This window comes from Sneathiella sp. P13V-1 (genome assembly GCF_015143595.1).
In the GTDB taxonomy this organism is placed as follows: domain Bacteria; phylum Pseudomonadota; class Alphaproteobacteria; order Sneathiellales; family Sneathiellaceae; genus Sneathiella.
Map to the genome: position 1 here is coordinate 173,014 of NZ_WYEU01000002.1, position 54,792 is coordinate 227,805.

The window sequence follows — 54,792 nt, forward strand, 5'->3', positions numbered from 1 at the left end:
ACCACGTATCATCCAATAGGCGGAGGCCGCCATAACAATGACGGCAATCGCAAAGGCATAATAGAGTAGTTTCGGCCGACGCAGCATTACTTATCTAATTTCCAGTTCGGATAACTGCCAAATAGATCTGCTGTGGTAGGTTTCGACCTTTAGTTCTTCGTTTTGGCTCCACGGATAAATAATCCAAAGTGGCCCTTTGTCGCGGATGCTCATGTACTTGCCATTACTTTTGTAAGCAACAATGACGTCATATTTCTGAAAATCTTCAAACGGAATGTCAACGGCGTAATCATTTAACGCAACCGCTTTGATCTGTGTGCCATTCCCTTTTACGAAATTTACAATTTCTCTCAACAATACGCCTTCGAATACGGTTTCACCGTCGAGCCAAGGCGTTTCTGTTTTGATTGTGGTTTTTGGGAATCCCTCCAGCATCTTCAGATCAAAATGAGCTTTTTTATCTGCTGAATTTGTTACCGAGATAGCGCCACTGACCTTTAACATTACGGATCCCTCGGGTTTATCCATAGCGTGTGAATTGAAGGTGAAGAGTAGGGTGAGCGTCACGGCGCTTATTATTGCGTTAGCGAACTTGTACATGAAAGGGCTCCCAATAGACCTGTCAGACTGAATACTTGTGCAGATATCATGACTGCAATTTATTATTATTTTCTTATCCGCGGTATAACAAGATTGTTATGTCAGGGACAGTATAAATTAGAAAATTATTAGGATTGGCGAATATGGTCCTGAAAACAGATAAGCCCTCTGAAGTTTCCTTCAAAGGGCTTATGTGGTGCCGCCACCAGGAGTCGAACCCGGGACCTGATGATTACAAATCAACTGCTCTACCAACTGAGCTATAGCGGCGTCGTGGCGCGGAAAATAGTCAGGGTCTCGTCATTCGGCAAGTAAAAAATTCAAAAAACCCAAACTTTTTTTTCGGTGAAGTATTAACTTATTGATTTTGATCGCAATTTAGCAACTTCATAGAAGGAAATCGCCGCGGCGTTTGACACGTTCAGGCTCTCGATTTTTGGGCTAATTGGCAATTTTCCCATCAGATCACATTTCTCTGCTGTCAATCTTCTTAGACCTTTTCCTTCCGATCCGAGCACCAGGGCGATTTTCTGTGCAGACTGAATGGCACCTTCAAGATCTTTGTCTGCGTGCCCGTCCAGTCCGATTCTCCAGTAGCCAAGTTCAGCAAGCTGATCCATTGCGCGGGACAGATTGTTGACCCGCAGGATTGGAACTGTTTCGACTGCCCCTGAAGCTGACCTTGCAAGTACGCCTGTGATTTCAGGGGAATGACGAGCAGGGAGGATCAGGGCGTCAATTTCAAAAGCAGCTGCTGACCGCAGGATGGCACCGACATTATGTGGGTCAGTTACCTGATCCAATATCGCCACTGTAGAATATTCGGCGTTAATCTGAATCTTCTCAATGTCGAGAATATCATAATCCGGAAGTCCGCTTGCTTTTAAAGCGATATTCTGGTGGATAGCATTGTCCGGCAACAGATCCGCTATTTCCTCTCCGGTCTTAACCTCGACCTGAGACGGATTAAGGATTAGATCCGGGTGCTCTTCCAGCAACCTCTTTAATTTATTTTCAGTGCATATAAAGCGTTGAATTTTCCGTTTCGGGTTTGCCAAGGCTGATAGCACGGCGTGATCGCCATATAACCAGCTATCTCGGTCGGGATGTGACTTGCGAGATTTGGCAGTTTTCTGATGTTGAGCACCCTGTTTTGGGGAGCCCTGAAAAAAATTTGGTTTTTGGCCTTTTGGCGTCTTGCGTGTTCTCATAGCCTCGCTTATATTGCGCTTCGCTTCGCGCAACAAGTCGGCATTTTGTCGGGTCGAAGAAAAAATTGAAATTATTTGAATTTTTTCGGTTGACTTAGTTCGCGAAATCTCGATAGTGCCGCAACACCTTGCGGTTACTTCGGAAGGTAAATGTGGCGTCTGGAGGGATGCCTGAGCGGTTAAAAGGGGCGGACTGTAAATCCGCTGGCTATGCCTACGTTGGTTCGAATCCAACTCCCTCCACCATCACCCTGTTGTTCAGGTAGGGGTGATACGTTGCAGGATTTACGCGGGTGTAGCTCAATGGTAGAGCAGAAGCCTTCCAAGCTTACGACGAGGGTTCGATTCCCTTCACCCGCTCCAATCGCGTCGGTCAGCGCTTAAATACTGGCCAAAAATTTTGTTGATGTCGGAAGTTGACTTTCGGCATCTTTGGGCTGTGTGAAATTAAGTTCAGGACGACAGGATTATGGCCAAAGAAAAGTTTGAGCGTAGTAAACCGCACGCTAACATTGGTACGGTTGGACACGTTGACCATGGTAAAACAACGCTGACAGCGGCGATTACCAAAGTACTAGCAGAGCAATCAGGCGGAGCTGCCTTTGCGTTTGATGAGATTGACAAAGCGCCAGAAGAGAAAGCGCGTGGTATTACAATTTCTACAGCGCACGTTGAGTACGAAACAGAAAACCGTCACTATGCGCACGTAGACTGCCCGGGTCACGCTGACTATGTGAAGAACATGATCACAGGTGCGGCTCAGATGGACGGTGGTATCCTTGTGGTATCCGCAGCTGACGGCCCAATGCCACAGACACGTGAGCACATTCTGCTTGCCCGTCAGGTTGGTGTTCCGGCGCTTGTCGTGTTCATGAACAAAGTTGACCAGGTTGACGACGAAGAGCTTCTTGAGCTTGTTGAAATGGAAATTCGTGAGCTGTTGAGCGAATACGACTTCCCAGGTGACGATATTCCGATCGTTAAAGGATCTGCACTTGCAGCTCTTGAAGGTCGTGATGACGAAATCGGCAAGAACGCAATTCTTGAACTGATGGCAGCTGTTGATGACTACATTCCGCTTCCAGAGCGTGATATTGACAAGCCATTCCTGATGCCAATCGAGGATGTGTTCTCTATCTCCGGTCGTGGTACAGTGGTAACAGGTCGTGTTGAAAGCGGCGTTGTTAAGGTTGGTGAAGAAATCGAAATCATCGGTATCAAAGAAACAACTAAGACAACATGTACTGGTGTTGAAATGTTCCGCAAGCTGCTCGATCAGGGTGAAGCTGGCGATAACGTTGGTGTTCTGCTTCGCGGTACAAAGCGTGAAGAAGTTGAGCGTGGTCAGGTTCTGGCGCACCCAGGTACAATTACACCACACACAAAATTCAAGGCAGAAGCCTACATTCTGACCAAAGACGAAGGTGGCCGTCACACGCCATTCTTCACAAACTACCGTCCACAGTTCTACTTCCGTACAACTGACGTGACAGGTGTTGTGACCCTTCCAGCTGGTACAGAAATGGTTATGCCTGGCGATAACATCGCTATGGATGTTGAGCTGATTGCTCCAATCGCCATGGACGAAGGCCTGCGCTTCGCGATCCGCGAAGGTGGCCGTACTGTTGGTGCCGGCGTCGTTTCCAGCATCACAGAGTAAGGTAACTTACTCACTATCTGCAGGTTGATTGCAGTGAGATAATTGGCGTAAAGCCGCCTTGCAGGGCAGGGCGGCTTTATAGTCAAAGCAAGGCATAGGAGTGTAGCTCAATTGGTAGAGCACCGGTCTCCAAAACCGGGGGTTGGGGGTTCGATCCCCTCCACTCCTGCCAGCTTTGCTTGATCTCTTGTGAAATATCCTGTATACGCCCGTTTCTATCGGGTAATTTATTTGGAATTTGAGGACATAATGGCAAAGGTAACTCCAGGCGCTTTTATCCGTCAGGTGCGGCAGGAAGCTTCTAAGGTAACGTGGCCAACCCGCAAGGAGACTCTTGTGACGACGGGTATGGTTTTCGTAATGGTGTTCCTTGCGTCCATGTTCTTTTTTCTTGTCGATTCCGGCATCCAGTTTGTCGTGAAACAAATTTTGGCTTTGGGGGCTTAATATGAGTGAACGAACTGCCAAAAAACGTTGGTATATCATTCACGCGTATTCCGGCTTTGAAAAGAAAGTCGCGCAGGCTGTGAAGGAGCAAGCGATCCTGAAAGGGATGGCTGACAAATTTGAAGATGTGCTGGTTCCTGTAGAAGAAGTTGTGGAAGTGCGGCGCGGCCAAAAGGTGAGTACCGAGCGGAAGTTTTTCCCTGGCTACGTCCTTGCCCACATGGAAATGAATGACGAGACATATCACCTTGTGAAGAATCTTCCCAAGGTTTCTGGTTTTTTGGGGAACGCGAACAAGCCTCAGCCGATTTCTGAGAAAGAGGCGATGGCGGTTCTTAATCAGGTTCAGGAAGGGATCGATCATCCGAAACCTTCCATCACTTTCGAGATTGGCGAGGAAGTCCGTGTATGTGACGGTCCTTTCGCGACCTTTATGGGCGCTGTAGAGGAAGTCGACGAGGAAAAGGCCAAGTTGAAAGTTTCTGTTTCTATCTTCGGGCGTTCTACGCCTGTAGAATTGGATTATTCGCAGGTTGAAAAGAGTTAGTTCTTTTTGACTGTGTTTTTGTTGCGGGAGGTTCGGCCAGAACTGTACCGCGGCCCCTTTTGATTGTTAGGGAATATAATGGCTAAAAAAATTCAAGGTTATATCAAGTTGCAGGTCCCTGCGGGACAGGCAAATCCTTCACCTCCTATTGGTCCGGCTCTTGGTCAGCAGGGTGTGAACATTATGGAATTCTGTAAAGCTTTTAATGCTGCAACTGGTAGCATGGAAGGCGGCATGCCAGTTCCAACTCTGATCACCGTATATGCGGATCGCTCTTTCACATTTATCACCAAAACACCACCAGCTTCTTACTTCTTGAAAAAAGCTGCGGGTCAGAAAAAAGGTGGTAGCACGCCAGGTCGCGAAGTTGCTGCAACAGTTACTCTCGATCAGGTTCGTGAAATTGCAGAAGCTAAAATGGTAGACCTCAATGCAAACGACATTGATGCTGCTATGGAAATCATTAAAGGTTCAGCCCGTTCCATGGGCTATGCGGTAGAAGGGTAATAGACAATGGCTAAACTGACTAAGCGTCAAAAGGCTGCGGCGTCCGCTATCGACCGCGACAAGCTTTATGGTCTGGAAGAAGCTCTTGAGCTTGTGAAAACTCACGCAACTTCCAAATTCGACGAAACTGTTGAAATCTCGATGAACCTTGGTGTTGACCCTCGTCACGCTGATCAGATGGTTCGTGGTGTTATTCAGCTGCCAAATGGTACAGGCAAAAACGTTCGCGTTGCCGTGTTCGCTCGAGATGCAAAAGCAGAAGAAGCGAAAGAAGCAGGCGCTGATATCGTCGGTGCCGAAGACCTGATGGAAAGCATTCAGGCTGGTAACATGGACTTTGATCGCTGCGTTGCGACACCAGACATGATGGCAATCGTTGGCCGTCTTGGTAAAGTTCTGGGCCCACGTGGCCTGATGCCAAACCCGAAACTTGGTACTGTTACACCTAATGTTGGTGACGCTGTTAAGGCTGCCAAAGGTGGTCAGGTTGAATTCCGTACCGAGAAAACAGGTATCATTCATGCCGGTGTTGGTAAAGCGAGCTTCTCTGCTGATGCATTGAAAGAAAACACAAAAGCGTTCATCGACGCGGTTGTGAAAGCTAAGCCATCAGGCGCAAAAGGCCAGTATGTACGTCGCATTGCTGTTAGCTCAACAATGGGCCCTGGCGTTAAACTCGAAATTAGCGAGCTGATTTAAGCATCGCTTTTAAGGATTTGCCGCCCTAGGGTGGCAAAGCCTGTGCCTTTCTTCGGGAGGGCACAGCTGTCCAAGACTGCAGGTGTTCCAGATCTTCGGTGATGGAATTTAAATTCGTAAGATGCCCGCATAGACAGGGAAGCTAAAGATTTGCCGCGATGCGGTGTTCAGGTGGACCTGGGACAGTAAAACGGGTCTGACATAAGTCAGACTCTTTTGTGAACCGGAATGTTCTGATTAAGGGATATTCCATTTTTTGGAGACGACGAGTGGACCGATCACAAAAGGAAGCTCTGGTAACCGAAATGAACGATCTCTTCACCAACGCAGGTGTTGTTGTCGTGGCGCAATACAGTGGTCTCACTGTGGCCGAGATGACAGAGATGCGTGTGAAGATGCGTGAAGCGGGTGCCACCTTCAAAGTTACCAAAAATCGGCTTGCACGTCTCGCTCTTGAAGGCACGGACTATGGTTCGCTTTCAGACAAGCTTAAAGGCCCTGTAGGTATCGCCTATTCAGACGATCCTGTAGTAGCTCCTAAGATTGTTATGGAATACTCCAAAGCGAACGAGAAGTTGGTCGTAATCGGTGGTGCAATGGGCGTTACAGAACTTGACGCGGATGGCGTTAAGTCTCTGGCAAGCCTGCCATCACTGGACGAACTTCGCGGAAAACTGGTTGGATTGCTTCAAGCACCTGCAACGAAAGTTGCTGGCGTTGTTCAAGCCCCAGCCAGCCAGCTGGCTCGTGTCCTGTCGGCGAAAGCCGAACAGGGTTAGATGTTAAAGTCACAAACTTATTTTATTTAAACCTAACGGTTTACCTGAGGAGAATAGTACAATGGCTGATCTCGAAAAGATTGCCGAAGATCTTTCAGCACTTACAGTGTTGGAAGCTGCAGAACTCGCAAAACTGCTTGAAGACAAATGGGGCGTATCCGCTGCTGCTCCAGTTGCAGTAGCTGCTGTTGGTGGCGCTGCAGGTGGTGACGCTGGCGCCGCTGCTGAAAAAGACGAATTTGATGTTATCCTGGCTTCTGCTGGCGATAAGAAAATCAACGTCATTAAAGAAGTTCGCGCTATCACAGGCTTGGGTCTGAAAGAAGCTAAAGAACTGGTTGAAGGTGCTCCTAAGCCAGTTAAAGAAGGTGCTTCTAAAGACGAAGCTGAGAAGCTTAAAGAACAGCTCGAAGGTGCCGGTGCTACAGTTGAGCTGAAATAAGCTTGATTACACCAGCGATCTTTGATCGAAAATGTATCGGGGAAGGTGGCATTTGCTGCCTTCCCCGAAGCCGCTTTCGGAAGAACGCGGTAAATCCGGCGGGATTTTAAAGGCGCATCCCTCGGCTCGGAAGGGTAATCCGGCAGGAAATTTGTTGAATTTATCTCACTTTGCCCTTCATTATAGCCAAGGGTGCAGGGAAATAAATTTGGTTAGCCCTTGATTTTGAGGGCGACGTGGTTGTTAAACAACATAGATACGGGGATTTCGCATGGGCATTTTGCAGTCGTTCACGGGCCGTAAACGCGTACGCAAGGATTTTGGTAGAATTACAGCTGCCACAGAGATGCCAAACCTGATCGAGGTACAAAAAACCTCCTATGACGCATTCCTGATGCAAGACGTTGCAACAGATGAGCGTGGTGATGAAGGCCTTCAGGCCGTTTTCAAATCAGTGTTTCCCATCAAAGATTTTGCAGACACTGCAAGTCTGGAGTTTGTTTCTTACGAGTTCGAACCTCCGAAATATGACGAAGAAGAATGCCAGCAGCGCAGCATGACTTTTGCCGCGCCACTGAAGGCAACTTTGCGTCTGATCGTATTTGAGGTAGATCCAGACACAGAAGCTAAGTCTGTTCTGGATATTAAAGAACAAAGTGTATACATGGGCGATATGCCGCTCATGACCGACAAAGGTACGTTCATCATTAACGGTACAGAGCGTGTTATCGTTTCTCAGATGCATCGTAGCCCAGGTGTGTTCTTTGATCATGACAAAGGGAAAACACACTCCAGCGGTAAGTTGTTGTTCGCAGCCCGTGTCATTCCGTATCGCGGCTCGTGGCTGGACTTTGAATTTGATGCCAAGGACGTAGTGCATGTACGTATTGACCGCCGCCGTAAAATGCCGGTTACAACACTGCTGCAAGCCTTGGATATGACCCATGAAGATATCCTGAATTTCTTCTATAACCGGGTGAACTATAAGCTGGACAAAAAAGGCTGGCGCACACCATTTAATGTGGATCGTGTTCGAGGAAGCCGTTTGCTGCGTGACCTGGTTGATGCAAAAACCGAAAAAGTTGTTGCTGAAGCCGGTACAAAAATTTCTCCGCGCCTTGGCAAGAAGCTTGTTGATGGTGGATTGGAAGAAATTCTTGTCAGCCATCATGATCTGATCGGCCGTTTCGCTGCAGAAGATATGATCAACCCAGAATCTGGCGAAATTTTCGTTGAAGCGGGCGATGAGCTGACCGAACAGTTGATTGACCAGTTGGAAGCAGCTGGTTTCGATGAGATTTCCACTCTGGATATCGACAACGTTAATGTTGGTCCTTACATCCGCAACACGTTGGCACTGGATAAAGCGTCTAGCCGTGAACAGGCGCTGATTGATATCTACCGTGTAATGCGTCCAGGTGAGCCGCCAACCGAAGAAACCGCAAGTGCACTTTTCGAAGGCTTGTTCTTTGACCCTGAGCGTTATGACCTTTCCGCGGTCGGCCGTGTGAAGATGAATATGCGTCTGGACCTTGATGTTGAAGATACGGTTCGTGTTCTTCGGAAAGATGACATTCTTGAAGTTGTCAAGACACTGGTGCGCCTGAAAGATGGTCACGGTGAAACTGACGATATCGATAACCTTGGTAACCGTCGTGTTCGCTCCGTTGGCGAACTGATGGAAAACCAGTATCGTATTGGTCTTCTTCGTATGGAGCGTGCCATTCGTGAGCGCATGAGTTCCGTCGAAATTGACACAGTAATGCCGCAAGATCTGATCAATGCAAAACCGGCTGCCGCTGCGGTTCGTGAATTCTTTGGCTCCAGCCAGTTGTCACAGTTTATGGACCAGACCAACCCACTGTCAGAGATTACCCATAAGCGCCGTCTTTCGGCGTTAGGCCCGGGTGGTTTGACACGTGAGCGTGCCGGCTTTGAGGTGCGTGACGTTCACCCAACTCACTATGGTCGAATTTGTCCAATTGAAACACCTGAGGGTCCGAACATTGGTTTGATCAACTCTCTGGCTACTTTCGCGCGTGTCAACAAATATGGCTTTATCGAAAGCCCATATCAGAAAGTTGATAACGGTAAGCTGACAGGTGAAGTAAAGTATCTCTCTGCTATGGAAGAGAGCAAACACACTATCTCACAAGCAAATGCTGCTCTGGATGACAAGGGAAGTTTCACAGAAGACTTCGTTCGTTGTCGTTCGCAGGGTGAATATGTTGTCGCGAAACCGGATGATGTGACTTACATCGACGTGTCTCCAAAACAGTTGGTATCTGTAGGTGCGTCCCTCATTCCGTTCCTTGAAAACGATGATGCGAACCGTGCTTTGATGGGATCAAACATGCAGCGTCAGGCTGTACCTCTTCTGAAAGCCGAAGCTCCATTTGTGGGTACAGGTATGGAAGAGCGTGTGGCACGCGACTCTGGTGTAGCAACTGTTGCCAAACGTGGTGGTATCGTTGATCAGGTGGATGCGACTCGTATCGTTATCCGCGCTGATGAAGGCGATCTGTCCAAGTCTGGCGTGGATATCTACAACCTTCTGAAATTCCAGCGTTCGAACCAGAACACTTGTATCAACCAGCGTCCTCTTGTGAAAGTGGGTGACCGTATTGAAGCTGGCGACATCATTTGTGATGGTCCGTCAACGGATCTCGGTGAGTTGGCTCTTGGTCGGAACGTGCTGGTGGCCTTTATGCCTTGGAACGGTTACAACTTCGAGGACTCGATCCTCATCTCTGAACGGATCGTGAAAGACGATGTCTTTACATCTATCCATATTGAAGAGTTTGAAGTTGCTGCTCGTGACACGAAACTTGGTCCGGAAGAGATCACACGTGACATTCCAAATGTCGGTGAAGATGCACTTGGTAACCTCGACGAAGCCGGTATTGTTTATGTAGGTGCTGAAATTCAGCCTGGCGATATCCTCGTTGGTAAAATCACACCAAAGGGTGAAAGCCCAATGACACCGGAAGAGAAACTTCTGCGTGCCATTTTTGGTGAGAAAGCGTCAGATGTTCGTGATACATCCCTGCGTCTGCCGCCGGGTGTTGCAGGTACAGTTGTTGAAGTTCGTGTCTTTAACCGTCATGGTGTTGAAAAAGACGAACGTGCTTTGGCGATTGAACGTGACGAAATTGAGCATCTTGCAAAAGACCGTGACGACGAAAGTGCCATTCTGGAGCGTACCATTTACGACCGCCTGAAAAACCTGTTGGTTGGACAGAAAGTTGTTTCCGGACCATCTGAATTTAGCGCCGGTGAAGTCATCGACTCTGCGAAACTTCTGGAACTACACCGCGGTGTTTGGTGGCAGCTAAGTGTCGAAGACGATACGATGATGCTTAACATTGAAGCGTTGAAGAGGCAGTATGATGAAGCGATCGGTCGTTTGAGCGCCCGTTTCAACAATAAAGTTGATAAACTGCAGCGTGGAGATGAACTGCCACCTGGGGTTATGAAAATGGTGAAAGTCTTTGTTGCCGTGAAGCGTAAGCTTCAGCCTGGTGACAAGATGGCCGGCCGTCATGGTAACAAGGGTGTTATCTCTCGCATTCTGCCTGAAGAAGACATGCCTTACCTAGAAGATGGTAAACCAGTTGATATCGTGTTGAACCCACTTGGTGTGCCATCACGTATGAACGTTGGTCAGATCCTTGAGACGCACCTTGGTTGGGCAAGTCATGGCATTGGCGTTCAAATCAATGAAATGATGAACAAACTGAACCGTGGTGAAGACGAACTTGATGCGCTGAAAGCCAAACTTCGCGAAGTTTACGGCGATGAAGAGTATGAAGAAAAAATGTCTGACATGGACCGTGACCAGCTGATGGAACTTGGGGACAACCTCAGAAACGGTGTCACTTTTGCAACGCCAGTATTTGATGGTGCAAAAGAAGAAGACATCAACCGTCTTCTCGAAGTTGGCGGGCTGGATACTTCCGGTCAGGTTACTCTGATTGATGGTCGTACAGGTGAGCCATTTGACCGTAAGGTTACTGTTGGTTACATCTACATGTTGAAACTGCACCACCTTGTCGATGACAAGATCCACGCGCGTTCCATTGGCCCATACAGCCTTGTTACGCAGCAGCCACTGGGCGGTAAAGCTCAGTTCGGTGGACAGCGCTTCGGTGAGATGGAGGTATGGGCACTTCAGGCTTATGGTGCTGCTTATACTTTGCAGGAAATGCTGACAGTGAAATCTGACGATGTCGCTGGCCGTACTAAAGTATATGAAGCCATTGTACGTGGTGACGATGCTTTCGAGGCTGGCATCCCAGAGAGCTTCAACGTTCTGGTCAAAGAGATGCGTTCTCTATGTCTGAACGTGGAACTATCGCAGATCGGATATTGATAAAGGAAGCCCCGGCAGCGTCGGGGCATCCGTTTTCTAGACTTAATTCATTATTAGGCAGCTTAATGAAGCGCCGTCCGGGAAACCGGAGCTCAAAAGGAGAGTTGGTCCATGAATGACTTGATGAACTTATTCGGTCAGCCGCAGGGCACTCAGGCATTTGACGAGATTAAAATCTCTATTGCTTCACCAGAGCGTATTCGCTCCTGGTCATACGGGGAAATCAAAAAGCCCGAAACCATTAACTACCGTACGTTCAAGCCGGAAAAAGACGGCCTGTTCTGCGCTCGTATCTTTGGCCCGATCAAAGATTACGAATGCCTTTGTGGTAAGTATAAGCGTATGAAATATCGCGGCATCACATGTGAAAAATGTGGTGTTGAGGTTACTTTGACAAAAGTGCGCCGTGAGCGTATGGCTCATATTGAGCTGGCGTCACCAGTTGCGCACATCTGGTTCCTGAAATCTCTTCCTTCCCGTATCGGTTTACTGCTCGATATGACGTTGAAGGATCTGGAGCGGGTTCTGTATTTCGAAAACTACATCGTGATCGAGCCAGGCCTATCTCCTTTGAAACAGTTCCAGCTTCTTTCTGAAGAAGAATTTTTAGATGCACAGGACGAGTATGGTGAAGACGCTTTCACCGCCGGTATCGGTGCTGAAGCGATCCGTGATATTCTCGGTGCGTTGGATTTGGAAGCTATTCAGGAAGAAATCCGCGAAGAAATGCGTACAACAACTTCAGAAGCCAAGCCAAAGAAACTGGCGAAGCGTCTTAAGCTGGTTGAAGCATTTATTGATTCCGGCAACCGTCCTGAGTGGATGGTTCTGCAAGTTATCCCGGTTATCCCACCTGAACTTCGTCCACTGGTTCCACTCGATGGTGGTCGTTTCGCGACGTCAGACCTGAACGATCTGTACCGCCGTGTGATCAACCGTAACAACCGCCTTAAGCGTCTGATTGAACTTCGTGCACCCGACATCATTGTCCGTAACGAAAAGCGTATGCTGCAGGAATCTGTGGACGCTCTCTTCGATAACGGTCGTCGCGGTCGTGTTATTACGGGTGCCAACAAACGTCCTCTGAAATCTCTTTCAGATATGCTGAAAGGTAAGCAAGGTCGTTTCCGTCAGAACCTTCTCGGTAAACGTGTTGACTATTCCGGTCGTTCCGTAATTGTTGTTGGACCAGAATTGAAACTACATCAATGTGGCCTGCCGAAGAAAATGGCGCTAGAGCTGTTTAAGCCGTTCATCTATTCCAAGCTGGAACTGAAGGGCATGGCAACAACAGTAAAGATGGCGAAGAAACTGGTTGAGAAGGAACGCCCAGAAGTTTGGGATATTCTTGACGAAGTTATTCGTGAGCATCCGGTTCTCCTGAACCGTGCGCCAACTCTCCACCGCCTTGGCATTCAGGCATTTGAGCCGGTACTTATCGAAGGTAAAGCCATTCAGCTTCACCCTCTGGTATGTACTGCGTTTAACGCTGACTTTGACGGTGACCAAATGGCGGTTCACGTGCCATTGTCTCTGGAAGCGCAGCTTGAAGCTCGCGTCCTGATGATGTCCACAAACAACATCCTCAGCCCTGCGAACGGTAAGCCTATTATTGTTCCTTCTCAGGATATTGTTCTGGGTATCTATTACCTGACATTGGATAAAGATAACGAGCCTGGTGAAGGCATGGTTATTTCCGATGTTGCCGAAGCGCTTCACGCGATCGACAACAACGTGCTTACATTGCATACAAAAGTTAAAACACGCATTCGCCATATCACCGAAGATGGCACAGAAGAAATGCGCGTTGTGACAACGACACCTGGCCGTATGTTGATTGAGGAAATTCTACCAAGAAATTCCAAAGTGAACTTCGACCTGATTAACCGTCTTTTGACGAAGAAGGAAATCACAGGCGTGATCGACGAAGTCTATCGTCACTGTGGTCAGAAAGAGACTGTTATCTTCGCCGACCGTCTGATGGGTCTAGGTTTCGCCCATGCGTGCCGTGCTGGTATCTCCTTCGGTAAGGACGATATGCAGGTTCCAGAAACCAAAGACAAACTGGTTGAGGAAACACGCTTGCTCGCAGAAGAGTATGAACGTCAATATTATGACGGTCTGATCACCCAGGGTGAAAAGTACAACAAAGTGATCGATGCTTGGTCACAATGTACAGATCGCGTTGCGGATGAGATGATGAACGTGATTGAAACTGTTCATAAAGACGAAAACGGGCGTGATAAAGCGGTGAACTCCGTGTATATGATGGCCCACTCTGGTGCTCGTGGTTCTGCGCAGCAGATGAAACAGCTCGCTGGTATGCGTGGTCTGATGGCGAAACCTTCCGGTGAGATTATTGAAACACCAATTATCTCCAACTTTAAAGAAGGTCTGTCCGTTCTTGAGTACTTTAACTCTACGCACGGTGCCCGTAAGGGGCTAGCGGATACAGCTCTGAAAACAGCGAACTCCGGTTACCTGACACGTCGTCTTGTTGACGTTGCTCAGGACTGTGTTGTTGTTGAAGTGGACTGCGGTACTAAGCGTGGTGTAACTGTCCGCGAGATTGTTGAAGGCAGTGATGTTATCTCTCCATTGGGTGAACGTCTTCTTGGCCGTACAGCCGTGAATGATGTGGTTGACCCAGCTAATGGTGAAGTCATTGTTGCAGCCGGCGATATGTTCGACGAGATTACATCTCAACTTGCTGAAGATCGTGGTGTTGAACAGGTTCTGATCCGCTCGGTTCTGACTTGTGAAACGAAGGGTGGCATCTGTGGTGCGTGTTATGGTCGTGACCTTGCTCGCGGAACGCCGGTGAATATTGGCGAAGCAGTAGGTGTTATTGCTGCTCAGTCAATTGGTGAGCCTGGTACACAGCTAACTATGCGTACCTTCCACATTGGTGGTGCTGCAAGTGCAGGTGAGGTTTCCTCCATTGAAGCGTCTCATGATGCAACCATTAAGATCGACAACCGGAACGTTGTTAAGAACAGTAAAGGCCACTTGATTGTGATGGGTCGTAACTCAGAACTGGTTCTGGTTGACGAAAACAATCGTGAGCGTGCGCGTCACCGTTTGACTTACGGTACGGCTTTGATGATCGATGATGGTGACAAAGTTGCCAAGGGCGACAAGTTGGCACAGTGGGATCCATTTACAACTCCAGTGATCACGGAACTCGAAGGTGTCGTGAACTACAAAGACCTGGTGAGCGGTACATCCATTGTTGAACAGGTTGACGAAGCAACAGGTATCACTCGTAAGATCGTCGTAGACTGGAAAGCTCAGCCAAAAGGCAGTGATCTGCGTCCACGTATTACTTTGCGTGACGAAGCAGGCGAGTTGCTTACTCTGGCAAGTGGCCACGAAGCGCGCTACTTCCTGCCTGTTGATGCGATCCTGTCTGTTGAAGATGGTGTCAAAGTTCAGGCTGGTGACGTTCTGGCGCGTATCCCTCGTGAAGGTTCAAAAACGAAGGATATTACCGGTGGTCTGCCGCGTGTGGCTGAACTGTTTGAAGCACGTCGTCCTAAGGATCACGCAATTATCGCCGAAGCTGATGGTTATGTTGAGTTTGGTAAAGACTACAAATCCAAACGTCGCGTCACTATTCGTCCGGAAAATGCAGATCTGGAGCCAGTGGAATATCTCATTCCAAAAGGTAAGCACCTTGCTGTGAATGAAGGTGACTATGTTCGTGTTGGTGATTACCTCCTCGATGGTAACCCTGCGCCACATGATATTCTGAAAGTACTGGGTGTCGAAGCTCTGGCGAACTTCCTGATCAACGAAATTCAGGATGTTTACCGTCTGCAGGGTGTGAAGATCAATGACAAGCACATTGAAGTGATCTCCCGTCAGATGCTCCAGAAAATCGAGATCGAGAGAGCTGGTGAGTCTACATTCCTGCTCGGTGAGCATGTGGATCGTGAAGAGTTCGAAGCTGAAAATGAAAAACTGGAAGCAAAAGGAATGGCACCTGCTGAAGGCAGCCCAATCCTGCTTGGTATTACCAAAGCGAGCTTGCAGACCAACTCCTTCATTTCCGCTGCGTCCTTCCAGGAAACAACACGCGTTTTGACGGAAGCTGCTGTGGCAGGTAAGAAAGATACGCTGACCGGTCTGAAAGAGAATGTGATCGTGGGTCGTTTGATCCCAGCGGGCACGGGCTCTCAGATGAACCAGATGAAACGAATTGCTGCGGAACGTGATCGTCAATTACAGGATGCGTCAGAATTTCCTGTAGAAATGATTGGCGGTGAAGAGGGTGTTGCCCCTGCCAGTGAATAAGCTCTAGGAGGCGATTCAAAGCCTCTTCGCAGACAGAGACAAAAAGCGGTTTTCCAGAATCTGGAAGGCCGCTTTTTTCTTGGTTTTTGCTCGGATTCTAGGGAGACGGGGTGATTAAGTAATAATCTTACCGGCTTGGTGCGGTTTTTGGTAATCCTATCACCTTGTAATGCTAGGAAAACGGCTGTTTTGGGAGAGTATGGAAGTGAGTATCTTTTGTACTTGACGACTTGAAGGCTCGCTCATATATTGCGCCCTCCTGACAACCGATGAAACTCATCAATTTTCCGCACGTGGTCAGGTGTTTTAAGATAGACGTGCGTGTTAGGTCTTTTCGGGTGGACGCAGAAATCCCGACCGCGAGCAGAGCCGCAGCTGCCCGCGGCTGTGCTATTTGCGGAATCGATAGAATAGGAATAAGAATGCCTACTATTAATCAGCTGATTAGAAAACCGCGTAAAATGCCGGTTACGCGTAACAAAGTGCCCGCTATGGAAGCGTGCCCACAGAAGCGTGGTGTTTGCACACGCGTTTACACAACTACGCCGAAGAAACCAAACTCCGCGCTCCGTAAAGTTGCTCGTGTACGTTTGACTAACGGCTTTGAAGTTACAAGCTACATTCCTGGTGAAGGTCACAACCTACAGGAACACTCTGTTGTTTTGATTCGTGGCGGTCGTGTTAAAGACTTGCCGGGTGTCCGCTACCACATCGTTCGTGGTGCTCTTGACACCCAGGGTCTTAATGATCGTCGCCAGCGCCGCTCCAAGTACGGCGCGAAGAAGCCTAAATAAGGAATTTTACGGATGTCACGTCGTCACGCTGCTGAAAAGCGAGAAGTGTTGCCTGATGCAAAGTTCGGGGACATCGTTCTGACTAAGTTCATGAACTCCCTGATGCTCGATGGTAAGAAATCTGTTGCAGAGCGTATCGTTTACGGTGCCTTTGATATTGTTGAGAAGAAAACTGGCAATCAGCCTCTGGAAGTTTTTCACGAAGCTTTGGATAAAATTAAGCCAGACCTGGAGGTTCGTTCCCGCCGTGTGGGTGGTGCAACGTACCAGGTGCCGGTTGAGGTTCGTTCTGATCGCGCGCAGGCCCTGGCTATTCGCTGGTTGATCAATAGCGCTCGCTCCCGCTCTGAGCTCACAATGATGGAACGTCTCTCAGGTGAAATCCTGGATGCGTCCAACGAACGTGGTGGTGCCGTTAAGAAACGGGAAGACACTCACAAGATGGCTGAAGCCAACCGCGCTTTTGCTCATTACCGCTGGTAATAACTTTAACGGTTTACGATTAGGATTTCCGACATGGCCCGCACTACGCCAATTGAAAGATATCGCAACATCGGCATCATGGCCCACATTGATGCTGGTAAGACAACAACAACCGAACGCATTCTGTACTACACAGGTGTTTCACACAAAATCGGTGAAGTTCATGATGGTGCGGCCACCATGGACTGGATGGAGCAAGAGCAGGAGCGTGGTATTACGATTACTTCCGCTGCGACTACTTGTTTCTGGAAGGATCACCGTATCAACATCATTGATACACCGGGTCACGTTGACTTCACCATTGAAGTTGAGCGTTCTTTGCGTGTTCTCGACGGTGCGGTTGCTGTGTTTGATGGTGTGGCGGGTGTTGAGCCTCAGTCCGAAACTGTTTGGCGCCAGGCTGACAAGTATCGCGTTCCACGCATGTGCTTCGTGAACAAAATGGACCGTACAGGCGCAGATTTTTATCGCTGCGTTGATATGATCAAAGATCGTCTGGGTGCAACTCCATTGGTTGTTCAACTGCCTATCGGCTCCGAAGCCGAGTTTGAAGGTGTTGTTGACCTTATCAAGATGCAGGAAGTCGTGTGGGAAGGCGACCAGATGGGCGCTTCATACGAATACCGTGATATCCGTGCTGATCTGGCTGATAAAGCAGCAGAATATCGTGAGCAGATGCTGGAGACAGCTATTGAGATCGACGAAGAGGCTATGGAAGCATACCTCGAAGGCGAAGAGCCAAGCGAAGAAACACTTCGCGCATGTATCCGTAAAGGTACATTGGAAGGCGCCTTCGTGCCGGTTTTGACAGGTACAGCATTTAAAAACAAAGGTGTCCAGCCTTTGCTAGACGCGTTTGTTGATTATATGCCTTCTCCAACTGACATCGGCGGCACTGACGGCATTGATGTTAAGACTGAAGAAGAGATTGTTCGTAACCCATCAGATGATGAGCCATTCGCTGGCTTGGCATTTAAGGTTATGACTGACCCATTCGTAGGTTCATTGACATTCGTGCGTGTCTACTCAGGTGTTCTAGAAACTGGTACTTCAGCTCTGAACTCTGTTAAGAACGATCGTGAGCGTGTTGGTCGTATGCTTCAGATGCACGCGAACTCTCGTGAAGACGTGAAAGAAGCCCGTGCAGGTGACATTGTCGCGATTGCCGGTCTGAAAAACACAACCACAGGTGACACTCTTTGTGTGAGCTCCAGCCCAGTTATTCTGGAACGCATGGAATTCCCGGAGCCAGTGATCGAAATTGCTGTTGAGCCTAAAACTAAAGGTGACCAGGAAAAAATGGGTGTTGCTCTGAACCGTCTGGCTCAGGAAGATCCTTCTTTCCGTGTAACAAGTGATCACGAAAGCGGTCAGACCATCATTAAAGGTATGGGCGAGCTGCACCTCGATATTATCGTTGACCGTATGAAGCGCGAATTCAAGGTTGAAGCAAACGTTGGTGCGCCTCAGGTTGCTTACCGCGAATCCATCACTAAAGAGGCTGAGCTGGACTACACTCATAAGAAACAGTCCGGTGGTTCTGGTCAGTTCGCGCGTATTAAACTGATCGCTAAGCCAAGTGAACCAGGTGAAGGTTTTGTTTTCAACGACACCATCACTGGTGGCTCGGTCCCTAAAGAATACATTCCAGGTGTTGAAAAAGGTGTGAAAGACATCGTTGACACTGGTGTGCTTGCTGGCTTCCCACTGATCGATGTGAGCGTAACATTGATTGACGGTGCCTACCATGACGTTGACTCCTCTGTCATGGCCTTCGAAATTGCTGGTCGCGCTGCAATGCGTGAATTGGCTCGTAAAGCAGGATTGCAGCTTCTTGAACCTATGATGAAGGTAGAGATTGTTACTCCTGAAGAGTATATCGGTGACGTGATGGGCGACTTGAACAGTCGTCGCGGTCAAGTTTCCGGAACTGAACAGCGCGGTATCGCGCAAGTTGTGAATGCAAATGTTCCACTGGCCAACATGTTTGGTTACGTGAACAATCTGCGCTCCCAAACACAGGGTCGCGCAACATTCTCAATGGTATTTTCACACTATGAACCTGTGCCGCAACACGTCTCAGACGAAGTGCTGGCGAAATTGGCATAATCCCGGCTGCTGAGACGACCGGAAATTACGGAGAATTAAAATGGCCAAAGAAAAGTTTGAGCGTAGTAAACCGCACGCTAACATTGGTACGGTTGGACACGTTGACCATGGTAAAACAACGCTGACAGCGGCGATTACCAAAGTACTAGCAGAGCAATCAGGCGGAGCTGCCTTTGCGTTTGATGAGATTGACAAAGCGCCAGAAGAGAAAGCGCGTGGTATTACAATTTCTACAGCGCACGTTGAGTACGAAACAGAAAACCGTCACTATGCGCACGTAGACTGCCCGGGTCACGCTGACTATGTGAAGAACATGATCACAGGTGCGGCTCAGATGGACGGTGGTATCCTTGTGGTATCCGCAGCTGACGGCCCAATGCCACAGACACGTGAGCACATTCTGCTTGCCCGTCAGGTTGGTGTTCCGGCGCTTGTCGTGTTCATGAACAAAGTTGACCAGGTTGACGACGAAGAGCTTCTTGAGCTTGTTGAAATGGAAATTCGTGAGCTGTTGAGCGAATACGACTTCCCAGGTGACGATATTCCGATCGTTAAAGGATCTGCACTTGCAGCTCTTGAAGGTCGTGATGACGAAATCGGCAAGAACGCAATTCTTGAACTGATGGCAGCTGTTGATGACTACATTCCGCTTCCAGAGCGTGATATTGACAAGCCATTCCTGATGCCAATCGAGGATGTGTTCTCTATCTCCGGTCGTGGTACAGTGGTAACAGGTCGTGTTGAAAGCGGCGTTGTTAAGGTTGGTGAAGAAATCGAAATCATCGGTATCAAAGAAACAACTAAGACAACATGTACTGGTGTTGAAATGTTCCGCAAGCTGCTCGATCAGGGTGAAGCTGGCGATAACGTTGGTGTTCTGCTTCGCGGTACAAAGCGTGAAGAAGTTGAGCGTGGTCAGGTTCTGGCGCACCCAGGTACAATTACACCACACACAAAATTCAAGGCAGAAGCCTACATTCTGACCAAAGACGAAGGTGGCCGTCACACGCCATTCTTCACAAACTACCGTCCACAGTTCTACTTCCGTACAACTGACGTGACAGGTGTTGTGACCCTTCCAGCTGGTACAGAAATGGTTATGCCTGGCGATAACATCGCTATGGATGTTGAGCTGATTGCTCCAATCGCCATGGACGAAGGCCTGCGCTTCGCGATCCGCGAAGGTGGCCGTACTGTTGGTGCCGGCGTCGTTTCCAGCATCACAGAGTAAATAATCTTTCTAAAAGCCGCCTCGAGTGAGGCGGCTGCTTTCTGGAGAGACCAGAGTAATGGAAAACCAAAATATTCGCATTCGCCTGAAGGCGTATGATCACCGTGTGCTTGATGCATCGACTGGTGAGATCGTAAACACAGCCAAGCGTACAGGCGCTCAGGTTCGTGGCCCGATCCCACTACCGACGCATATTGACAAATATACGGTCCTTCGTGGTCCGCATATTGACAAGAAATCACGTGAACAGTTCGAGATCCGCACACACAAGCGTGTTCTGGATATCGTAGAACCAACGCCGCAAACTGTGGATGCACTGATGAAACTGGACCTCGCCGCTGGCGTAGAAGTGTCCATTAAGTTGTTGGGGTAATCTGAGATGCGTTGTGGACTAATTGCTAAAAAGCTGGGCATGACACGCGTCTTCGCTGAAGACGGACAACATGTTCCTGTAACTGTACTCGAAGTTGACAACTGTCAGGTTGTTGCTCACCGTAAAACTGAAACTCATGGCTATAACGCTATGCAGATCGGTGTCGGTAAAGCTAAGGTAAAAAATGTTTCTGCAGCTATGCGCGGTCACTATGCCAAAGCAAACGTCGAGCCAAAAATGAAACTGGCTGAATTCCGCGTTGAAGATGACGGCTTTGTTGAAGTCGGTTCCGAGATCACTACTGATCATTTTGTTGCCAACCAGCATGTCGATGTTGTGGCAACAAGCATTGGTAAAGGTTTCGCCGGTCCAATGAAGCGTCATAACTTCGGTGGTATGCGTGCGTCTCACGGTGTATCTGTTTCTCACCGTGCACACGGTTCCACAGGTCAGTGTCAGGATCCAGGTCGTGTTTTCAAAGGTAAGAAAATGGCTGGTCACATGGGTGCTGCCCGCGTGACAACTCAGAACTTGCAGATTGTGTCATCTGACGCAGAACGCGGTCTCCTCCTTGTAAAAGGCGCTGTACCTGGTTCTAAAGGTGGATGGGTTTTCGTATCTGATGCGGTTAAGAAAAACCGTCCAGAAGAAGCACCATTCCCTGCAGCTGTTCGTACAACTGAGGCTCCGGCCGCAGCAGAAGAAGCGCCTGCATCAGACGCTCCAGCTGAAGAATAAAAGGATCTGTTGGAATGAAGGTTAAAGTAATCAACCTCGATAACAAAAAAGCTGGAGATATCGAGCTTTCTGACGAGGTTTTTGGACTAGCTCCGCGTGCGGATCTGCTCCAACGGATGGTCAAATACCAACTGGCGGCGCGTCAGGCTGGTACACACAAGACCAAAGACGTTTCTGAAGTTTCTGGTACGAACGCAAAGCCATTTAACCAGAAAGGCACAGGCCGTGCCCGTCAGGGTCAGAAACGTGCACCTCACCAGCGTACAGGTGGTGTGGCTCACGGTCCTGTTGTTCGCTCCCATGCGACTGACCTGCCAAAGAAGGTTCGTAAGCTGGCTCTTAAAAACGCCCTGTCCGCGAAGCAGGCAGAAGGCAAGCTGGTAATTGTTGATGAGCTGAAAGCTGCGGAAGCCAAAACTAAAGTGATGGCCGGCAAGTTTGAAGCATTGGGCTGGAAGTCTGCCCTGATCATTGATGGTAGCGAAACAGACGCAAATTTTGCACTGTCTGCACGCAACATCCCATTGGTTGATGTTCTGCCAGAAAAAGGTGCCAACGTTTACGACATTCTTCGTCGCGACACATTGGTTCTGACTAAAAGTGCAGTAGAAAGCCTGGAGGCTCGTTTGAAATGAACCAGGAACGCATTTATGACATTTTGCTAGGCCCTGTTGTGACTGAAAAATCCACTATGGGTTCTGAGCATAACCAGGTTACATTCCGTGTAGCTCTGGATGCGACCAAGCCAGAAATCAAAGAAGCTGTTGAAACACTGTTCAGCGTCAAAGTTGAAAATGTGAACACTAACCGTACAAACGGTAAAGTGAAAAGCTTCCGCGGTCGTTCTGGTAAACGCTCTGATTACAAGAAAGCAATGGTAACTCTGTCCGAAGGTCAGACCATTGATGTGACTACGGGGATCTAAAAATGGCGCTTAAAAGTTATAAGCCAACAACACCTGCGCAGCGTGGTCTGATTCTCGTTGATCGGTCTGAACTGCACAAAGGTAAGCCTGTTAAAACCCTGACAGAGGGTTTGACAGGAAGTGGTGGCCGCAATAACTACGGACGAATAACAGCTCGTCGTCGTGGTGGTGGACACAAACGTACATACCGCATCATCGACTTCAAACGTCGTAAATTTGATGTACCAGCGACAGTAGAGCGCATTGAATATGATCCTAACCGGACCGCTTTCATTGCCTTGATCCGTTACGAAGATAACGAACTGTCTTACATTCTGGCTCCACAGCGTCTCAATATTGGAGACACAGTGATTGCAGCTGAAAATGCTGACATTAAGCCAGGTAACGCGATGCCACTGAAAAACATGCCTGTTGGTACCATTGTCCACAATGTGGAGATGAAGCCAGGTAAAGGCGGTCAGATGGCACGTTCAGCCGGTACTTATGTTCAGTTGATCGGTAAAGATGCTGGTTATGCTCAGCTTCGTCTGGCATCCGGTGAACAACGTATCGTTCCAGGTGACTGTATTGCAACAGTTGGCGCGGTTTCAAACCAAGACCAGAAGAACATTAAGCTTGCAAAAGCTGGTCGTTCACGTTGGCTCGGTCGCCGTCCATCCGTTCGTGGTGTAGCCATGAACCCGATCGATCACCCACACGGTGGTGGTGAAGGTCGTACATCCGGTGGTCGTCACCCAGTGACACCTTGGGGTAAACCGACTAAGGGTAAACGGACACGGTCCAACAAATCTACCGACAAAATGATCATGCGGCGCCGTCCGCAAAAGCGGAAGAAATAAGGAGCGCTAGATGGCACGTTCAGTTTGGAAAGGCCCTTTTGTTGATGGCTACCTGCTTAATAAAGCAGAAGCTGCACGCGAAAGCGGTAAGAAACAGATCATCAAGACTTGGTCTCGCCGGTCTACAATTCTGCCTCAGTTCGTAGGTCTGACTTTTGGTGTATACAATGGTCAGAAATTCGTACCTGTTCTCGTAGATGAAGACATGGTTGGCCACAAGTTTGGAGAATTTTCTCCTTCTCGTACATATTACGGTCACGCGGCCGATAAGAAGGCCCGGAGGAAATAACTATGGGTAAGCAGTCCATCGAAAGGCAGCTTGCGGATAACGAAGCCGTCGCTAAAGGTAACCGCCTTCGCGTCAGCCCGCAAAAGCTGAACCTCGTGGCAGGTCTCATCCGCGGTAAATCCGCGGAAGCAGCTCTGGCAGAACTGACATTCTCTAAGCGTGCAATCGCACGTGACGTGAAAAAAGTTCTTCAGTCTGCTATTGCCAATGCAGAAAACAATCATGAGCTGGACGTAGATCAGCTTTACGTTGCAGAAGCCTATGTTGGTAAGGCACTCGTCATGAAACGTTTCCGTGCTCGCGGCCGTGGCCGTGCGAGCGGAATTCAGAAACCATTTAGCAACATCACGATCGTTGTTCGTGAGCGCGAGGAGCAAGCATAATGGGTCAAAAAGTCAATCCAATTGGCCTTCGTGTTGGAATTAACCGTACATGGGATTCCCGCTGGTATGCTGAGAAAGATTTCGGAAATCTTCTTCACGAAGATGTTCGTATCCGCGAATACCTCGAAAAAGAGCTGGCACAGGCTGGTGTAAGTCGCATCATTATTGAGCGTCCTGCAAAGAAATGCCGTGTGACAATTCACTCTGCTCGCCCGGGTGTGATCATTGGTAAAAAAGGTGCAGACATCGAAAAGCTGCGCTTAAAAATTGCCAAAATGACTTCTTCAGAAGTTCACCTGAACATCGTAGAGATCCGCAAGCCGGAAGTTGACGCGAAATTGGTTGCAGAAAATATTGGCCAGCAACTTGCTCGCCGTGTGGCTTACCGCCGCGCGATGAAACGTGCGGTTCAATCTGCTCTGCGCCTTGGCGCTGAAGGTATCCGTATTAACTGTGCAGGTCGTCTTGGCGGTGCTGAGATTGCGCGTACAGAATGGTACCGTGAAGGCCGTGTGCCACTGCACACACTCCGTGCAAATATTGACTACGGAACAGCTCGTTCTTTGACTACATACGGTATCATCGGTATCAAAGTGTGGATTTACAAAGGCGAAATTATGGAACACGACCCAATGGCACAGGAAAAGGCTCAGGAGAAACAGCAGGCAGCTGGTCGTCCTGGTGGTCGTTCCGGTGGACGTCGGGGCTAAGGTAAAGAGGTGATATCATGCTTCAACCGAAGCGTACAAAATTTCGTAAAGCGCACAAAGGACGCTTGAAGGGCGTCGCAACTTCGGGTACAACCCTGAACTTCGGTGCGTACGGACTCAAAGCAGTTGAGCCTGGACGTGTCACAGCGCGTCAAATCGAGGCGACTCGTCGTGCGATTACGCGTCACATTAAACGTGCAGGTCGTGTTTGGATTCGCATCTTCCCAGATGTGCCGGTATCCAAGAAACCTACTGAAGTCCGTATGGGTAAAGGTAAGGGTTCTCCGGAATATTGGATGGTTCGTATCCAGCCTGGTAAAGTTATGTTCGAACTTGACGGTGTTCCAGTGGAGCTGGCCCGTGAAGCATTTGAACGTGGCGCAGCCAAACTGCCGATCAAGACTAAGTTTATTACCCGTCTCGGTGAAGGGGGCTGATTATGAAAGCTCAGGAATTGAGAGAAAAGAGCGCAGAAGAGCTCAAGAGCGAACTTATTTCTTTGAAGAAAGAACAGTTCAATCTTCGTTTCCAGCAGGCAAGTGGTCAGCTGGAAAATACGGCGCGTCAACGCCAAGTTCGTCGTGACATAGCACGGATTAAAACCGTGTTGTCTGCGAACGCAGCGTCTTAGGAGACTTAACTATGCCGAAGCGTATCCTGCAAGGGACAGTAGTTAGTGACAAAAACAGCCAGACTGTAGTTGTCCTCGTAGAGCGTCAGGTGATGCACCCGCTTTACAAAAAATATATTGGCCAGTCCAAAAAGTACCATGCCCACGATGAAAAAGATCAGTTTAAAACTGGTGACGTCGTCCGTATCCAGGAATGCCGTCCGGTTTCTAAACTGAAACGTTGGGAAGTTCTTTACGACAACGCTTAATTTTAAGCTTGTCTGTACCAAATAAAGGTAACGACTATGATTCAAATGCAAACCAACCTGGAAGTCGCCGACAACTCCGGCGCGAGACGGGTGCAGTGCATTAAAGTTTTGGGCGGATCCAAACGGAAAACAGCATCTGTCGGTGACACAATTGTTGTCTCTGTCAAAGAAGCTATTCCGCGTGGCCGCGTGAAAAAAGGTGACGTGCAACGCGCCGTCATCGTACGCACGAAGAAAGAAATTCGCCGCGCTGACGGCACAGCAATTCGTTTCGATACAAACGCTGCTGTTCTGATCAACAAAAACGGTGAGCCTATCGGCACTCGTATTTTTGGCCCTGTTACTCGTGAACTCCGCGCCAAAAACATGATGAAAATTGTTTCTCTTGCTCCAGAGGTGCTCTGATGGCTGATAAATTTCGCGTGAAAAAAGGCGACAAGGTTGTCGTGTTGACAGGCAAGGATAAAGGGAAATCAGGTGAAGTTCTGCGCGTAGTCCGCGATGAACGCCGCGCTCTGGTTTCCGGCGTCAACATGGTGAAGCGTCACACAAAGCAGACACAGTCAGAGCAGGGCGGAATTGTTTCCAAAGAAGCCCCAATCCAACTGTCCAACATTGCATTGCAGGATCCAAAAGACGGCAAAGCAACTCGTGTTGGTTACAAAACGCTTGAAGATGGTCGCAAAGTTCGCTTCGCAAAGCGTTCTGGCGAAGTTATTGACGTTTAAGGAATTGAGCCATGACAGCGCCTAGACTGAAAACACTTTATAACGATGAGCTTCGTGCGAAGCTTAAAGAAAAATTTGCTTACAGCAACGACATGCAAATTCCTTCACTGGAAAAAATCGTCGTAAATATTGGCTGTGGTGAAGCAGTGGCCGACAGCAAGAAGATTAAGTCCGTAGAGGCTGAACTTGCAAAAATCACTGGTCAAAAACCAGTGGTAACTCGCGCCAAGAAATCTATCGCTACTTTCAAACTTCGTGAAGGTATGCCGATCGGTGCCAAAGTAACACTTCGTAAAAATCAGATGTACGAGTTTCTCGACCGTCTGGTGAACATCGCGCTACCTCGTGTACGTGACTTCCGTGGTGTTTCCCCTAAGAGCTTTGACGGCCGTGGCAACTACGCCATGGGTCTTAAAGAGCAAATCGTGTTCCCGGAAATCGACTATGATGACGTAGCTGACGTACGGGGTATGGATATCGTGATCTGTACGACTGCTGAAACTGATGAAGAGGCTCGCGAGCTTCTGGCCGGTTTCAACATGCCGTTCAAGATCAATTGATCCAAGGAGAACTTTAGAATGGCTAAGAAAAGCGCTATTGAGAAGAATAAGAAGCGCGAGCGTCTTGTAGCGAAATTCGCTGCACGTCGTGCGTCTCTTAAAGCTATCATCAGTGACGACAGCCTGCCTCAGGAAGAGCGTTTCGCTGCTCGACTGAAACTGGCTGAACTTCCTCGCAACTCTGCGCCGATCCGCGTTCGCAATCGCTGCGAACTGACAGGTCGTCCACGTGGTGTTTATCGTAAACTTAAAATGTCCCGTATCGGTCTTCGTGATATGGCCTCCATCGGCCAGATTCCGGGCATGGTTAAATCCAGCTGGTAAGAGGGAGAAACAAGTATGCGATTAAGTGATCCATTAGGCGATATGCTCACACGCATTCGCAACGGTCAACGTGCGAACAAAGGCTCCGTGAAGTCTCCGTCTTCCAAACTGCGTATTAACGTATTGGAAACGCTGAAACGTGAAGGTTACATTCGTGGTTACGAAGTAACTGATAACGGCGACGGAAAATCTGAGCTGAACATTGAACTTAAATACTACCAAGGCGCCGCAGTTATAGAACATGTTAGCCGCGTATCTAAGCCTGGTCGCCGCGTTTATTCAGGTGTTAAAGATCTGCCTACAGTCCGCAACGGGCTGGGTATTTCCATCCTGTCTACACCACGTGGTGTTCTTTCTGACAGTGAAGCACGTGACGCCAATGTTGGCGGCGAAGTGCTTTGCAAAGTCTACTAGGAGGAATAAATGTCTCGTATTGGTAAACACCCAGTTACGGTTCCTTCTGGTGTTGACGTTCAGATGAACGACAAAGATGTGACTGTAAAGGGTAGTAAAGGCGTTCTGAGCATGACTTTCGTCGATGACGTAGTTGTAGAACGCGAAGAAGACAAAATCTGGGTTAAGCCTGGTAATGACAGCAAACGCGCTCGTCAGATGTGGGGTATGCAACGCACTCTGCTTGCCAACCTCGTTGAAGGCGTAAGCAATGGCTTCACTAAGAAGCTGGATGTTGTAGGCGTTGGTTATCGTGCAGCTGTTCAGGGTAATTCTCTGAACTTGAACCTGGGCTTCAGTCATGACATTAACTACCCGATCCCTGAAGGTATTGAGGTTAAATGTCCGTCTGCTACAGCGATCGAAATTTCTGGTGCTGACAAACAGAAAGTTGGTCAAGTGGCTGCTGAAATCCGGTCTTATCGTAAACCTGAGCCATACAAAGGTAAGGGTGTTAAATATGCGGATGAATACATCTTCCGTAAAGAAGGTAAGAAGAAATAGGACACGACCATGGCTAAAACTCTTTCATTGTTTGAGCGCCGTCGTCGCAGGACACGGGCACAGATCCGTAAAGTCGCAGGCGATCGCCCACGGCTTTCCGTTCACAGAACTAATAAGCAGATTTACGTTCAGGTAATTGATGATGTTGCAGGTAAAACACTTGCTGCTGCATCCACGCTTGAAACTGATCTGCGCGGTTCATTGAAATCTGGTGGCAACATTGATGCTGCAACTGCGGTTGGGAAACTGATTGCAGAGCGTGCTGTTAAAGCTGGAGTAAAAGAAGTCGCATTTGACCGCGGCGGATATCAGTATCACGGCCGCGTCAAGGCCCTAGCCGAGGCCGCCCGTGAAGGCGGGCTGTCCTTCTAGGAGTGGTGAATATGAGACCAGATCAAAACGAAAAAACCGAATCCGAGTTCGTCGATCGCCTTGTCCACATCAACCGTGTGGCCAAAGTGGTAAAAGGCGGACGTCGGTTCAGCTTTGCTGCCCTCGTGGTAGTAGGTGACCAGAAAGGTCGCGTAGGATACGGTCACGGTAAAGCCCGTGAGGTACCCGAAGCGATTCAGAAGGCCACTGAAGCTGCAAAACGCAATATGATCCGCGTTCCACTGCGTGAAGGTCGGACACTGCACCACGATACAACCGGCACTTTCGGTGCTGGTAATGTGGTCCTTCGTTCCGCGCCTCCAGGTACTGGTATCATCGCGGGTGGTCCAATGCGTGCTGTATTCGAAACACTCGGTGTGCAGGACGTTGTGACTAAATCCGTTGGTACTTCCAACGCTTACAACATGATCGAAGCTACCTTCGTTGCTCTGAGAAACATGAGCTCTCCTCGTCAGGTTGCGGCCAAGCGCGGTAAGAAAGTATCTGAAATCGTCGGTCGTCGTAGCGGCGAAGCTGTGAAGGAGAACGCAGATGGCTAAGGCAAAGGCAACTGTTAAGGTTACCCAAACCGGCAGTCCAATCGGACGTCACAAGTCACAGCGCGCTACTCTGGTAGGTCTTGGTCTTAACAAGATGCACCGGACTGTTGAGCTGGAAGATACACCATCCATCCGCGGGATGATCAACAAAGTTGCTCACCTCGTGCGGATTGAAGAAGCCTAAGGGCTTCTGAGCGGATAAGGAATATTAACATGCAGTTGAATCAGATCTCTGATAATCAGGGCGCTACTAAAAACCGTAAACGTGTTGGCCGTGGTATTGGTTCTGGTAAGGGTAAAACCTCCGGTGCCGGTCAAAAAGGTCAGAAGTCACGTTCTGGTGTAGCGATTAAAGGTTTTGAAGGCGGCCAGATGCCAATCCACCGCCGTCTGCCTAAACGCGGTTTCAATAACATCTTCCGTAAAGATTTTGCGGTTGCCAACATTGGTCGCATCCAGACAGCAATTGACGCTGGTAAATTGGACGCTTCCGCAACGATCACCATTCCTATGCTTCAGGAAGCCGGTGTAGTTGGTAAAGTCGTAGACGGTGTTCGTCTTCTGGCTAAAGGTGAGCTGACAGCCAAAATCAACGTAGAAGTTTCAGGCGCTTCCAAAGGTGCTGTTGAAGCTGTTGAGAAAGCAGGCGGATCCGTTACTGTTACGGGCCCAGTCAAAGCAAAAAAAGGCGAATAATTAACGCTTCGGGGCAGCTTGATCAGCTGCCCCCTTTTAATCTGGAGTAACACCACATGGCGTCAGCAGCAGAACAAATGGCTTCTACAATGAACTTCGGGGCTTTCTCAAAAGCTACTGAACTCAAGAAGCGTTTGTGGTTTACGCTTTTCGCGCTTATCGTCTATCGCATTGGTACTTACATACCGGTTCCTGGGGTTGACCCAACCGTACTTGCTGATGTGTTTCAACAGAATTCCGGTGGTGTCCTCGGAATGTTTGACGTGTTCTCAGGTGGTGCGCTTGGTCGCATGACCATTTTCGCGTTGAACATTATGCCTTACATCTCTGCTTCTATTATCATGCAGTTGATGACGTCTCTGTCTCCTCAATTGGGTCAGCTCAAAAAAGAAGGGGAAGCGGGACGCAAAAAAATCAATCAATATACACGCTACGGCACAGTACTTCTGGCAACTGTTCAGGGGTACGGTATCGCAGTTGGTCTGGAAGGACTTTCATTGTCCTCTGGTCAGTCTGCGGTAATTGATCCTGGCCTGTATTTCCGTCTGGTAACTGTGATTACCCTCGTAGGCGGAACAGTTTTCCTGATGTGGCTGGGTGAGCAGATCACTGCCCGCGGAGTCGGTAACGGTATCTCACTAATTATTTTCTCTGGCATTGTGGCTGCCTTGCCTGGCGCCCTAGTCGGAACATTGGAACTCGGCCGTACTGGGCAGCTTTCAAGTGTAATTATCCTGTTCCTTCTTATCCTGTCAGTGGGCGTGATCGCGTTCATCGTGTTCATGGAACGCGCACAGCGCCGGGTGCTCGTACAGTATCCAAAACGTCAACGTGGTAACAAAACTTATGGTGGACAGAATTCTCATCTGCCATTGAAGCTGAACACTGCAGGTGTTATTCCGCCGATCTTCGCCTCCTCTTTGTTGTTGATGCCAACTACAGTTGCAGGTTTCTCTGCGGGTACAGGCCCTGAATGGCTGACGACTGTAACTGTGTTGCTCGGACACGGAACACCTTTGTATATGCTGATGTACATTGCAGGTATCGTGTTCTTCTGCTTCTTCTACACAGCCGTCGTATTTAACCCAGATGAGACTGCTGATAACCTCAAGAAAAATGGTGGTTTCGTTCCAGGGATTCGTCCAGGTGCCAGAACTTCGGAATATCTGGACTATGTATTGACACGTTTGACGGTCGTTGGTGCGGCATATCTGTCACTTGTTTGTATTTTGCCAGAACTTCTGATCTCACAATGGGCAGTGCCGTTCTATTTCGGTGGTACTTCTCTTTTGATCGTTGTTTCTGTTACTATGGACACAACTGCACAAATTCAAAGCCATCTGCTGGCGCACCAGTATGAAGGGCTCATCAAAAAAGCTAACCTTGGGGGGCGGCGTAAATGATTTTAATACTTCTGGGAGCGCCGGGCGCGGGCAAAGGAACACAGGCTCAGCGACTTGAAGACGCACATGGACTGATTCAATTGTCCACTGGCGATATGCTGCGCGCGGCTGTTAAGGCCGAAACAGAAGTAGGCCTAAAAGCCAAGGAAGTTATGAATAAAGGTCAGCTGGTATCAGACGACATCATGGTGGGAATCATCTCTGAGCGTCTTGACCAATCTGATTGTAAAAACGGAGTAATTCTGGATGGTTTCCCTCGTACAGAAGCCCAGGCAGAAGCCCTGGATCAGCTTTTGAACGATAAGGGGCTGTCCCTGAATGCAGTCATCGAAATGAAAACAGATGACGCGGTGCTTGTAGAACGCATTACGGGGCGTTATACATGTGCCAAATGTGGAGCCGGTTATCACGACAGTTTCTTGAAACCGGCAGTCGAAGGTGTGTGTGATAAATGCGGTGGTACCGAATTTACGCGCCGTAGTGATGACAAGGCGGAAACTGTAAAGTCTCGTCTGGAAGCGTATCACAATCAGACCGCACCCTTGCTCCCATATTACAAAGACAAGGGTATTCTGAAGCAAGTCGACGGAATGGCCGAAATTGACGAAGTCACACACCAGATTGAAGCCGTAATTAAACAAATCTAGGTGTTGACTACTTACGACAAATTTATATAATCGCGCGCTTCTCGGAAGCGTGTGAAGCGACGGGTCGATTTGACCTGAAAGAGTTATGAGGAGAAACTAGCGTGGCTCGTATTGCTGGTGTAAATATCCCGACTAATAAGCGGGTACATATTGCACTGACTTATATTCACGGTATCGGCCCTAAAAAGGCGAATGATATCTGTGGTGCAGTTGGTATTGCAGAAGAAACTCGCGTCAACGCTCTAAGCGACGCAGAAGTAGTGCGTATTCGTGAAGAGATTGATGCAAACCACGTCGTGGAAGGTGATCTGCGTCGTGAGACTGCCATGAACATCAAACGTTTGATGGATCTTGGTTGCTACCGCGGTCTGCGCCACCGTCGTGGTCTGCCTGTTCGTGGGCAGCGTACACACACAAATGCTCGTACTCGTAAGGGTCCAGCTAAGCCTATTGCAGGAAAGAAGAAGTAACATGGCACGTGATAAGTCTCGTATCCGCCGTCGTGAGCGGAAGAACATCATCTCTGGTGTTGCACACGTAAGTGCTAGCTTCAACAATACTAAAATCATGATTACTGATGCACAGGGCAATGCTATTGCATGGTCTTCTGCAGGTGCTCAGGGTTTCCGTGGTTCACGTAAATCTACCCCATTTGCTGCCCAGATTGCTGCTGAAGATGCAGGTAAAAAGGCGCAGGAACATGGTATGAAAACTCTGGAAGTAGAAGTTAAAGGTCCTGGTTCAGGACGTGAATCAGCTCTGCGCGCGCTGCAGGCTGTTGGCTTCACAATCACTTCCATTCGTGATGTGTCTCCTATTCCTCACAACGGATGTCGCCCACCTAAGCGTCGTCGCGTATAAGAGGAAATTTGGCGGGAGAAATTATTCTTCCGTCTTTTGTTGAGATTTCGCAGACCCGAAGTGGGTCTGCTTAACTATGAGGTCAACGCCGTGATTGTTCAAAACTGGAAAGACCTGATCCAGGCAAATCTGTCGGTTGAGCCGGGAGTGGATCCGGGACGCGAAGCGACAATTGTTGTCGAACCACTTGAAAGAGGGTTCGGGCTGACACTTGGTAACGCTCTGCGCCGTATTCTGCTGTCCAGCCTTCAGGGTGCTGCGATTACGTCCATTCAGATTAACAACGTTCTGCATGAGTTCTCCTCCATTGCAGGTGTTCGGGAAGATGTTACAGACATCATCCTCAATCTGAAGAAACTGGCTATTAGAAGCCATGTTGAAGGACCTAAGAAGATCTCTCTGAAAGCCACAGGTCCTTGTGCGGTGACAGCGGGAATGATCGATATGGGAGCTGATATCGAGATCATGGATCCTGAAAAAGTGATTATGCATCTTGATGACGGCGCGACCATTGATATGGAAATGACTGTCAACACAGGTAAAGGCTACGTCTCAGGCGCACAGAATCGCCCAGAGGACGCCAAAATTGGCCAGATCCCAATGGACAGCCTGTACAGCCCGGTTACTAAAGTGACTTACAACGTGGAACAAACACGTTCAGGTCAGGTTCTGGACTATGACAAGCTGACGTTGAAAGTTATGACCAACGGAACAGTGAGCCCGGAAGATGCCGTGGCCTTTGCTGCCCGAATCCTTCAAGAGCAACTTCAACTGTTCATCAACTTTGATGAGCCAGAAGAAGTGGTTGAGAAGGAAGAGGATAAAGAGCCCGAACTTAATCCAAATCTTCTTCGTAAAGTGGAAGAACTGGAACTTACAGTTCGCTCTACAAACTGTCTGAAAAACGACAATATCGTTTACATCGGCGATCTCATTCAGAAAACAGAAGCAGAAATGCTGCGTACACCGAACTTCGGTCGTAAATCCTGTAACGAGATCAAAGAAGTTTTGGCAGGCATGGGTCTGCACCTCGGAATGGAAGTACCAAATTGGCCGCCTGAGAATATCGATGAGCTGGCTCGTAAGTACTCAGAAGACTAACATTTATGAAGAAAGGGGGCAGGGGCACCTGTCCTCCTTGGAGTAGAGAATATGCGGCATCGTAAATCTGGACGTCGGTTTAGCCGATCTTCCTCACACCGTCAGGCAATGTTTGCCAACATGGCAGCTTCCCTGATCAAACACGAACAGATCAAAACAACTTTGCCTAAAGCAAAGGATCTGCGTCCGATCGTTGAAAAACTGATCACTCTTGGTAAACGTGGTGACCTGCACGCTCGTCGTCAGGCTCTGGCAGTACTGTCCGAAAAAGCTATCGTCGACAAACTGTTCTCCACAATTGCTGAACGTTATGCAGACCGCCCTGGTGGATACACACGTATTTTGAAAGCTGGCTTCCGTACAGGTGACGCGGCTGCAATGGGTTTCATCGAACTGGTTGATCGCGACGTAGACGCAAAAGGTCAAGACAGTGGCCCAGTTCAGGGTGACGAAGAAGTTCTCGAAGCAGAAGCTGTAGCTTAACGGCCGATCTTCGTTCAAAGTTTAAAAGGGCAGCTATTTAGCTGCCCTTTTTCTTTGTCTAGCTACTTGGCAGCAGCGCCTCTGAGAATATCGAAAATTAGCCCTACACCTTTTTCAATAAGAAGAACGTCATCACCGACGATTACTCGCTCCAGCGTTTCAGATAGCTTTGGCAGGCGACTTTCAAGGTCAGAGGGCAATTCCCTTTTATCGAGACCAGGTGGTAACTTCCCATTTTTCTCCAGCTGCTTTTGAAGTCCAGGTGGTAATTCGTCACGTTTTGCAAGCCCTGGCGGGAGGCCTTTCTTATTTTTCTTTCCTTTACTAGCCTTTTTGTTCGTCTTTTCTTCTTCTTCACGCTTTCCTTTGAAGAAATCCTCAATGATCCGCTTTTCCGCTTCTGAGAATATTCGGCCGGTCCGTTCACTGGATTGAGTTGACGCCTGCTTGCTATATGAAATAGTTGGCAGGGTAAAAGAAAGTGCCAGTGCTGAGCAGGCCGCTACCAATAATCTTTTAGATGACATCATTCAGATTCTCCAGGATTGCAAATACTCAATTGAAACTATACATCACACAAACATAAGTCCAAAATTGGGCAAAGGCGAGTTCCGAGAATATATTAGATGAATACCACAATGACAGACCGACAAAAGAATCAACTATCACCCATTCAAAAGATTGCAATTGCCGTGCTCTTAAAGATGCTGGTTATTGGGGCGATCGTTTTCTTCGTTGTCACCTCTGTTATGGCAAAGGAAACACGCGTCGTTCCAGCTAACAAACAAGAGGTGCAGTTGTCTTACTCACCGCTCGTCAAACAGGCGGCCCCAGCGGTAGTAAACATCTTTACAAGGAAGACAGTTGTTCAAACACAGAGACGCTCTCTGTTCAATGATCCTTTCTTTGAACAATTCTTTGGTAGAACGGCTCCTACGAAGAAGAAAAAGAAAACGCAAAATTCCTTGGGGTCAGGTGTGCTTGTCAGTTCTGACGGAATAGTTGTGACCAACTATCATGTTGTTGCGGGTGCAGATGAAATTACAGTTGCGCTGAATGACAGGCGAGAGTTTGACGCTCACCTTATTCTGGAAGACGAGCAAACTGATCTGGCTGTCCTAAAAATTGATCCGGGTAACGAAAAATTCCCATATCTTGAATTCCATAACTCCGATGAATTGGAAGTCGGTGACCTCGTCCTTGCGATTGGGAATCCCTTTGGTGTCGGGCAAACAGTAACAAGTGGGATCGTTTCGGCGCTTGATCGAAGTGCGGGCGGCAAGACGAGCATAGAGAATTTCATTCAAACCGATGCCGCGATTAATCCAGGAAACTCTGGCGGTGCTTTGCTGACCATGCAAGGTACTTTGGCTGGGATCAATTCAGCCATCTTCAGTAAAAGTGGTGGGTCATTGGGGATCGGTTTTGCGATCCCGTCTAATCTGGTGCAGTCCGTTCTTGAAAACGGTCTGGCGAATGGTCGGGTCGTTCGCCCTTGGTTAGGGGCTAACGGACAGGCGATAACTCAAGAACTAGCAACCGGGCTTGGGATGGAACGTCCAACGGGTGTTCTGATTAGCAATATTTACAAAGGCAGTGCAGCAGACCTCAGTGGTATTCGAATTAATGATGTCGTGGCCAGTATCAATGGCTATGAAGTGGTTGATATGAAATCTGTTCTTTTCCGTATGTCGACAGGACGGTTGGGAGAGAAAGCAGAGTTTGCTATCATTCGAAATGGTCAGGAGTTGACATTGCAAGTACCGCTGATGGCAGCTCCCAGAGACCCTGCGCCTTCACCAAAGGTTCTGACAGGACAGCAACCTATGGCGGGTGCCGTTGTCGCCAACCTTTCCCCCGCATTGGCGCAAGATATGAGGATGTCCCCCTTCATTAAAGGGGTTGTCGTCACAGATGTACAACGCGGTAGCATTGCTGCACGCCAAGGGTTCCGGAAACGGGATGTCGTAACTGAGATTAACGGGCAGAATGTTCTGGAAAACAGTAATGTGCAGGCTATGTTGGATAATGCTGAGGAGGGATGGGAAATCATTCTGCTCAGAAATGGCCGCAAAGCTGTGCTGAGGCTTTCAAGGTGAGTGATCTTTTCGCGAGCGATAGTTCAGGTGAATTAGCAGGGGGAGCAGTCCCTCTGGCAGAGAAACTGCGCCCGCGAAAATTGGAAGAAGTTGTGGGCCAGGATCATCTGCTAGGTAAAGGTGGCACACTTTCACAGATGCTACAAAGCGGGTGGCTGCCTTCACTGATTTTCTGGGGGCCTCCAGGAACTGGTAAAACAACGATCGCACGATTGCTCGCCGAACAGGCGGATCTTCATTTTGAACAGATATCAGCCGTGTTTTCTGGTGTTGCAGATCTGAAAAAAGCGTTCGAAGCAGCGAAGCTTAGAAAACAAAATGGCAAGCAAACGTTGCTATTTGTCGATGAGATCCATCGGTTCAACAGATCACAACAAGATGGTTTTCTCCCATTTGTTGAAAACGGCACAATTACATTGGTCGGTGCAACGACGGAAAACCCATCGTTTGAGCTTAATGGCGCGTTGCTCTCTCGGTGTCAGGTGTTGGTGCTTGAACGGCATGATGAAAACTCCCTTCGAAAGATCCTGGTCCGCGCTGAAGAAGTTGAAGGGCGTCAGGTGCCGCTTAAGAACGCAGCGATTGATAAGTTGATGGATCTGGCTGATGGGGATGGGCGGTTTTTCCTCAATATGGTGGAAACTGTATATCGCAGTGCAGACCATAATCTGGATGTAGAGGAACTGATCAAACTCGTCTCCAAACGTGCGCCTGCATACGATAAAGACAAGGAAGGGCATTACAATCTGATCAGCGCCCTTCATAAGTCGTTGCGTGGATCAGACGTGGATGCGGCGCTTTACTGGTTTTCCCGAATGATGGATGGCGGTGAAGATCCACTTTATATTGCACGGCGGTTGGTACGTTTTGCGGTTGAGGATATTGGCATGGCAGATCCACAGGCATTGGTGCAGGCAAATGCAGCGAAAGAGGCGTATCAGTTCTTGGGAAGTCCAGAAGGCGATCTGGCAATAGGTCAGGCCGTTATTTATCTCGCGACAGCGCCAAAATCCAATGCGGCTTATGCAGCATTTAAGATGGCCGCAAAATCAGCTCGCAAAAATGGCTCTCACATGCCTCCAAAACACATCTTGAACGCGCCAACCAATTTGATGAAGGATCTGGGTTATGGAAAAAACTATGCCTATGATCATGACGCAGAAGATGGTTTTTCTGGTCAGAATTATTTCCCGGATGAAATGAAGAGGGAAAATTATTATCAGCCAGTGGAACGCGGGTTCGAGAGAGATATCCAGCGCCGCTTGGAATATTGGTCTAATTTACGTAGTAAGCGTAACACCGAAGGGGGAAGCTGATGTCTATGTATATATCCATTGCCATCGGTGGTGCGCTTGGGGCGTGCGCACGATATGGGGCCGGAACCTTGATGCTTCGAATGCTTGGGCCAGGTTACCCATATGGGACATTATTTGTAAATGTGTTCGGATCAATACTAATGGGCTTGCTTATTGAGTATATGGCCCTTAAATGGTCTCCATCCCCCGAAGTTCGGTCTTTACTGGTGACCGGCTTCCTTGGGGCTTTTACGACATTTTCGACCTTCTCGCTGGATGTTGCACTCCAAGTCCAGAAAGGGGAGTATCTGATGGCAGGTGGATATATCCTGCTATCTGTTATTTTATCAATTGCCGGATTATTTGCCGGCCTTAACCTGATGCGGGTTTTAATTGGATGAGTAGAGTTCAACATATCGAAGTCACCGCAGGTGAGGCGGATCAACGCCTTGATAAATGGTTTAAGGCTCATTTCCCTGGTGTCTCTCAGGGGCAACTGGAAAAGTATCTTCGCAAAGGTGAAGTGCGCGTTGACAAAAAACGCGTGAAATCCAATGTTCGACTTGAAGCAGGGCAACTGGTTCGGGTGCCTCCGCTAGGCGATGAAGCGTTTAAGCCCACGCAAGCACAGAAAAGAACAAAGCAAAAAGACCATGAATTGACGGATCGGGATATCGCCGAGATCCGTCAAATGATCCTGCATATGGATGATGATGTGATCGTGCTCAATAAACCTGCAGGCCTTCCCGTGCAGGGGGGCAGCGGGCAGTCCCGTCATGTTGATGGTTTGTTGGATGGTTTGCGATTTGATTATGATGAACGCCCGCGTCTTATTCACCGCCTGGATAAAGATACTTCTGGTGTGTTGGTGATCGGTAGAACACGCCTAGCTGCAAAACATTTGGCCGAAGCTTTCAAAAAACGGACGACACGCAAAATCTACTGGGCATTGGTCGCGGGTGTACCAAGACCTGCTCAAGCAACCATTTCCTATAACCTAAGTAAAGTGCCGACAATTGCGGGCGAGAAAGTTGTCGTGGATCGTGACGGTCAAACTGCGATCAGTGACTATTCCGTTGTAGCCAATGCAGGAACAAAAGCGGCTTGGGTTGCGTTGAAACCGCTTACAGGCCGCACCCATCAGCTTCGTGCTCATTGTGCTGCTATTGAGACCCCAATTGTCGGTGACGGCAAATATGGCGGCTCTGAAGCATTTCTAGATGGAGCGATCTCGAAAAATATGCATCTTCACGCACGAGAGATTACAATCAGCCATCCTAAAGGTGGAGATCTGACTGTCGTTGCGCCGCTGGGACAGCATATGAAAGCCACCTGGAAGCTGCTCGATTTTCATGAAAACGACTATGAAGATCCTTTTGAAGAACAAGGTTGGTAAGAATTTTTGGTGAGGTGCCGCTTTTGGCTTGACTAATCAGCGGCTTTGGATAACTTTTCCGTCATGACGTACACAAATCGACTACTAGGACTACTACGACTTACTAGCCCGGTACTATAAGAAGTGCCGGGGCGAATGGTGTCCTTTTCCTAAAACGTCGATTGAGAAACAGAATGTACACAGACCAGACCAAGCGGTCTTTTCAATCAAATCAAAAACAAGAAACAGCAACAGAGAAACGGCAGGACGGCTTTATCAGTTCGTTCGGGGGGCTCTCTCGACTTATTTGCGGTCATTTGGCTGCTTGATGCGCTGAATGCCCGATAAGACATGTTGCAACAGAATTTGATATGACATTTCGCGCCTTGGAAGGCGCATCGTGAAATTTGAGGAAACGAAAATGAGTTTTACGCCTGGTAATAAGTATGTGGCATTTCCACCGATTGATTTGCCCGACCGTCAATGGCCATCAAAAGTAATTGATAAAGCGCCGATCTGGTGCAGTGTTGATCTGCGAGATGGTAACCAAGCATTGGTTGAGCCAATGGGACACGAGCGTAAGCTGCGTATGTTCCGCCACTTGGTTCAACTGGGCTTTAAGGAAATCGAAGTAGGTTTCCCATCAGCTTCTCAGACAGATTTTGATTTTGTTCGTTATCTGATCGACAACAACGAAATCCCATCCGGTGTTAAAATTCAGGTTTTGACCCAATCCCGTGAAGAATTGATCCGCCGTACCTTTGAGGCTATTGACGGCTGCGAAGAAGCGATTGTTCACCTCTACAACTCTACGTCTACTTTGCAGCGCCGTGTGGTGTTTAATCAGGATCGCGAAGGCATCAAGCAGATTGCCATCGAAGGCGCGAAGCTGGTTCGTAAACTGGCGGATGAGATGACCACGACAAAGGTCCAGATGGAGTATTCACCAGAAAGCTTCACACAAACCGAGCTGGATTATGCCTGTGAAGTCTGTACGGCTGTGATGGAGATCTGGAAACCAACGGTCGATAACAAGATCATCTTCAACCTACCTGCGACAGTTGAAGTAGCTGCGCCTAATGTTTACGCAGACCAGATCGAATGGATGCACCGCAATCTGCCAGAGCGTGAAAAAATCATCCTGTCATTGCACCCGCATAATGACCGGGGTACAGGTGTCGCCGCCGCTGAATTCGGTATCATGGCCGGTGCAGATCGTGTTGAAGGTACTTTGTTTGGTAATGGTGAGCGTACAGGTAACGTGGACGTGGTGAACATTGCGATGAATATGTACACCCAAGGCGTGAACCCTGAACTGGATTTCAGTAACATCAACGAAGTTGTTCGCACTGTTGAATACTGTAATCAGCTGCCCGTTCATCCGCGCCATCCATATGGTGGTGAGTTGGTATTTACAGCTTTCTCCGGCTCTCATCAGGATGCGATTAAGAAGGGCTTTGAAGCCATCAAAAAATCCAACTCAGAGCTTTGGGAAATTCCCTACCTGCCAATTGATCCGCAAGATCTGGGGCGTAACTATGATGCTGTGATCCGCGTAAATAGTCAGTCTGGTAAGGGTGGTGTTGCCTATCTTTTGCAGGAAGATTATGGCATTGAACTGCCGCGTATGCTGCAGGTTGAGTTCAGTAAGGTTATTCAGAACATCACTGACGAGACAGGTAAGGAATTGTCTTCAGAGTTTATCTACGAGACTTTCACTAAGGAATATCTGGATGCATCTGGTGTTGTCGATTTTGTCAATCACCAGACGACAGTCGATGCCCATGCCTCCGAGCGTCGTATCCTGAAAGCGACTGTTTCGCAAAATGGCGAAACTCGTGAAATCACAGGTGAGGGCACGGGCCCAATTGATGCTTATATGAACGCGCTCTCCAAAGAACTGGGTGTAGAATTAACGGTAAATGATTACCGCGAACATACAACAGGTTTTGGCGCTGATGCGGTTGCCATGGCGTATGTTGAGATGCGTGATAAAGACGGCGAGCCTGTTTTCGGTGTGGGACGTCATGCGAATATCGTAACAGCTTCGCTGAAGGCGATCACAAGTGCGGTTAATCGCGCGGCCAAGTAAATTCCATGTGAATTGATGGAAAAGCCCGGTTTATACCGGGCTTTTTTGTGTGTTCTTTTTAAGCAAACGTCCGTCAATAATCAGTAATCCAAGTCCGATGACGATCATGCCCAAGATCATTTGAACCGTCACTTCTTCTGAAAGAAACAGATATCCCATCAAAATTGCGCTTACAGGAATAACAAGAGTAACCAATGAAGCGTTTGTCGCTCCGGCAGAACTTATGAGGTGGAAATAGAGAATGTAAGCAAGAGCAGTGCTCAGCAGTGCCAAACCTGCCAGCGCGACATATACATGTAAAGAGAGTTCCGTTGCAAAAGCCCAAGGTTGGTCCATTACAAGCATGATGGGCAACATCATAATGCTACTTGCGCATAATTGACCTGCCGCAGTGACAATTGGCGGTAGTCCGGATTTGCTAACGCGCCGCGTGTAAACAACACCAAACCCATAACAAAGCGTTGCAATGAGAACCGCAATCTGACCGATGACCTGATCCCCGGTAAAGCCAACTGTTCCGATTGTTGGCCCTAAAAGGATTGCGACACCGGCAATACCAAACATAATCCCGGATATGCGGCGAGGGCCTAACCTTTCTGCCTCTTCCCGACTAAAGAAATGAGCAACAAGCGCAGTAAAAAGAGGAGTGGTTGCGTTCAAGACCGATGCCAACCCACTGGATATCATGGTTTGTCCGGAAACAATGAGGCAGAAGGGGATCAGATTATTCAATAGCCCCATGATGATAAAAGCGAACAGAAGATCTTTGTCCGTGGGGAAACTTATGCCTCTGATCTTGAGAATGATCAGAAGTGCAATAGCCGCCAGAAAAACACGGCTAAAGACAACAGTTATCACTGGTATCTGTTGCAGGGCGACACCGTTAAAGAAAAAAGAGCCGCCCCAAAGAACGGAGAGTAACAGAAGTAGAGCCCATTGCAGGAGGCTCATGGAGGCCGAAGACGAATTAGTCATGTTTGATCATTCCAGGAATACAGAGTTCGAGTATCAGCAAGCGCGAGAAGACAGTCTTCCCGCTTTCCGATTAGCAATCTGATTATTTGCTGGTGATCAACTTATGATTTGCTTGATTGCGAACGCGGTTCATCCAATTTCCAATGGCTGGATACCGGGAAAGGTCAAAGCCGCCCTCATCTGCCACATGGGTATAGGCGTAGAGACAGATATCCGCTATGGTATATTTATTGGCGACAAGGTAGTCATGGTGGTTAAGCCGTTTTTCCATGATATCGAGCGCTTTGTAACCACCTTCCATCTTTTGCGGCAGCATGGCCTTTTGCTGCTCGTTTGGGCCGCCATGAGTTTGCCAGAAACGGACAACAGCAACGTTTGGCTCGTGACTATATTGTTCAAAAAACATCCACTCCAGAACACGGGCACGGTCAAGACGATCTGTGGGAAGAAATTCAGTGCCTTCCGCCAGATACATTAAGATAGCGTTGGATTCGGTTAGTGTTTCACCGGAATCCAGAACCAGTGTTGGAATTTTCCCATTTGGATTGATCGAAAGGAAATCCTCTGTCTGGGTTTCACCTTTCAGGATATCCAACTCAGTTAAGTCGTAATCCACCCCTAACTGAGAGAGGAGTAAGCGCACTTTATACCCGTTACCAGATGGTAAGAAATCGTACAGTTTCATTCTTAAATCCTTTTGTCGATTTCCTGTCCCTTTTTTCCCGCAGCGATAATGACCTAAAGTTCCTGTGATGGGAAAGCAAATTTTGCTACAAGAAGTCGAATTAATGCAAAGGAGATCATTGTGGGAAGTTCCCCCCTTAAATTAGTCGTTTTTGATTGCGATGGGACGCTGGTGGATAGTCAGCACAATATTATAACCTGTATGGAGGCCTCGTTTAAATCTAACGGCCTTGTTGCGCCCAATGCAGATAAAGTTCGGGGAATTATTGGTCTCAATCTGGACCGGGCGATTTATCACCTGATGGAAGAAAAAGAAGATCGAGAATTACTTGGTCGTCTGGTGGACGGCTATAAACAAGCGTTTTTCGAAAACCGTCTGAAAGATGAGCACCATGAGCCGCTTTATGAAGGGGTCCTGGAAACTTTAGAGAAGCTTGCGAGCCAAAATATACTCATGGCCGTTGCAACAGGCAAATCTTTGCGCGGGTTGAACGCAGTCGTTGAGAAGCACGGCTTGCATGACTATTTCACCTCCCTTCAAACTCCTGACCACAATCCAGGTAAACCTCATCCGCAAATGGCTTATTCTGCGATGGAAGCCGTGGGGGCTGATCCGGCACACACCTACATGGTCGGAGATACCAGTTACGATATGCAGTTGGCGAAGAATGCCGGTATCCACGCAATTGGAGTGGAGTGGGGCTATCATGACAACGATACCCTCTCTCAAACTGGCGCGGATCACTTGATTAGCGTGGCCGATGAATTAATTCCCATCGTAAGCGGTTAAAGTCAGCAGAAATACTTGCATTTTTGTGAATAAACTCTATAAACCTAACGACTGTTTGCTAAAGGGAAGCAAGGCAGCGTTTAAGAGGCACTATGAAAAGATTTTATAAACAGGCCACTAGTGGAGAAGTTGAAGAGGGATTTACCGTCCTTCTTGATGGCCGAGCTATAAAAACACCAGCAAAAGCACCGCTGGTTTTGCCAAGTGTCGCCCTTGCAGATGCCATCGCCGCTGAATGGGATGCGCAGGAAGAAGATGTTGCCCCGAAAACCATGCCTTTGATGCGATATGCCGCCACTGCAATTGACCGGGTGACACCACAACGCCAGCAGGTCATTGATGATCTGGCGGCATATGGTGAAACAGATCTTGTGTGCTACCGCGCTACCTATCCTGAAAAACTGGTGAGTAAGCAACGCGAGGCTTGGGATCCGCTGGTTGACTGGGTGAGGGAGGCACATGATGCCGAATTAACTGTAGTCGAAGGTGTCGGCTATGTTGCGCAAGATCCAAAAAGCCTTCAACAGATGAAAGCTGTTCTAGAAGCACAAAGCGACCTACAATTGGCAGCAATTCATGATATTGTTAGTCTGAGTGGATCACTGGTTGTATCCTTGGCTGTCATGGCAGGGAAACTGGATGCCGAAGAAGCGTTTGAGATCAGTGAGCTTGACGAAACCCACGTCGTAGAAGAGTGGGGAGAAGATTCCGAGGCGGCGGAGAGAAGAATAAACAACAAAGCCAGCCTGGTTTCCGCAGTAGAATTTTTAAAACTATGTGATCGTTGACAGATAGTCCGGCAAAAGCCGCACAGTCAGGGAGTAGAAATGAAAGATATTATAAGACAACTGGAAGAAAAACGAGCCAAGGCCCGTCTGGGAGGTGGTCAGAAGCGTATCGACAGCCAGCATTCCAAAGGAAAGCTGACTGCGCGTGAACGTATCGAATTTTTGCTGGACGAAGGCTCCTTTGAAGAATGGGATATGTTCGTTGAGCATCGCTGCACTGAATTTGGCATGGAAGACAACAAAGTTACCGGCGAAGGTGTGATCACAGGTCACGGTACCATCAACGGTAAACTGGTCTTTGTTTTCTCTCAGGACTTCACCGTATTTGGCGGATCCCTGTCTGAATATCACGCGAAGAAAATCTGCAAGATCATGGATAAAGCTGTCCAGGTCGGTGCGCCAGTCATTGGTATCAACGACTCCGGTGGTGCCCGTATTCAGGAAGGCATCGACAGCCTTGCAGGTTACGCAGAAGTGTTCCAGCGTAATGTGATGGCATCCGGTGTGATCCCACAGATTTCTGTGATTATGGGTCCATGTGCCGGTGGTGCAGTATACTCCCCAGCGATGACAGACTTCATCTTCATGGTACGTGACAGTTCCTATATGTTCGTTACGGGCCCTGACGTTGTGAAAACTGTAACCAACGAAACGGTCACAGCAGAAGAACTCGGGGGTGCAAGCACTCACACGTCCAAGTCATCTGTAGCGGATAACGCCTATGACAATGATGTGGAAGCCCTGACAGAGGTTCGCCGTCTTGTAGACTTCCTGCCTTCCTCCAACCGCGAGGTGTCTCCAATCCGTGAGAGTTTTGATGATCCGGATCGTAAGGAAATGTCACTGGATACACTGGTTCCAGAAAATCCAAACAAACCATATGACATGATGGAACTGGTTGAGAAGCTGGTTGATGAGGGTGATTTCTTTGAAATTCAGCCTGATTTTGCGAAAAATATCCTTACAGGTTTTGCCCGTATCGAAGGGCAGACAGTGGGTATCGTGGCTAACCAGCCAATGGTTCTTGCCGGTTGTCTGGATATTGACAGCTCCCGTAAAGCGGCACGCTTCGTTCGTTACTGTGACTGTTTTGATATTCCGATCGTGACACTGGTTGACGTTCCGGGCTTCCTGCCAGGTACAGCGCAGGAATATGGCGGAATTATTAAACACGGTGCGAAACTTCTGTATGCGTATGCCGAAGCCACAACTGCCAAAGTCACTGTGATTACCCGTAAGGCTTACGGTGGTGCCTATGACGTGATGTCTTCCAAGCACCTTCGTGGTGACGTGAACTACGCCTGGCCGTCTGCGGAAATTGCTGTGATGGGTGCGAAAGGTGCGGTGGAGATTATCTTCCGAGGCGAGATCGGAGATGACGCCAAAATTCAGGCACGAACCAATGAATATCAGGAACGTTTCGCCAATCCGTTTATCGCAGGCAGTCGCGGATTTATTGATGATGTGATTATGCCAAATAACACACGTCATCGTGTCGCAAGCTCCCTTCGGATGCTGAAAAACAAACAAGTTGAAAATCCGTGGAAAAAACATGGCAACATTCCGCTTTAAGGTGATAGGGAGAGGTTAAATACTATGTTCAAGAAAATCCTGATCGCCAACCGTGGCGAGATTGCGTGTCGTGTTATCCGTTCTGCCCGTGATATGGGTATTGCAACGGTTGCCGTTTATTCCGATGCGGATGATGGTGCCATGCACATGCGTATGGCTGACGAAGCCGTCCATATTGGTCCGTCTGCCGCCGCTGAAAGTTACCTGATCATCGAAAAGATCATTCAGGCCTGTAAAGACACAGGCGCAGAAGCGGTGCACCCGGGTTATGGTTTCCTTTCTGAAAACCAGGACTTTGCAGATGCATTGGCGAAAGAAAACATTGCCTTTATTGGCCCAGGCAAAAAAGCTATCGCCTCTATGGGTGATAAAATTGCGTCCAAAAAACTGGCGCTGGATGCAGGTGTTAATACTGTTCCAGGGCACATGGATCTGATTGATGACGCGGATCACGCTGTAAAGATTTCATCCGAAATCGGATACCCTGTGATGATTAAAGCCTCCGCCGGTGGTGGTGGTAAAGGTATGCGTGTTGCGTTTAATGACGAAGAAGCCCGTGAAGGTTTCCAGTCAGCGAAAAACGAAGCCATCAGCAGCTTTGGTGATGACCGTATCTTTATCGAGAAATTCGTTGTGGACCCGCGCCACATCGAAATTCAGGTTTTGGCCGACAAGCACGGTAATTGCATCTATCTGGGCGAACGTGAATGTTCTATTCAACGTCGTCACCAGAAAGTTATCGAAGAAGCGCCAAGCCCGTTTCTGGACGAAGAACTCCGTAAAGCAATGGGTGAGCAGGCTGTGGCTTTGGCCAAAGAAGTGGATTACCACTCTGCCGGTACAGTTGAGTTTATCGTTGGTGCAGATCGCAACTTCTACTTCCTGGAAATGAATACACGTTTGCAGGTGGAACATCCGGTTACAGAACTGATCACTGGTGTTGACCTTGTTGAGCAGATGATCCGTGTTGCCAACGGCGAAGAGCTTAAGATCAAACAGGAAGATGTAAAACTTACGGGTTGGGCTGTTGAAAGCCGTTTGTATGCGGAAGATCCATATCGTGGCTTCCTGCCATCCATTGGCCGTCTGAGCCGTTACAGCGCGCCAGAAGGTGCTGCGGTTCGTGTGGACACTGGTGTGAACGAAGGTTCTGAAATCACTATGTTCTACGATCCGATGATCGCGAAGCTCTGTACATATGGTGACACCCGTGAAGAAGCCATCGAAGAGATGTCAAAAGCGCTGGACGCCTATCAGGTTGAAGGTATCGCTCACAACATCAACTTCCTGAACGCTGTGTGTAATCATCCACGCTTTAAAGCTGGTAATCTGACAACCGGCTTTATTGCTGAAGAATACCCAGAAGGTTTCCATGGCGTTGAGCTGGCTGATGATGTCCGTGCGAACGTGGCCGCCATTGCTGCGCTTGTATCTTTGCGTAACGAAGCACGCGCAGTTGAGGGGATTGCTGATGCCCTTGGCGCTGAGTGGGTTGTTAGCGAAGGTGTTGACCGTCATGACGACATTACGGTTGAGGACGCCGAAGGTGGTCTAGATGTAACTGTTGGTGATAAAATTCTGGCAGTGCGTTCAGATTGGACCCCAGGCGATGCACGTATCACCGCTGACATCAATGGTCAGGAAGTTATTGCCCTTGTGAAACTGAAACGCGGCGTTGTTGAAGTGACACATGGTGGTGCTGTTCTGGCCTTGGCTGTACGTCGTCCTCGTCTTGCGGAACTTGCTAAACTCATGCCGGTAAAAGAAGCACCGGATATGTCCAAATACCTGCTATGTCCAATGCCGGGTATGATCGTGGCGGTTCATGTCAATGAAGGTGATGAAGTGAAAGCCGGTCAGGCTCTTGCTGTCGTCGAAGCCATGAAAATGGAAAATATCCTTCGTGCTGAACAAGATGGTGTTGTCTCTGCGGTGAAAGCCGGGGCAGGGGATACCCTCGCCGTTGACGATATTATCCTAGAATTTGAATAGGATATAGAATGCCGACTGTTCATGTCCGAATAACTGGCCGCGTGCAAGGGGTCGGGTATCGGGCATGGACAGTCGAACATGCCTCCCGTGCGGGGCTAACAGGCTGGGTTCGCAACCGAAGTGATGGTTCTGTGGAAGCAGTCCTTCAAGGAAGCGAAACAACTATTGAAGCGTTTCTGGCACGATGTCAGGAAGGGCCAAGATTTGCGAAAGTCTACTCTGTGACTACTGAAAGTATTGAAAAATCAGAGATTTTTTCTGATTTTACCCATAAGACAACGTTATAGAAAATACGTTCTGCTTGTAATTCAGAGTATGATTTTACCCATTTCGCCATATTTCAAAAACACTTTCTCGAAACTCTCTCGAAGCTCTATGTCAAATTCCGGTAAGGTCACGGGGATGCCCTGATTGACCAGTGACGTCACCCCATGCTCACTGATCCCGCATGGTACGATACCATCATAGTGGCTGAGGTCAGGTTCCACGTTGATGGATATGCCGTGAAAGCTCACCCATTTGCGAACCCGAACGCCGATGGCAGCGATTTTATCTTCGCGACTACCATTTTGTATCCAGACGCCAACACGGCCTTCGCGAATTTCACCTTTGATCTGATATTGATCGAGGACGTCAATGACCCACTTTTCCATATCCTGCACGAAGGCACGAATGTCTGATCCCCGTTTTTTCAAATCCAACAGGACGTAAGCGATACGTTGGCCGGGACCGTGGTAGGTATACTGACCGCCACGTCCCGCATCATAAACCGGAAATTTATCGGGTTGAACCAGATCTTCGATCTTGGCACTTGTCCCTGCGGTGTAGAGTGGCGGGTGTTCTAACAACCAGACGAGCTCAGAGGCTGTTCCTTCGCGGATTGCGGCAGCACGCGCTTCCATTTCGGCAAGAGCTTCTTCGTAGGGGACAGGTGTATCTGATATTTTCCATTCAATTTCATGCATGGGCGGTTTATATCACTGATTATCAGAACTGACAAAATGGGTTATTTCTGATATTTTAAGAAAAAAGTAACCATGGATGATGGATAGTTCATCTTACACATAATTTTCGGGTGTTATTATGCAAGATAAAGCGATCAAAGGCGTTGATGTAGAAATCTCGGTCGTTCTGGGAAAGGCGATCATGCCTATTCACCAGCTCCTGAAAATGGGCCGTGGTGCGGTGATTGAGCTGGATACAAATGTAGATGACGATGCCACTGTTTTGGCAAATAACAAGCCGATTGCATATGGGGAAATTATCGTTGTTGATGACAATATCGGTATTTCCATCACCGATAAAATCAGCCCAAACCAGCAAGACGTCTGATCCCGCTAATTTATTTTCAAACTTTTGAAAAAAATATGTCATTTGGGCTTGCCAGCCCCCCGAACAAATGATATTTCCCTGCCTCACAGTGCGGCCGTGGCGGAATTGGTAGACGCGCAGCGTTGAGGTCGCTGTCCGGTAACACGGGTGGAAGTTCGAGTCTTCTCGGCCGCACCAACAAAAAGCCCTCAGGGAAACCTGACGGGCTTTTTTGCTATCTTGTTTAGTTCAGTGAGAGTTCAGCTTCTTTGTTGATTGGCTGATCTCCCATTGCGAACAAGTAACAATTACTTCCATTAGATTTAAGTTGGCACATCACATTCCCCATGTGAAGTAGGTCTTTTGGAGTTTCCTTTTTCATATCCCCTGTAATACTAAGAGATTGTTGGGATGTGATACCGTCTTCACTTATGAAGAAGAGTGCTCTTGAATATTTTTTCTGACGTTGAAGGTAGGTGGTGTAAGCGGACAGTTGCAGAGAAGTTATCTTATGCTGTGCTTCAGAGTATTCAGAAATTTTTAGAGGTGAATTAACAGTAGGTGGTGACAAAAGGGTGTTAATGAGATTTTTGTCGAGATTCTTCCAAACTATCTCTCCGTCTACAGCTACAACTTTGCAGTTTCCAGAATAAGGTCGTTTTTGACACCGCTTGTGCCCTTCTGCCTTTGCAAACTCTACCCCCAAATGTTTCTTCTTGCCGGACCAAGATGTTCTGCCATTTTCGAGATCATACATAAAGACGTTGTGATGGTTCGGATATGTATTGAACACATATAAATAGGCATGAAAATGTGTGATTGCAGTGTTTGAAAAATTAGGAGTATCAACTGAATTGGCGTTAATTTCAGGTTCAGTTGTCTGGCATGCAGATATTGAAAATACAACGCTGATCAATAGAGCAGCTTTCAGCCATTTTTCAAATCGAACATGTATCATTTGTTTGTTTTCTCCCCCTTGATCAACAAGTAATGATAGAATATCATCCGTAGCTTATCATCTAAAAGAATAGATTTGAAGGAAAAATATAGCTCAGCCATTTGATAGCAGAATTGGACTTTTTTAATTTGCAAATAATTAACACTCTAATATTAGGCTTATGTGTTATTGTGCATGTTCTGAGGCTAGTAGAGTTTAGATGAAATCCATTTCCTTATCTCAGAGAAAGAAGCTCGAGTTTGAGTTGATAAACCTCTTTGATGTGGGGATGACGGTATATGACAACGACTTCAATGTTGTTCATATCAATCAAAAAGCGGTTGAGCTTCTGCGCCTGCCTGAACACTTACTCAAAGGGCAACTGACCTTATATGATATTCTGAAAAATAACGCTGAATTGGGGGATTACGGTCCCAACGCAGATGAAGACTTCATACTGGAGCGTATGGAGATGTATACAGCGCTGAAGCCCTATGAGTTTGTTCGAAAGCGTAAAGATGGAACCTATTTAAAAGTTGTTGGTCAGCCCACAGGCGAAGGGGGATTTGCAACCACCTATACAGATGTTACTGATCTGGAAGTCGCAAGGGAACTCGTTGAAACAGAGAATGTCGACCTTCTAAAACAGCTTGAAAAGAAAAGGTTCGAGCTTGAGGTTGAGAAAAATCGCATCGAGAGAGAAGCGACCCTCAAGGACGTTGTGTTGGAAAACACCTCTCATGGCATATCCCTGTTTGACCGGGATCTAAAACTTGTTGTGGTCAATAAGCGGTTTAACGAAATCCTTAAATTTCCAGAAGAGCTGCTGCAACCCGGAACAGATATAGCTGAAATGTTTCGATACAATGCGAAACGTGGTGAATATGGTGACGTGGAAGACATAGAGGCATGCGTAGAAGAGAAGATGAATCTTGCCCGCCAGTTTTTGCCCCATAACTTTCAACGCCGTCTTGCTGATGGCTCCGTTATGGAGGTTATTGGAAAGCCTGTCCCCATGGGATTTGTCACAACCTATATGGATGTATCCGAAATTGTAAAAGCCAGAGAAGAGGTTGAAAATGCGCTTGAGCGACAACGAACTCTCGTTGAGGCAAGCCCTGCAGGGATGGGGATTACCAGCATTGATGGCGGTGAGGTTCTATATATCAATTCCAAAGGGGCTGAGATAAACGGCTTTTCCACCACTGAAGAGGCAATGGGAGTTCTTGCCGGCAACGATTGTTGGGTGAATCCAAAGGACCGCGCAAAATATGTGGAGGAATTTGAGCGCACCGGGCATGTCAAAGCAAAAGAAGTGAAGTTTCGACGCCCTAATGGGGAAGAGTTTTGGAATTTATTATCTTGGGACCGTATCAATTATCAGGGCAAGGACTGTGTTCTTTTCTGGCAGACTGACACAACCGAACAACATGACATTCAAGACCAATTGATGGAGACGGAGAAATTTGCTTCTCTAGGAGGCTTGGTCGCCGGCGTTGCCCATGAAATTAATACGCCCGTTGGGGTTGGGGTGACTGCTGTTTCTCAACTGCAAGAGATAATCAAGAATTGCGTTCGAGATATAGATAACGGAAGGTTGTCAAAATCTGCAATGGAGAAGTATTTGTCATCTGCAGAGAAAGCCTGTGATATCAGTCTTGTAAACCTGCAAAACGCCGCCCGTCTGATTAACAGCTTCAAACAGGTTTCTGTGGATCAGATTTCCGAAGATTGCAGACTCATAAAGGTACGAGACTACTTTGGTAGTATTCTGGAAAGCATGCTACCAGAGACTAAAAAAGCGCGGGTCACCGTTGAGTTCGATTGCCGGGAGGAGGATGTATTTAAAACTAATCCGGGGGCTATCGCTCAAATGATTACCAATCTCATTCAAAATGCCATTATTCACGGTTTGGTGGATAAAAAAAACGGGATCATTCAGCTTCAGGTGAAAATTGATCCTGCAAGAAATATGAGGATTAAATTCTCAGACAATGGAGTTGGTGTTCCTAAGGAAAACCTGAAAAAGATACTGGAGCCCTTCTATACCACGCGTCGCGGAATAGGCGGGAGCGGTCTTGGACTGAATATCGTCCACAACATTGTTGTCCACAAGCTCGGTGGTAAATTGAATGTCACGTCACCAAAAGATAGCGGTCTGGCATTTGAAATTACGTTGCCTGAAAAGAATGACGAGTGAGTGTTTTAAACCACTCCCCAGCCCTCATCTTTAAAAAAAGAGAGCTTTCGATTATACTGAAGGGAGAAGCTAAGCTTCCTCAGTTTGGAATCTGATGGTTTGGGAGGGCTTGATGGATCAGAGCGCAGAACAAATGGAGCAAACAAAAGAGTTTGCCAGTTTTAAAGAGTTTTACCCTTTTTACCTTAGTGAGCATTCAGATGTCACATGCAGGCGTTTGCACTTTATAGGAAGTGCACTTGTCCTTGTCGTGTTGGCGGCTGTTATCCTGAACAGTTATTGGGTGCTGTTATGGACCTTGCCGGTTATTGGATACGGATTTGCCTGGGTGGGGCACTTCTTTTTTGAAAAGAACCGTCCTGCGACTTTCAAATATCCTTTCTACAGCCTGATGGGGGATTGGGTGATGTTTAAGGATATCTTGATTGGACGAGTGAGCCTTCTAAAGTAGTCCACCTGTCTATTATTTTAACTGATACCTTTATGGGCTTCATTGCCCCATAATTCTTTAATGCGGTCATCACGGCCGCATCCATATCTATAGATTTTGTATCTCACCGGGTTCTTTTTGTAATAGTCCTGATGATAGTCTTCCGCATCGGTCCAGGCGCCGGCTTTTCGGATAGGTGTGACAATATCTGCTTTTAAAATACCTGATTGTTGCAACTTTTCCTTAGACGCGGTGGCGATCTCTCTTTGTTCGTCAGAGTTCGCAAAAATAGCAGTGGTGTATGAATTACCCCGATCACAAAACTGACCACCAGCATCTGTTGGGTCCACGGACCGCCAGAAAATTTCCACCAGTTCGGCATAGCTCACTTTGGCCGGATCGTATTTAATTTGCACCGCTTCAATATGCTTACCATGGTTCCGGTAGGTTGGGTTCTGCAAAAGGCCGCCCGTATATCCAGAAACCGCGGATATTACTCCTTCCACATGTTCAAAATCCTTCTCAACACACCAGAAACAGCCGCCCGCGACGGTGGCAATTTCTGTTTCTGCAGCAGTGGCCGGAAGGCCGGTGTTGAGGAGTAAACCGGTTAATAGTGCAGTTCTGATTTTCATTGCGTCCCTCTTAAATATCTTCTGCCTAAAAGTAGCAATTGGCAGGTCAGCCACAATTCACAGCATCACACACTTTTGTGAAGGCCTTCCGCAGCTTGGTAGATGCATTGACGCATGACGGACATGGCTGTTGTATTGGGGGTGTCCGTTCGTTTGGTAATACCCACCGCACCTTTGGTTTCACTTGTGTCTACAGGCAGGATCTTCATGCGCCCATCGGCCAGATCATTCGCTACAACCCCTTCAGATATAATCCAGACAGCGTCGGAAGATCTGACATACGCACGGCCGAAGGAGGAGGAAACTGTTTCAATCTGTCTTGGAAGTTCCGCCATACCGTAGGAAAGCATCATTCTTTCCACAAAGGGCCTGATCACTGAGGCGCGGGTGGGCATCAATACGGGATAATCCCGTAAGTTTTCCAATCGAAACGGTGATTGAAAGAGCAGGGGATGACCTGTTCTAACTGTAAAGATAACCTGCTCACTATAGACATGCTCGAACTCCAGTCCGGTCATTTTCTCTGGCGCAGCAAGACGGCCCACGACAAGATCCAATTCGCCCATGCGAAGCTGTTCCAGAAGGACACTGTTTTCACCTGTGACAATTTTAGTTTCGTTGTTGAGCTCTTCATCAATGTAGAGCTGCATGGCTTTTGGCATGATACGGGCGGAAACCGTTGGTAGCGCCCCAATACGTAAAGGCGGGGCAGATTGCCGGGATGCCAATGTTAGCGCATCAATGCCTTCGCTTATGGCAGCCATGCCCTGACCTGCATGACGGAGGAAAACTTCTCCAAGACGGCTTAAGCGGATACCGCGACCCTCTTTTTCAAAGAGACGCACATCGAGGATTTGTTCCAATTCACGGATTGTCTTGGTGGCAGCAGGCTGACTTATGGCCAGACTGTCAGCAGCTTTGCTGACACTTTTCTGGCGCGCCACTTCCATAAACACACTAAGATGTCGAAACTTGACGGGAGATGTTTTCATTCATAACCATTTGAATATGTATTTGATTGAAAATATCATTTTTTAACTCAAAAACAATCTGTTTTAATCTGTGAAAAGGAGAAGAGCTTTGCAATTTGCCTCTGTAAATGGTGTGACGCTGCATTATCGTCTGACAAGTCTGGGCGAGAATAAGCCTGTTATGGTTTTTTCGAATTCTCTAGGCACGGATTTTCGTATTTGGGACGAATTGGTCGCGGCCTTTGGGCATGATTATCAAGTACTTTGTTATGACAAACGCGGCCATGGTTTGAGTGAAACGGGTGAGGCGCCTTATCAGTTGGAGGATCACAGTAGTGATCTCGCCGCTTTGATGGACCACTTGGGGCTTGCTGAAGCTGTTGCTGTAGGATTGTCCGTTGGGGGCATGATTGTTCAGGATTTGGCGGCAAAAAGACCTGATCTTGTGAAGCTGCTCGTTCTTTGTGATACCGCCCATAAAATCGGGACGGAAGAAATGTGGCAGGAGCGTATTTCTCAATTAGAAGAGGGCGGCCTTGGCCCAATGGTGGATCCGATTATGGAGCGCTGGTTTACGGCAGATTTCAGACGTGCTGATAATCCTCTGTATGTTGGGTGTGTTCAGATGCTCTCGCGTCAAG

Annotated in this window: 64 protein-coding genes and 5 tRNA genes (2 of these 69 cut by a window edge); 58 read left to right on the forward strand and 11 right to left on the reverse strand. The window is 48.1% G+C overall.

Annotated elements, in window-relative coordinates; all coding sequences use genetic code 11:
• The 4 genes from GUA87_RS07735 to rlmB all read right to left on the reverse strand — a co-directional run.
• On the reverse strand, positions 1-87 hold the 5' end (the start) of the coding sequence (locus GUA87_RS07735; RefSeq protein ID WP_193715995.1) for a sensor histidine kinase. Its footprint begins 1,353 nt before the window's first position; 87 of the gene's 1,440 nt are visible here — the first part of the coding sequence; it begins with the start codon at positions 85-87; its stop codon lies beyond the left edge, outside the window.
• Between the two features lie 3 nt (positions 88-90).
• Positions 91-504, reverse strand: coding sequence for a molybdopterin-dependent oxidoreductase (locus GUA87_RS07740; RefSeq protein WP_227711802.1), 414 nt, complete (start codon positions 502-504; stop codon positions 91-93).
• A gap of 290 nt (positions 505-794) precedes the next feature.
• Positions 795-870 (reverse strand) — tRNA-Thr (locus GUA87_RS07745).
• An 83-nt stretch (positions 871-953) separates the two neighbouring features.
• Positions 954-1,811, reverse strand: a complete 858-nt coding sequence (gene rlmB / locus GUA87_RS07750; protein ID WP_193715996.1) for a 23S rRNA (guanosine(2251)-2'-O)-methyltransferase RlmB — start codon at positions 1,809-1,811, stop codon at positions 954-956.
• A gap of 161 nt (positions 1,812-1,972) precedes the next feature.
• Between rlmB and GUA87_RS07755 the strand changes: the two genes are divergently transcribed.
• The 43 genes from GUA87_RS07755 (at position 1,973) to rplQ (ending at position 34,005) form a co-directional block, all read left to right on the forward strand.
• Positions 1,973-2,057: transfer RNA gene (locus tag GUA87_RS07755), tRNA-Tyr, on the forward strand.
• Between the two features lie 43 nt (positions 2,058-2,100).
• Positions 2,101-2,174: transfer RNA gene (locus GUA87_RS07760), tRNA-Gly, on the forward strand.
• 106 nt (positions 2,175-2,280) lie between these two features.
• Positions 2,281-3,471, forward strand: coding sequence for an elongation factor Tu (gene tuf / locus GUA87_RS07765; protein WP_193715997.1), 1,191 nt, complete (start codon positions 2,281-2,283; stop codon positions 3,469-3,471).
• Between the two features lie 96 nt (positions 3,472-3,567).
• A tRNA-Trp gene (locus tag GUA87_RS07770) sits at positions 3,568-3,643 on the forward strand.
• A 77-nt stretch (positions 3,644-3,720) separates the two neighbouring features.
• Complete coding sequence (gene secE, locus GUA87_RS07775) at positions 3,721-3,918, forward strand: preprotein translocase subunit SecE (protein ID WP_193715998.1); 198 nt, start codon at positions 3,721-3,723, stop codon at positions 3,916-3,918.
• Between the two features lies 1 nt (position 3,919).
• The gene (nusG, locus tag GUA87_RS07780; protein ID WP_193715999.1) at positions 3,920-4,465 is read left to right on the forward strand and encodes a transcription termination/antitermination protein NusG; all 546 of its coding nucleotides are present in this window, start codon (positions 3,920-3,922) and stop codon (positions 4,463-4,465) included.
• Positions 4,466-4,543: 78 nt separating this feature from the next.
• The gene (gene rplK, locus GUA87_RS07785) at positions 4,544-4,972 is read left to right on the forward strand and encodes a 50S ribosomal protein L11 (protein ID WP_193716000.1); all 429 of its coding nucleotides are present in this window, start codon (positions 4,544-4,546) and stop codon (positions 4,970-4,972) included.
• Positions 4,973-4,978: 6 nt separating this feature from the next.
• Positions 4,979-5,671, forward strand: coding sequence for a 50S ribosomal protein L1 (gene rplA, locus GUA87_RS07790; protein ID WP_193716001.1), 693 nt, complete (start codon positions 4,979-4,981; stop codon positions 5,669-5,671).
• A 269-nt stretch (positions 5,672-5,940) separates the two neighbouring features.
• A complete protein-coding gene (rplJ, locus tag GUA87_RS07795; protein WP_193716002.1) occupies positions 5,941-6,450 on the forward strand; it encodes a 50S ribosomal protein L10 in 510 nt (169 codons plus the stop codon).
• Positions 6,451-6,511: 61 nt separating this feature from the next.
• Positions 6,512-6,892 carry a 50S ribosomal protein L7/L12 gene (gene rplL / locus GUA87_RS07800; RefSeq protein ID WP_193716003.1) on the forward strand — a complete coding sequence of 127 codons (381 nt, stop codon included), beginning with the start codon at positions 6,512-6,514 and terminating at the stop codon, positions 6,890-6,892.
• A 277-nt stretch (positions 6,893-7,169) separates the two neighbouring features.
• The gene (rpoB, locus tag GUA87_RS07805) at positions 7,170-11,264 is read left to right on the forward strand and encodes a DNA-directed RNA polymerase subunit beta (protein WP_193716998.1); all 4,095 of its coding nucleotides are present in this window, start codon (positions 7,170-7,172) and stop codon (positions 11,262-11,264) included.
• Positions 11,265-11,375: 111 nt separating this feature from the next.
• On the forward strand, positions 11,376-15,560 hold the full coding sequence (rpoC, locus tag GUA87_RS07810; RefSeq protein ID WP_193716004.1) for a DNA-directed RNA polymerase subunit beta': 4,185 nt from the start codon (positions 11,376-11,378) through the stop codon (positions 15,558-15,560).
• A 422-nt stretch (positions 15,561-15,982) separates the two neighbouring features.
• The gene (gene rpsL / locus GUA87_RS07815; protein WP_193716005.1) at positions 15,983-16,354 is read left to right on the forward strand and encodes a 30S ribosomal protein S12; all 372 of its coding nucleotides are present in this window, start codon (positions 15,983-15,985) and stop codon (positions 16,352-16,354) included.
• Between the two features lie 12 nt (positions 16,355-16,366).
• Positions 16,367-16,837, forward strand: a complete 471-nt coding sequence (gene rpsG / locus GUA87_RS07820) for a 30S ribosomal protein S7 (RefSeq protein ID WP_193716006.1) — start codon at positions 16,367-16,369, stop codon at positions 16,835-16,837.
• Positions 16,838-16,870: 33 nt separating this feature from the next.
• Positions 16,871-18,946: an elongation factor G gene (gene fusA / locus GUA87_RS07825; RefSeq protein WP_193716007.1), complete on the forward strand. Its 2,076-nt coding sequence runs from the start codon at positions 16,871-16,873 to the stop codon at positions 18,944-18,946.
• A gap of 40 nt (positions 18,947-18,986) precedes the next feature.
• Entirely contained in the window at positions 18,987-20,177 is a 1,191-nt protein-coding gene (gene tuf / locus GUA87_RS07830) for an elongation factor Tu (RefSeq protein ID WP_193715997.1), read from the forward strand.
• Between the two features lie 58 nt (positions 20,178-20,235).
• Positions 20,236-20,550: a 30S ribosomal protein S10 gene (rpsJ, locus tag GUA87_RS07835; protein ID WP_193716008.1), complete on the forward strand. Its 315-nt coding sequence runs from the start codon at positions 20,236-20,238 to the stop codon at positions 20,548-20,550.
• Positions 20,551-20,556: 6 nt separating this feature from the next.
• Positions 20,557-21,288, forward strand: a complete 732-nt coding sequence (rplC, locus tag GUA87_RS07840; RefSeq protein WP_193716009.1) for a 50S ribosomal protein L3 — start codon at positions 20,557-20,559, stop codon at positions 21,286-21,288.
• 14 nt (positions 21,289-21,302) lie between these two features.
• Positions 21,303-21,923: a 50S ribosomal protein L4 gene (rplD, locus tag GUA87_RS07845; protein ID WP_193716010.1), complete on the forward strand. Its 621-nt coding sequence runs from the start codon at positions 21,303-21,305 to the stop codon at positions 21,921-21,923.
• On the forward strand, positions 21,920-22,213 hold the full coding sequence (locus GUA87_RS07850; RefSeq protein ID WP_193716011.1) for a 50S ribosomal protein L23: 294 nt from the start codon (positions 21,920-21,922) through the stop codon (positions 22,211-22,213). The genes rplD and GUA87_RS07850 overlap by 4 nt, the downstream gene beginning before the upstream one ends.
• Positions 22,214-22,215: 2 nt before the next feature.
• A complete protein-coding gene (gene rplB / locus GUA87_RS07855; protein WP_193716012.1) occupies positions 22,216-23,052 on the forward strand; it encodes a 50S ribosomal protein L2 in 837 nt (278 codons plus the stop codon).
• A gap of 10 nt (positions 23,053-23,062) precedes the next feature.
• Complete coding sequence (rpsS, locus tag GUA87_RS07860) at positions 23,063-23,341, forward strand: 30S ribosomal protein S19 (protein ID WP_193716013.1); 279 nt, start codon at positions 23,063-23,065, stop codon at positions 23,339-23,341.
• 2 nt (positions 23,342-23,343) lie between these two features.
• Entirely contained in the window at positions 23,344-23,724 is a 381-nt protein-coding gene (rplV, locus tag GUA87_RS07865; RefSeq protein WP_193716014.1) for a 50S ribosomal protein L22, read from the forward strand.
• Complete coding sequence (rpsC, locus tag GUA87_RS07870; protein ID WP_193716015.1) at positions 23,724-24,434, forward strand: 30S ribosomal protein S3; 711 nt, start codon at positions 23,724-23,726, stop codon at positions 24,432-24,434. Before rplV ends, rpsC begins: the two co-directional genes overlap by 1 nt.
• A 17-nt stretch (positions 24,435-24,451) precedes the next feature.
• Complete coding sequence (gene rplP, locus GUA87_RS07875; RefSeq protein ID WP_193716016.1) at positions 24,452-24,871, forward strand: 50S ribosomal protein L16; 420 nt, start codon at positions 24,452-24,454, stop codon at positions 24,869-24,871.
• A gap of 2 nt (positions 24,872-24,873) precedes the next feature.
• Positions 24,874-25,065, forward strand: coding sequence for a 50S ribosomal protein L29 (gene rpmC, locus GUA87_RS07880; RefSeq protein ID WP_193716017.1), 192 nt, complete (start codon positions 24,874-24,876; stop codon positions 25,063-25,065).
• Between the two features lie 11 nt (positions 25,066-25,076).
• On the forward strand, positions 25,077-25,313 hold the full coding sequence (gene rpsQ, locus GUA87_RS07885) for a 30S ribosomal protein S17 (RefSeq protein ID WP_193716018.1): 237 nt from the start codon (positions 25,077-25,079) through the stop codon (positions 25,311-25,313).
• Between the two features lie 36 nt (positions 25,314-25,349).
• Entirely contained in the window at positions 25,350-25,718 is a 369-nt protein-coding gene (gene rplN / locus GUA87_RS07890; protein ID WP_193716019.1) for a 50S ribosomal protein L14, read from the forward strand.
• Positions 25,718-26,041: a 50S ribosomal protein L24 gene (gene rplX, locus GUA87_RS07895; RefSeq protein ID WP_193716020.1), complete on the forward strand. Its 324-nt coding sequence runs from the start codon at positions 25,718-25,720 to the stop codon at positions 26,039-26,041. Before rplN ends, rplX begins: the two co-directional genes overlap by 1 nt.
• An 11-nt stretch (positions 26,042-26,052) precedes the next feature.
• Entirely contained in the window at positions 26,053-26,601 is a 549-nt protein-coding gene (gene rplE / locus GUA87_RS07900) for a 50S ribosomal protein L5 (RefSeq protein WP_193716021.1), read from the forward strand.
• Positions 26,602-26,619: 18 nt separating this feature from the next.
• On the forward strand, positions 26,620-26,925 hold the full coding sequence (rpsN, locus tag GUA87_RS07905) for a 30S ribosomal protein S14 (protein WP_193716022.1): 306 nt from the start codon (positions 26,620-26,622) through the stop codon (positions 26,923-26,925).
• Positions 26,926-26,940: 15 nt separating this feature from the next.
• Positions 26,941-27,339: a 30S ribosomal protein S8 gene (rpsH, locus tag GUA87_RS07910; protein WP_193716023.1), complete on the forward strand. Its 399-nt coding sequence runs from the start codon at positions 26,941-26,943 to the stop codon at positions 27,337-27,339.
• Between the two features lie 9 nt (positions 27,340-27,348).
• Positions 27,349-27,882 carry a 50S ribosomal protein L6 gene (gene rplF, locus GUA87_RS07915; RefSeq protein WP_193716024.1) on the forward strand — a complete coding sequence of 178 codons (534 nt, stop codon included), beginning with the start codon at positions 27,349-27,351 and terminating at the stop codon, positions 27,880-27,882.
• A gap of 9 nt (positions 27,883-27,891) precedes the next feature.
• Complete coding sequence (gene rplR, locus GUA87_RS07920; RefSeq protein ID WP_193716025.1) at positions 27,892-28,254, forward strand: 50S ribosomal protein L18; 363 nt, start codon at positions 27,892-27,894, stop codon at positions 28,252-28,254.
• A gap of 11 nt (positions 28,255-28,265) precedes the next feature.
• Positions 28,266-28,814 carry a 30S ribosomal protein S5 gene (rpsE, locus tag GUA87_RS07925; RefSeq protein ID WP_193716026.1) on the forward strand — a complete coding sequence of 183 codons (549 nt, stop codon included), beginning with the start codon at positions 28,266-28,268 and terminating at the stop codon, positions 28,812-28,814.
• A complete protein-coding gene (gene rpmD, locus GUA87_RS07930; RefSeq protein WP_193716027.1) occupies positions 28,807-28,998 on the forward strand; it encodes a 50S ribosomal protein L30 in 192 nt (63 codons plus the stop codon). Before rpsE ends, rpmD begins: the two co-directional genes overlap by 8 nt.
• A gap of 29 nt (positions 28,999-29,027) precedes the next feature.
• Positions 29,028-29,510, forward strand: coding sequence for a 50S ribosomal protein L15 (rplO, locus tag GUA87_RS07935; protein WP_193716028.1), 483 nt, complete (start codon positions 29,028-29,030; stop codon positions 29,508-29,510).
• A gap of 56 nt (positions 29,511-29,566) precedes the next feature.
• Positions 29,567-30,913, forward strand: a complete 1,347-nt coding sequence (secY, locus tag GUA87_RS07940; protein ID WP_193716029.1) for a preprotein translocase subunit SecY — start codon at positions 29,567-29,569, stop codon at positions 30,911-30,913.
• Positions 30,910-31,560: an adenylate kinase gene (locus GUA87_RS07945; RefSeq protein ID WP_193716030.1), complete on the forward strand. Its 651-nt coding sequence runs from the start codon at positions 30,910-30,912 to the stop codon at positions 31,558-31,560. The genes secY and GUA87_RS07945 overlap by 4 nt, the downstream gene beginning before the upstream one ends.
• Before the next feature lie 101 nt (positions 31,561-31,661).
• Positions 31,662-32,030, forward strand: coding sequence for a 30S ribosomal protein S13 (gene rpsM, locus GUA87_RS07950; protein WP_193716031.1), 369 nt, complete (start codon positions 31,662-31,664; stop codon positions 32,028-32,030).
• A gap of 1 nt (position 32,031) precedes the next feature.
• Positions 32,032-32,421, forward strand: a complete 390-nt coding sequence (rpsK, locus tag GUA87_RS07955; RefSeq protein WP_193716032.1) for a 30S ribosomal protein S11 — start codon at positions 32,032-32,034, stop codon at positions 32,419-32,421.
• A gap of 90 nt (positions 32,422-32,511) precedes the next feature.
• Positions 32,512-33,522 carry a DNA-directed RNA polymerase subunit alpha gene (locus GUA87_RS07960; protein WP_193716999.1) on the forward strand — a complete coding sequence of 337 codons (1,011 nt, stop codon included), beginning with the start codon at positions 32,512-32,514 and terminating at the stop codon, positions 33,520-33,522.
• A 51-nt stretch (positions 33,523-33,573) separates the two neighbouring features.
• A complete protein-coding gene (rplQ, locus tag GUA87_RS07965) occupies positions 33,574-34,005 on the forward strand; it encodes a 50S ribosomal protein L17 (protein ID WP_193716033.1) in 432 nt (143 codons plus the stop codon).
• Positions 34,006-34,067: 62 nt separating this feature from the next.
• On the opposite strand, the gene GUA87_RS07970 is transcribed toward rplQ, so the two are convergent.
• Positions 34,068-34,535: a hypothetical protein gene (locus GUA87_RS07970; protein ID WP_193716034.1), complete on the reverse strand. Its 468-nt coding sequence runs from the start codon at positions 34,533-34,535 to the stop codon at positions 34,068-34,070.
• A gap of 108 nt (positions 34,536-34,643) precedes the next feature.
• Here GUA87_RS07970 and GUA87_RS07975 point away from each other — a divergent pair, with 108 nt between their 5' ends.
• From GUA87_RS07975 to leuA, 5 genes are all read left to right on the forward strand, one after another.
• Positions 34,644-36,104 carry a Do family serine endopeptidase gene (locus GUA87_RS07975; protein ID WP_193716035.1) on the forward strand — a complete coding sequence of 487 codons (1,461 nt, stop codon included), beginning with the start codon at positions 34,644-34,646 and terminating at the stop codon, positions 36,102-36,104.
• Positions 36,101-37,420: a replication-associated recombination protein A gene (locus GUA87_RS07980; RefSeq protein ID WP_321575891.1), complete on the forward strand. Its 1,320-nt coding sequence runs from the start codon at positions 36,101-36,103 to the stop codon at positions 37,418-37,420. The genes GUA87_RS07975 and GUA87_RS07980 overlap by 4 nt, the downstream gene beginning before the upstream one ends.
• Positions 37,420-37,800, forward strand: a complete 381-nt coding sequence (gene crcB / locus GUA87_RS07985) for a fluoride efflux transporter CrcB (RefSeq protein ID WP_193716037.1) — start codon at positions 37,420-37,422, stop codon at positions 37,798-37,800. The genes GUA87_RS07980 and crcB overlap by 1 nt, the downstream gene beginning before the upstream one ends.
• The gene (locus GUA87_RS07990; RefSeq protein ID WP_193716038.1) at positions 37,797-38,795 is read left to right on the forward strand and encodes an RluA family pseudouridine synthase; all 999 of its coding nucleotides are present in this window, start codon (positions 37,797-37,799) and stop codon (positions 38,793-38,795) included. Before crcB ends, GUA87_RS07990 begins: the two co-directional genes overlap by 4 nt.
• A 400-nt stretch (positions 38,796-39,195) precedes the next feature.
• Positions 39,196-40,866, forward strand: a complete 1,671-nt coding sequence (leuA, locus tag GUA87_RS07995; RefSeq protein ID WP_193716039.1) for a 2-isopropylmalate synthase — start codon at positions 39,196-39,198, stop codon at positions 40,864-40,866.
• A gap of 30 nt (positions 40,867-40,896) precedes the next feature.
• Here leuA and GUA87_RS08000 read toward each other — a convergent pair whose 3' ends face one another.
• Both GUA87_RS08000 and GUA87_RS08005 read right to left on the reverse strand, forming a co-directional pair.
• Positions 40,897-41,841: a DMT family transporter gene (locus GUA87_RS08000; protein ID WP_227711804.1), complete on the reverse strand. Its 945-nt coding sequence runs from the start codon at positions 41,839-41,841 to the stop codon at positions 40,897-40,899.
• Between the two features lie 82 nt (positions 41,842-41,923).
• The gene (locus GUA87_RS08005) at positions 41,924-42,526 is read right to left on the reverse strand and encodes a glutathione S-transferase family protein (RefSeq protein ID WP_193716040.1); all 603 of its coding nucleotides are present in this window, start codon (positions 42,524-42,526) and stop codon (positions 41,924-41,926) included.
• A gap of 120 nt (positions 42,527-42,646) precedes the next feature.
• On the opposite strand from GUA87_RS08005, the gene GUA87_RS08010 reads away from it, so the two are divergent.
• From GUA87_RS08010 to GUA87_RS08030, 5 genes are all read left to right on the forward strand, one after another.
• Positions 42,647-43,315, forward strand: coding sequence for an HAD-IA family hydrolase (locus tag GUA87_RS08010; RefSeq protein WP_193716041.1), 669 nt, complete (start codon positions 42,647-42,649; stop codon positions 43,313-43,315).
• Between the two features lie 92 nt (positions 43,316-43,407).
• Positions 43,408-44,103 carry an ATP12 family chaperone protein gene (locus GUA87_RS08015; protein ID WP_193716042.1) on the forward strand — a complete coding sequence of 232 codons (696 nt, stop codon included), beginning with the start codon at positions 43,408-43,410 and terminating at the stop codon, positions 44,101-44,103.
• A 39-nt stretch (positions 44,104-44,142) separates the two neighbouring features.
• Positions 44,143-45,675: an acyl-CoA carboxylase subunit beta gene (locus GUA87_RS08020; RefSeq protein ID WP_193716043.1), complete on the forward strand. Its 1,533-nt coding sequence runs from the start codon at positions 44,143-44,145 to the stop codon at positions 45,673-45,675.
• 24 nt (positions 45,676-45,699) lie between these two features.
• Positions 45,700-47,667: an acetyl/propionyl/methylcrotonyl-CoA carboxylase subunit alpha gene (locus tag GUA87_RS08025; protein WP_193716044.1), complete on the forward strand. Its 1,968-nt coding sequence runs from the start codon at positions 45,700-45,702 to the stop codon at positions 47,665-47,667.
• 8 nt (positions 47,668-47,675) lie between these two features.
• Complete coding sequence (locus GUA87_RS08030; protein ID WP_193716045.1) at positions 47,676-47,954, forward strand: acylphosphatase; 279 nt, start codon at positions 47,676-47,678, stop codon at positions 47,952-47,954.
• 21 nt (positions 47,955-47,975) lie between these two features.
• On the opposite strand, the gene lipB is transcribed toward GUA87_RS08030, so the two are convergent.
• Positions 47,976-48,632, reverse strand: a complete 657-nt coding sequence (gene lipB, locus GUA87_RS08035) for a lipoyl(octanoyl) transferase LipB (RefSeq protein ID WP_193716046.1) — start codon at positions 48,630-48,632, stop codon at positions 47,976-47,978.
• A 118-nt stretch (positions 48,633-48,750) separates the two neighbouring features.
• On the opposite strand from lipB, the gene GUA87_RS08040 reads away from it, so the two are divergent.
• The gene (locus GUA87_RS08040; RefSeq protein ID WP_193716047.1) at positions 48,751-48,999 is read left to right on the forward strand and encodes a FliM/FliN family flagellar motor switch protein; all 249 of its coding nucleotides are present in this window, start codon (positions 48,751-48,753) and stop codon (positions 48,997-48,999) included.
• Between the two features lie 90 nt (positions 49,000-49,089).
• Positions 49,090-49,176: transfer RNA gene (locus GUA87_RS08045), tRNA-Leu, on the forward strand.
• A gap of 46 nt (positions 49,177-49,222) precedes the next feature.
• Here the strand turns inward: GUA87_RS08045 and GUA87_RS08050 are convergent.
• A complete protein-coding gene (locus tag GUA87_RS08050; protein WP_193716048.1) occupies positions 49,223-49,936 on the reverse strand; it encodes a hypothetical protein in 714 nt (237 codons plus the stop codon).
• 199 nt (positions 49,937-50,135) lie between these two features.
• Here GUA87_RS08050 and GUA87_RS08055 point away from each other — a divergent pair, with 199 nt between their 5' ends.
• Both GUA87_RS08055 and GUA87_RS08060 read left to right on the forward strand, forming a co-directional pair.
• Positions 50,136-52,115: a PAS-domain containing protein gene (locus GUA87_RS08055; RefSeq protein ID WP_193716049.1), complete on the forward strand. Its 1,980-nt coding sequence runs from the start codon at positions 50,136-50,138 to the stop codon at positions 52,113-52,115.
• Between the two features lie 112 nt (positions 52,116-52,227).
• A complete protein-coding gene (locus GUA87_RS08060; RefSeq protein ID WP_227711805.1) occupies positions 52,228-52,566 on the forward strand; it encodes a DUF962 domain-containing protein in 339 nt (112 codons plus the stop codon).
• Between the two features lie 17 nt (positions 52,567-52,583).
• Here GUA87_RS08060 and msrA read toward each other — a convergent pair whose 3' ends face one another.
• Both msrA and pcaQ read right to left on the reverse strand, forming a co-directional pair.
• A complete protein-coding gene (gene msrA, locus GUA87_RS08065) occupies positions 52,584-53,180 on the reverse strand; it encodes a peptide-methionine (S)-S-oxide reductase MsrA (RefSeq protein ID WP_193716050.1) in 597 nt (198 codons plus the stop codon).
• Positions 53,181-53,245: 65 nt separating this feature from the next.
• A complete protein-coding gene (gene pcaQ / locus GUA87_RS08070) occupies positions 53,246-54,172 on the reverse strand; it encodes a pca operon transcription factor PcaQ (protein WP_193716051.1) in 927 nt (308 codons plus the stop codon).
• A gap of 88 nt (positions 54,173-54,260) precedes the next feature.
• On the opposite strand from pcaQ, the gene pcaD reads away from it, so the two are divergent.
• A protein-coding gene (pcaD, locus tag GUA87_RS08075; RefSeq protein WP_193716052.1) for a 3-oxoadipate enol-lactonase crosses the window boundary here: on the forward strand, positions 54,261-54,792 show its 5' portion. 278 nt of this gene lie beyond the right edge of the window; 532 of the gene's 810 nt are visible here — the first part of the coding sequence; the start codon lies at positions 54,261-54,263; the stop codon falls past the right edge of the window.

Excerpts from the sequence above, each read along its gene's own strand:
- GUA87_RS07740 (WP_227711802.1), bottom strand. The coding sequence starts at position 504 with ATGTTAAAGGTCAGTGGCGCTATCTCGGTAACAAATTCAGCAGATAAA.
- rlmB (WP_193715996.1), bottom strand. The coding sequence starts at position 1,811 with ATGAGAACACGCAAGACGCCAAAAGGCCAAAAACCAAATTTTTTTCAG.
- tuf (WP_193715997.1), top strand. The coding sequence starts at position 2,281 with ATGGCCAAAGAAAAGTTTGAGCGTAGTAAACCGCACGCTAACATTGGT.
- secE (WP_193715998.1), top strand. The coding sequence starts at position 3,721 with ATGGCAAAGGTAACTCCAGGCGCTTTTATCCGTCAGGTGCGGCAGGAA.
- nusG (WP_193715999.1), top strand. The coding sequence starts at position 3,920 with ATGAGTGAACGAACTGCCAAAAAACGTTGGTATATCATTCACGCGTAT.
- rplK (WP_193716000.1), top strand. The coding sequence starts at position 4,544 with ATGGCTAAAAAAATTCAAGGTTATATCAAGTTGCAGGTCCCTGCGGGA.
- rplA (WP_193716001.1), top strand. The coding sequence starts at position 4,979 with ATGGCTAAACTGACTAAGCGTCAAAAGGCTGCGGCGTCCGCTATCGAC.
- rplL (WP_193716003.1), top strand. The coding sequence starts at position 6,512 with ATGGCTGATCTCGAAAAGATTGCCGAAGATCTTTCAGCACTTACAGTG.
- rpoC (WP_193716004.1), top strand. The coding sequence starts at position 11,376 with ATGAATGACTTGATGAACTTATTCGGTCAGCCGCAGGGCACTCAGGCA.
- rpsL (WP_193716005.1), top strand. The coding sequence starts at position 15,983 with ATGCCTACTATTAATCAGCTGATTAGAAAACCGCGTAAAATGCCGGTT.
- rpsG (WP_193716006.1), top strand. The coding sequence starts at position 16,367 with ATGTCACGTCGTCACGCTGCTGAAAAGCGAGAAGTGTTGCCTGATGCA.
- fusA (WP_193716007.1), top strand. The coding sequence starts at position 16,871 with ATGGCCCGCACTACGCCAATTGAAAGATATCGCAACATCGGCATCATG.
- tuf (WP_193715997.1), top strand. The coding sequence starts at position 18,987 with ATGGCCAAAGAAAAGTTTGAGCGTAGTAAACCGCACGCTAACATTGGT.
- rpsJ (WP_193716008.1), top strand. The coding sequence starts at position 20,236 with ATGGAAAACCAAAATATTCGCATTCGCCTGAAGGCGTATGATCACCGT.
- rplC (WP_193716009.1), top strand. The coding sequence starts at position 20,557 with ATGCGTTGTGGACTAATTGCTAAAAAGCTGGGCATGACACGCGTCTTC.
- rplD (WP_193716010.1), top strand. The coding sequence starts at position 21,303 with ATGAAGGTTAAAGTAATCAACCTCGATAACAAAAAAGCTGGAGATATC.
- GUA87_RS07850 (WP_193716011.1), top strand. The coding sequence starts at position 21,920 with ATGAACCAGGAACGCATTTATGACATTTTGCTAGGCCCTGTTGTGACT.
- rplB (WP_193716012.1), top strand. The coding sequence starts at position 22,216 with ATGGCGCTTAAAAGTTATAAGCCAACAACACCTGCGCAGCGTGGTCTG.
- rpsS (WP_193716013.1), top strand. The coding sequence starts at position 23,063 with ATGGCACGTTCAGTTTGGAAAGGCCCTTTTGTTGATGGCTACCTGCTT.
- rplV (WP_193716014.1), top strand. The coding sequence starts at position 23,344 with ATGGGTAAGCAGTCCATCGAAAGGCAGCTTGCGGATAACGAAGCCGTC.
- rpsC (WP_193716015.1), top strand. The coding sequence starts at position 23,724 with ATGGGTCAAAAAGTCAATCCAATTGGCCTTCGTGTTGGAATTAACCGT.
- rplP (WP_193716016.1), top strand. The coding sequence starts at position 24,452 with ATGCTTCAACCGAAGCGTACAAAATTTCGTAAAGCGCACAAAGGACGC.
- rpmC (WP_193716017.1), top strand. The coding sequence starts at position 24,874 with ATGAAAGCTCAGGAATTGAGAGAAAAGAGCGCAGAAGAGCTCAAGAGC.
- rpsQ (WP_193716018.1), top strand. The coding sequence starts at position 25,077 with ATGCCGAAGCGTATCCTGCAAGGGACAGTAGTTAGTGACAAAAACAGC.
- rplN (WP_193716019.1), top strand. The coding sequence starts at position 25,350 with ATGATTCAAATGCAAACCAACCTGGAAGTCGCCGACAACTCCGGCGCG.
- rplX (WP_193716020.1), top strand. The coding sequence starts at position 25,718 with ATGGCTGATAAATTTCGCGTGAAAAAAGGCGACAAGGTTGTCGTGTTG.
- rplE (WP_193716021.1), top strand. The coding sequence starts at position 26,053 with ATGACAGCGCCTAGACTGAAAACACTTTATAACGATGAGCTTCGTGCG.
- rpsN (WP_193716022.1), top strand. The coding sequence starts at position 26,620 with ATGGCTAAGAAAAGCGCTATTGAGAAGAATAAGAAGCGCGAGCGTCTT.
- rpsH (WP_193716023.1), top strand. The coding sequence starts at position 26,941 with ATGCGATTAAGTGATCCATTAGGCGATATGCTCACACGCATTCGCAAC.
- rplF (WP_193716024.1), top strand. The coding sequence starts at position 27,349 with ATGTCTCGTATTGGTAAACACCCAGTTACGGTTCCTTCTGGTGTTGAC.
- rplR (WP_193716025.1), top strand. The coding sequence starts at position 27,892 with ATGGCTAAAACTCTTTCATTGTTTGAGCGCCGTCGTCGCAGGACACGG.
- rpsE (WP_193716026.1), top strand. The coding sequence starts at position 28,266 with ATGAGACCAGATCAAAACGAAAAAACCGAATCCGAGTTCGTCGATCGC.
- rpmD (WP_193716027.1), top strand. The coding sequence starts at position 28,807 with ATGGCTAAGGCAAAGGCAACTGTTAAGGTTACCCAAACCGGCAGTCCA.
- rplO (WP_193716028.1), top strand. The coding sequence starts at position 29,028 with ATGCAGTTGAATCAGATCTCTGATAATCAGGGCGCTACTAAAAACCGT.
- secY (WP_193716029.1), top strand. The coding sequence starts at position 29,567 with ATGGCGTCAGCAGCAGAACAAATGGCTTCTACAATGAACTTCGGGGCT.
- GUA87_RS07945 (WP_193716030.1), top strand. The coding sequence starts at position 30,910 with ATGATTTTAATACTTCTGGGAGCGCCGGGCGCGGGCAAAGGAACACAG.
- rpsK (WP_193716032.1), top strand. The coding sequence starts at position 32,032 with ATGGCACGTGATAAGTCTCGTATCCGCCGTCGTGAGCGGAAGAACATC.
- rplQ (WP_193716033.1), top strand. The coding sequence starts at position 33,574 with ATGCGGCATCGTAAATCTGGACGTCGGTTTAGCCGATCTTCCTCACAC.
- GUA87_RS07970 (WP_193716034.1), bottom strand. The coding sequence starts at position 34,535 with ATGATGTCATCTAAAAGATTATTGGTAGCGGCCTGCTCAGCACTGGCA.
- GUA87_RS07975 (WP_193716035.1), top strand. The coding sequence starts at position 34,644 with ATGACAGACCGACAAAAGAATCAACTATCACCCATTCAAAAGATTGCA.
- crcB (WP_193716037.1), top strand. The coding sequence starts at position 37,420 with ATGTCTATGTATATATCCATTGCCATCGGTGGTGCGCTTGGGGCGTGC.
- GUA87_RS07990 (WP_193716038.1), top strand. The coding sequence starts at position 37,797 with ATGAGTAGAGTTCAACATATCGAAGTCACCGCAGGTGAGGCGGATCAA.
- leuA (WP_193716039.1), top strand. The coding sequence starts at position 39,196 with ATGAGTTTTACGCCTGGTAATAAGTATGTGGCATTTCCACCGATTGAT.
- GUA87_RS08000 (WP_227711804.1), bottom strand. The coding sequence starts at position 41,841 with ATGACTAATTCGTCTTCGGCCTCCATGAGCCTCCTGCAATGGGCTCTA.
- GUA87_RS08005 (WP_193716040.1), bottom strand. The coding sequence starts at position 42,526 with ATGAAACTGTACGATTTCTTACCATCTGGTAACGGGTATAAAGTGCGC.
- GUA87_RS08015 (WP_193716042.1), top strand. The coding sequence starts at position 43,408 with ATGAAAAGATTTTATAAACAGGCCACTAGTGGAGAAGTTGAAGAGGGA.
- GUA87_RS08020 (WP_193716043.1), top strand. The coding sequence starts at position 44,143 with ATGAAAGATATTATAAGACAACTGGAAGAAAAACGAGCCAAGGCCCGT.
- GUA87_RS08025 (WP_193716044.1), top strand. The coding sequence starts at position 45,700 with ATGTTCAAGAAAATCCTGATCGCCAACCGTGGCGAGATTGCGTGTCGT.
- GUA87_RS08030 (WP_193716045.1), top strand. The coding sequence starts at position 47,676 with ATGCCGACTGTTCATGTCCGAATAACTGGCCGCGTGCAAGGGGTCGGG.
- lipB (WP_193716046.1), bottom strand. The coding sequence starts at position 48,632 with ATGCATGAAATTGAATGGAAAATATCAGATACACCTGTCCCCTACGAA.
- GUA87_RS08040 (WP_193716047.1), top strand. The coding sequence starts at position 48,751 with ATGCAAGATAAAGCGATCAAAGGCGTTGATGTAGAAATCTCGGTCGTT.
- GUA87_RS08050 (WP_193716048.1), bottom strand. The coding sequence starts at position 49,936 with ATGATACATGTTCGATTTGAAAAATGGCTGAAAGCTGCTCTATTGATC.
- GUA87_RS08055 (WP_193716049.1), top strand. The coding sequence starts at position 50,136 with ATGAAATCCATTTCCTTATCTCAGAGAAAGAAGCTCGAGTTTGAGTTG.
- GUA87_RS08060 (WP_227711805.1), top strand. The coding sequence starts at position 52,228 with ATGGATCAGAGCGCAGAACAAATGGAGCAAACAAAAGAGTTTGCCAGT.
- msrA (WP_193716050.1), bottom strand. The coding sequence starts at position 53,180 with ATGAAAATCAGAACTGCACTATTAACCGGTTTACTCCTCAACACCGGC.
- pcaQ (WP_193716051.1), bottom strand. The coding sequence starts at position 54,172 with ATGAAAACATCTCCCGTCAAGTTTCGACATCTTAGTGTGTTTATGGAA.